Source organism: Neorhizobium sp. T25_27 (genome assembly GCF_002968565.1).
Lineage (GTDB): Bacteria > Pseudomonadota > Alphaproteobacteria > Rhizobiales > Rhizobiaceae > Neorhizobium > Neorhizobium tomejilense.
In genome coordinates this window covers 277,776-332,841 of sequence record NZ_PVBJ01000001.1, presented here as the reverse complement: position 1 = coordinate 332,841, position 55,066 = coordinate 277,776, and the positions used below count along the sequence as shown (strand labels likewise).

Sequence of the window (55,066 nt, the reverse complement as noted above, 5' to 3'; positions counted from 1 at the left end):
CCGTCATCGAATGCGGGGCATTCTATGTTCGACCTGCCGTCGCTGACCATTAAGCGGCTGACGGCAGCAGGCGTGCGGGCCCAAAGCCTCGGCCTCGATACCTATCCGGATGCGGAACGGTTCTATTCCTACCGCCGCACCACCCATGCCAAAGAGCCGGATTACGGCCGCCAGATTTCAGCAATCGCACTTCGGGAGAATTGATATGGCCCTGCATTTCGAGAGGAGCGAATACGCCGACCGGCTGACGCGGCTGACAGAGAAGATGCGCGCCGACAAGCTGGACGCGCTTTTGATCTTCGCGCAGGAAAGCATGTACTGGCTGACCGGCTACGACACGTTCGGCTACTGCTTTTTCCAGACCCTGATCGTCAAGGCGGACGGGGCGATGACGCTGCTCACCCGCTCGGCCGACCTGCGCCAGGCCCGCCACACCTCGACCGTCGAAAACATCGTCGTCTGGGTGGACCGTGTGAATGCCGATCCCACGCTCGACCTCAAGAACCTGTTGAGCGACATGGACCTGCTCGGCGCCAGGATCGGCGTCGAATACGATACCCACGGCATGACCGGCCGTGTTGCCCGCCTGCTCGACAACCAGCTCGCCACCTTCGGCCAGATCAGCGACGCTTCCTATCTGGTCAGCACGCTGCGCCTCGTCAAAAGCCCGGCGGAAATCGCCTATGCCAGGCGCGCCGCCGAACTTGCCGACGACGCGCTCGATGCGGCGCTGCCGCTGATCAAGGCCGGCGGCGACGAGGCGGAAATCCTCGCCGCCATGCAGGGCGCGGTCTTTCTCGGCGGCGGCGATTATCCCGCCAACGAATTCATCATCGGCTCGGGCGCCGACGCGCTGCTCTGCCGCTACAAGGCCGGGCGCCGCAAGCTCGACGCGACCGACCAGCTGACGCTCGAATGGGCCGGTGCGGCCGCGCATTACCATGCGGCGATGATGCGCACGGTCATCGTCGGCGAACCGTCGCCTCGCCACCGCGAGCTCCACAAGGCGTGCCTCGAAACCATCACGGCGATCGAGGAGGTTCTGCACCCCGGTCAGACTTTCGGCGACGTCTTCGACACCCATGCCCGCATCCTCGACGAGCGCGGCCTGTCGCGCCACCGCCTCAACGCCTGCGGTTATTCGCTCGGCGCGCGGTTCTCGCCTTCCTGGATGGAGCACCAGATGTTCCACTTCGGCAACCCGCAGGAAATTCTGCCGGACATGACGCTGTTCGTGCACATGATCATCATGGATTCCGACAGCGGCGCCGCCATGACCCTCGGCCACACCTATCTGACGACCGAAGGCGATCCGCAGCCACTTTCCCGCCACACCCTGGAGCTCATTCAGCGCTGAACGCTGCGAAAATCAGGCAATTGACAGGTTGGGAACGCCAACCCTAAGCTTCGGCCGAGGAATCTACGGCAGGGAGACGGGTATGCGGCTTTTCGGAACACTGCTGTCCGCTGCCCTGCTGGCGCTCGTGCTTGCCTCCTGCAACACCACGGAAGCATTGACGCCGCAGGCGAATGGCGGCGGCGGCGCGAGGGCCTCCTCGCCGGTGACCCAGGCCGAAGCCGACCGGATGGCAAGCTCCGCGCAGCCGGAAACCTATAGCGGCGGCTATCGCTCCGGCCCCCAGAACACGCTCGAAGCCCAGGCGCGGGCGCTGGAATCCGGCAGCACCGTCTCGCCCTCCTCCTCCGGCGCGCCTCCGCAATGGGAGGGCCAGGGGAACCAGGGCCAGCAGCGGACCATGCAGCAACCTCAGGCGCAGCAGCCCGCGCCCCAGCAGCAACAGTCCGGTCAGCAGCAGAGCGCCTCGCTGCCGCCCGCATCCGGGCCGACCGTCCGCTTCCTGCCGATCATCGGCGCTCCGGTCCAGGCCGTGACGCCGCTCTCCCGCCAGCTCGGCGCCCAGGCGCGCGCCAACGGGCTGACGATCCGGCCGTCGAGCGACAGCAGCACCGAGCACATCCTGAAAGGCTATTTCTCCGCCTTCTCCGACAGCGGCAAGGTCACCATCGTCTATGTCTGGGATATTCTCGACGGTTCCGGCGCGCGGCTGCACCGCATGCAGGGACAGGAAAGCGTGCCCGGCAGCGGCCAGGACCCCTGGACATCGGTCCCCGCTTCGACCATGGAGACCATCGCCGCCAAGACGATCCAGGACTATGTGGCCTGGCGCCAATCCCAGGGCTGAGCCGTCCAGCCGGACGATCTTGCACTGAACCTCAAAAGCCACGGGTCACAGTTTCTTCATAAAAAAGAGTGAGCGGGTGCGAAACGCACTTGCATTCGAAGGCCGCGGCGGTAAAAGGCCCGCATCCAGCTTCAAAACAGGCGGACCGCAATGAAGGTTTTCGCAGGCAATTCGAACCGGCATCTCGCCGACGCGATCTGCAGCTATCTTAATGTTCCAGTCGGAAAAGCCAGCGTAAGGCGATTTGCAGACCAGGAAATCTTCGTTGAAATTCAGGAAAACGTGCGTGGCGAAGATGTCTTCATCATCCAGTCCACGTCATTCCCGACCAACGACCACCTGATGGAACTGCTGATCATGATCGATGCGTTCCGGCGGTCCTCCGCCAAGCGCATCACCGCGGTTCTGCCCTATTTCGGTTACGCCCGCCAGGACCGCAAGGCCGGCCCGCGCACCCCGATCTCGGCAAAGCTCGTCGCCAACCTGATCACCGAGGCCGGCGCCGACCGCGTCCTGACGCTCGACCTGCATGCCGGGCAGATCCAGGGCTTTTTCGACATCCCCACCGACAATCTCTTCGCAGTGCCGGTGCTCGCGCGAGACGTCAAGGAACACTACGACCTCAACAACGTCATGGTTGTCTCGCCCGACGTCGGCGGCGTGGTTCGCGCCCGGGCGCTTGCCAAGCGCATCGACTGTCAACTGGCGATCGTCGACAAGCGCCGCGAGCGCGCCGGCGAGTCCGAGGTGATGAACGTCATCGGCGAGGTCGACGGCAAGGACTGCCTGCTGATCGACGACATCGTCGATTCCGGCGGCACGCTCTGCAACGCGGCCGAAGCGCTCCTGAAAAATGGCGCCACCAGCGTCACCGCCTATATCACCCATGGCGTGCTCTCCGGCGGCGCGGTCGCCCGCATCGCCGCCTCCAAGCTCAAGGAACTGGTGATCACCGACTCGATCCAGCCGACCACAGCCGTCCAGTCGGCGCACAACATCCGGGTTATCACCACCGCCAACCTGCTCGGCGAGGCGATCAACCGTACGGCAATGGAATCCTCCGTCTCCAGCCTGTTCGACTGACCTTCTTCTGCCACAAGTATTTGGATAGACTCGCCTCCGAACGCAAACTGAGGGTGAGTCGCGATGTCTTCCTTGATCGGCCTGTCGAAGAAACTGGCCATTTTCCTTCTGATCCCGCTGCTGTCGGCATGCGTCGATAGCAGCAGCCGGCCTGGCGGCTATTATCCGCCGGAACGGCCTCGGCCGGACTGGAACCGTCCCCAGAGACCTGATCGCCCGGATTGGGACCGCCCGGGAACTCCGGATCGCCCCGGTCGGCCGGACCGTCCCGACTGGGATCGCCCGCAGAGACCGGACCGCCCGGACTGGAACCAACCCGGCAGGCCCGATCGTCCCGACCGCCCGGATCGTCCGGACTGGAACCAGCCTGGCCGCCCCGGAAGACCCGAAGAGCCTCGCTTCTGCACGAGAGAGTACCGCCCCGTCTGCGGCCAGCAGGGTGGACGCACGCAGACTTTCCCGAACGCCTGCGAAGCGGCAAACGCCGGCTACAGCGTCGTCGCGTCCGGCGAGTGCCGCCGCTAGAGGGCCTGCCTGAAGTAACTGTAAGTGGTCGATGGAAAACGCCGGAACCTGGTTCCGGCGTTTTGCTTTGTGCCAAAGCTTCGGCTAGAAGGCCCCCCGAAGAAGGAGACAAGCATGGCCGCTCGCGACCGTTATTCCCGAAAGCTCGAATGTTCCCAATGCGGCAATGTCGGTTTCGCCGAGGTTTCCGAGACCGACGACAGGCGGCAGGGCAATCGCGATTTCCGCATCGATGAGCTGCCGAAAGGTTTTCTGACGGAATTCGCCTCGACCGATCCGCGCAAATACATGATCCGCTGCAGCCAGTGCGGCCACAAGTTCCGTTTCGAACAGAAGACGGTCTATGCCCCGGGTGGCGAACCCCGGCGCTGAGGCCGATGTCAGGCGACCTTGGTTGCCGCCGATCGGATTTCGCCGCCGGTTTCGCCATTGACGAGATGCTCGATCAGCGCCCTCGGGCCGGGCCTGCCAAAAAGGTATCCCTGCACCTGCATGCAGCCCTCCTTGCGCAGGAAGGCCATATGCGCCTCGGTCTCCACCCCTTCGGCAAGCACCGGTATTTGGAGGCTCGAGGCGAGGATGAGGGTCGAGCGGACGATCGCCGCCGACTGGGAATTGTCCGAGACCCCGTCCACGAAGGTGCGGTCGATCTTGATCTTGTCGAAGGGGAAGGACATCAGCGTCGAAAGCGACGAATAACCGGTGCCATAGTCGTCCATGGCGATCTTCACTCCGAGGCTCTTCAAGTGGCGCACGGTCTGCAGCGCCCGCTGATGATCGGCGATGATGCCGGACTCGGTGATCTCGAGCTCGAGCCTCTCCGCATCCAGCCCCGTCTCCTTGAGGATGTCGCGGACCTTGTTCGGGAATTTCGGATCGGCAAGCTGCTGACCGGCGACGTTGACGGCGAAGCCGAACGGGTTTTTCCAGGTCGCCGCCTCTGCGCAGGCGCTCCGGAGCACCCATTCGCCGAGCTCGATGATGAAGCCGGTGCGCTCGGCGATCGGGATGAATTCGTTGGGAGACACCAGTCCGCGGACGGGATGGTTCCAGCGCAACAGAACCTCGAAACCGATGACCTCGCCGGAGAACGTATCGTTCTGAAGCTGGTAATAGAGCTCGAACTGGCCGGCCACGAGCCCGGAACGCATGTCCATGGCAAGCGCATTGCGTTCGCGGGCCGCCTGGTCCATCGAAGAGTCATAGAAGCGGATGGCATTGTCGCCCGACTGTTTGGCGCGGTACATGGCGACGTCCGCCTGGGCCACGAGATCGTCGACCGTCTTTGCGTCCCCCGGATAGAGCGCAATCCCGACGCTGGAACCGACGGTGAGCGTATTGCCGTTCCATTCGACCGGCTTGCAGACTTCCGCAAGCAGCCGGCCGGCGAGCAGCATCGCGTCGGAGCGCCGGTAGTACATGTGTTTCAGCGCGACGAACTCGTCGCCACCGACACGGGCGATGAATTCGCCCTCACCTGCCGCCTCGGCAAGCCTGCCGCCGATCGCGCGCAGCACCTCATCGCCAGCGGCATGGCCATGGACGTCGTTGATTTCCTTGAAGCGGTTGAGATCGAGCGAGAGAACTGCGATGCTTGCGGCCAGGTCCGCCGGTCGCGCCGCGATCTCCGCAAGCTGCTCGTTGAATGCGGCGCGATTGGCAAGGCCGGTCAGAGCGTCGTGCAGGGAAAGGTGGCGATACTGCTCGACGGCAGCCTTGGTCACGCGGGCATCGATCAGATAGGTGGCAGCCGTCAGCGCCAGCAGGATCAGCATCAGCGACAGCACGGCGAAGCCCAGCACCACCGGCGGGACGACCTCATTCGGCAGGACCGCGCGCGGATCGAGAACGACCTCGATCGCCCCCATCGCGGTGAAATGGGTGGTGGCGATCGCAAGGATCATAGCCAGAACCGAACCGTACTTGCAGAACCGCGTCACCGGGTGCGCAACACGATTGGTTACCAGAGCGCCGAGAACGGCGGCAAATATGAGCGAGGCGACAACATAAGACTGGTTCCAGTCGATGACGCCCTGCACCTCGTAGGCGGCCATGCCCGTGTAATGCATCGCAGCGATACCGAGCCCTATGACGACGCCGCCGGCCTCCGCGAGCAGGGACCGGCCGCCATAGCTTGCAACACCGAAGCCGATCGTGGCGCTCGCCACCGCGATCATGAAAGACAGAAGCGTCTGGGTCGGGTCATATCCCGCCTGCCCGCCTCCGAGATAACCGAGCATCGCGAGGAAGTGCGTTGTCCAGGTGGTCGAACCGCCGATGAAGCCCGTCAGGAAAAGCCAAATGACCTTTTCGATCCCGCCGCCGCGCCGCGCTCTGGAAAAGAGCCGGATGGTCAGGAAGGATCCGATCACGCAGATCAATACCGCGCAGGCGACATAGCGAAGATCGTGCTCGACGAAGATGCAGGAGAAAACGCGAAACATGAATGCTTGATACTTTTCAACTGTTTTGATTGAGAAGTTCTAGCACCGAAACATGTTCGAAACGTTCTTTGGGATGGTAAATGCCGGCTGACTGGCAAACCTACAGCCGGCATAAGAAGGTGTGGACGGGTCGTCAGATCACTGGATCGGCTGCCCGTTGACGCTGAAGTTCTTGCCGTCCTCGAACTTGATGTCCCAGCGCAGGCGGCCGTCCGGTTCAGTCTTCGCCATGCCCTTGGCCATCATCATCGCGAACGAAACCTGGTTGAACTCGGGGTCGCTCTTGGCGGCGGTCTGGAAATACTGGATCAGCTTATCGATGTCGCGGGCAAGGATCGAGGTTTCGAGCGTGTAACGTTCCTTCTCGTCCGGATAGCCCTTGACCTTGCCGGAGGCTTCGACGTCGTAGAGAGCGGATTTCGCGGCAATCCGCGGGAAATCGAGGGTCAGCTGTCCCTCATCGAGGAAGGCCTTGCCCAAACGCTCGCCCTCCGAATCCGGCAACGGGTCGGGCTTGGAAAAGTCGATTTCCATGAAGGTGTCGATGAAGCGCTGGAAGTTGAGATCCGCGATCCCGAATTCCATTTCCGCCATGTCCGGCACCAACTGGGCATAGAGCGGGGGAATGATGCCGTCCGGCGTCGAGATGGTCTCGATGCGGGCACCGAAGCCGATCCGGGTTGCCTCGGCGGGCTCGCTCATCGTGAACGTATAGTCGAGCTTGTTAACGCCGAAATCGCCGAGCGGACTTGCCACGGTGAACTGGTTGAAGCTGATCCTTTCGGAAAGCGCCGTGAAGAACGGCATCGCTCCACGGATGAGATCCTTGAGCTTGGTGATCTCGGCCTGCGACGGCTTTTCGTCCTTGACCAGTTCCAGCATGAACGCGACGAGCGCGCGGATCTTCTCGGCCATCACACCCTGGACGCCGACATCGAAATCGAGGCTTTCGGCGCGGATCTGTATCGGCGGGGTTTCCGGCGTCGCAATCCGTTCGTAGAAGCGCAGGAACGAGCCCTTGCCGGTGAAATCTGTGCCGCCGGGTGCCGCACTCGCCGTGGACGCCAGTGAATAGTTCATGCCGGCAAAGCTCGCCTCGACCTCTTCAGAGCCGCTCTTGGAGACCATGCGGATCGGGCCGGACGTCGCCTCGCCCGATCGCAGATAGCTGATCGCCGGGTCGAAAATGCCGGAAAACACCATATCGGTGACGGAGTAGTTGAGGTTCGTCGGCTTGCCGTCGGGCATCTTGCCCTGCACGGTGAAATTCATGTCGCTGTCGCTGTTGAATTTCCACTGGCCATTGTCGAGGGGTGCGGCGAAAACCGAAAACGGCTTCAGGCCGGAGATCTTGAAATTCTTCTTGTTGATGGATTTCAGAAGCTTGGCGAAATCGTAGCTGATCTCGTATCGCTCGCCGGCCGGCTTCACCGTCAGGAAGCCCGTGGTCTTGACCGTATCCGGCAGGAAGTGGATGAGGCTTTCCTTGAGGGTGCGGGCCCCCTTGTCGTTGATCTCAGCCGCCGCAACTGGGTATACGCAGGACGCAGCCATTACGCTGGCCGCGATCAAAGTCCGTTTCATGAATCAAGCCCTTCCCTCGTTCAACGGGCACAAAATGGAAGTCGGGCCGCCGAAGTCAAGCGCAAGTCCTTTGTTTTCAGGCCGAAAAGCTTGCACATCCCTGCTCATTGTATTATAGCGCGCCGGTCCGCGTAGACACCCTTGGAGGCAACGCGGATGAAGCGCATCGGATGATGCCCTTCAGTTTGACGCGAGCCGACAACGCTTGCGAAAAACTCTCCAAACAACCTCGAAAGGATATGCCATGAGCCACGCATCTTACGAGCTCAAGGCCGAGGCGCGCGAACGGGTAGGTAAGGGGTCCTCCCGTGAACTTCGCCGCAACGGTTTCATTCCTGCTGTCATCTATGGTGACAAGCAGTCCCCCCTCGCGATCGCTCTGTCGACCAACGAAGTGACGAAGCGCATCCATGCCGGCGGTTTCATGACCACGGTTGCCACGATCGACGTCAACGGTGAGAAGATCCAGGTCCTCCCGAAGGACTATCAGCTCGATCCGGTCCGCGACTTCACCATGCACGTGGATTTTCTGCGCGTCTCGGGCAACACGGAAGTTTCCGTTGAAGTTCCGGTTCACTTCGTCAACGAAGAGAAGTCCCCGGGCATCAAGGTCGGCGGCGTTCTCAACATCGTCCGTCACGCAGTCGAGCTGCTTTGCCCGGCCAACGACATTCCGGAATTCCTGACCGTCGACCTGACGGGCGCGAAGATCGGCGACAGCCTCCACATCTCCGCCGTCAAGCTGCCGGCTGGCGTACGTCCGGTCATTTCCGACCGCGACTTCACCATCGCGACGATCGTCGCCCCGGCTGCAGGCGTTACCGAGGAAGAACCGGCTTCTGCTGAATAACCAGGCCGAAATTCTTGAAATGGGACCCGCTTTCGCAAGAAAGCGGGTTTTTTATTGTCCACCGAATACAGTTTAGTAACGCTGCTTCCGTAATTCGTTCGAATCTTGGCATTGTCGTTTCAGTGAAGTTTAATGAATAGGTGAAACGATGCACGCTACTTCAGCATGACGGGGAAAGTCCGGCGGCAGCCAGACGATGAATGCGGGGAAGACGGTGACTCATTCCGTTGAGAGTCGTTTTATTGCGATCATTTCAGGCGCCCTCCTGGTCGTCGTCGCACCGCTGTTCACGTTGTTCCTGGCGCTTTCCTCCCAGCAGGCCGCCAAGAACCTCAGCGAACATGTCAATGTCGTGCTGGTGACCAATTCCCAGGCTCTCGGCAAGCCGCTCTGGGATCTCGACACCGACAGCATCCACCAGGTCGCCTCGATGCTGATCGCCGATCCCGCCATCAACGGCGTGCAGATCAGCGACAATACGGGCAAGCTGAATATTTCCGAAGTCGACGTCAATCCGGCCGATTTCCGCGGCCTTGAGGCGATCTCCGAGCCCATCTTCTACAAGTCGCAGCAGGGGACCCGCAGTGTCGGCAGCATTACCGTCTACGTGCCGAAGCTCGGCTGGTTCTCCGCCCTGCACCAGATGGAAATGGCCTTCATCTCCATCTTCATCATCACCATCCTGACGGTCTTCGGCGCGGCGATCCTCGGCAATCGCGTCATGGTCATCAAGCCGCTGATGCGGTTGACCGCTGCGATCGAGGCAACCCGCAGGCTCGGTTCGCGCCATCATGTCGACTGGCGTTCGAACGACGAAATGGGGCGGCTGGCGAAGAGCTTCAACGAAATGCAGACGCTGCTGGAGCGCGAGGAACGCGAACTGAAGCGCGCTCATCAGCAGACCACGGAAATCTACAACCTGACGCCGGCCATGCTGTTTTCGCTGACCCGAGGCGACCAGATCGCCGCGGTCAGCGATTATTGGCTTCTCGCGACCGGCTATCGCCGCGAGGACGTGATCGGCCATCCCTTTTCCGAACTCGTGGCCCCTGCTGACCGCCAGATTTATGCAAGGCGCAAGCAGCAGGCAAAACCGAGCGGCCCGGCGATCGAAGTCACGGTCCGGTTCCTCTGCGCCGACAGCCGCCTGATGGACGTGCTGATCGTCGAGACCGAGCTTGGCACTGCCGGCGGCAACATTCCCGGCTCGCTGAGCGTCATGACGGATGTCACGGAACTCAGGCAATCGGAACTGCGCAATCGTCAGCAGGCCATCTCCGACCACCTGACAGGACTCCTGAACCGCCAGGGTTTCGAGGCGACGCTCGACCAGAAGATCGCCGAGGCCGACAGGGCGCGCACCGAGGTCGCCTGCCTGTTCGTCGATCTCGACCGCTTCAAGGCGATCAACGACAATCTCGGCCATGCAGCCGGCGACGCCGTGCTCTGCCAGTTCGTCGAGCGGACGAAGCCGATGCTCAACGACGGCGATACCGCCTCCCGTCTCGGCGGCGACGAATTCGCCATCCTGATTACCGGGGACGGTGCCGAGCGCCGCGCGAACGAACTCAGCCAGAAGATCGTCGACATGTTCGAGGTTCCCTTCAGGATCCAGGGCACCGGCGTGCGGTTGAGCGCCAGTATCGGCCTCGCCTTCTATCCGAGCCATGCCGCCAGCGCCGCCGAACTGCTGCAGAAGTCGGACATGGCCATGTATGCCCGCAAACGCGACGGCAAGAACGGCGCGCAGGTCTACGATCCCGCCATTCTCGACCAGACGCGGGAACGGGCCGAAATCGAGAGCGACATCGAGGTTGCGATCGCCGCAAGCTGGTTTGAGGCGCATTTCCAGCCGATCGTCGACATCGAGACCGGCGTTCCGTCGGGCTTCGAAGCGCTGATGCGGATGCGCCATCCCCGCAAGGGCCTGCTGTCGCCGGCCGGCATCATCAGCGTTGCCGAAGAGACCGGCTCGATCAGCCAGATCGGCAACCTCATTCTGGAAGACGCGATGGCGAACCTCGCCCGCGTCTCGCGCCTGCCCGGCATGGGCGAGACCTATGTCGCGGTCAACTTCTCGCCGCTGCAATTCGAGCCCGGCCTGCCGGCACGCCTTGCCGGCCTGCTCGGCCGCTACGGCATCGATCCGTCGCGCCTGGTGGTGGAAATCACCGAAGCCGTGCTGATGCACGACAACCCGGAAATCCGCACCATTCTCAACGAACTCCATCTCTTCGGCTGCCGCATCGCGCTCGACGACTTCGGCACCGGCTATTCGTCGCTGAGCTATATGAGCCGTTTCCCGGTCGATATCGTCAAGATCGACCAGTCCTTCATCCATTCGCTCACCGAACAGACGGGCGACATAGGCAGTAAGAACAGGATGCTCGTCGAAGGCATCAGTGCTATTTCTCACAAGATGAACTGCAAGGTCGTCGCTGAAGGCGTCGAGACGGAAGAACAGCGCTTATTGCTGCAGCAAATGGGCATCGACTACGCCCAAGGCTATCTCTTCTCGAAGCCCCGCGAAATTTCCGAACTGCTCTCGGCCCTATCCACCCGGCAGGCCGAAATCGAGTCCATGGCGAGCTGACACGTTCTCACCTCCGGACCAGATGCTGGGTCAGAAATGACAACATATGCGTTTGGAAGGGGGACAGATGAAAATCGCAGCGCCGCTTCTTGCCAGCCTCAGCCTCGCGTGTGGCGCCCATGCCCAGCAGGCCATCGTCTTTTCGACCGAGTCCTACCCGCCCTTCAGCTACCAGGAGCCCGGCGGCAACTACCGCGGCGTCGGCATCGACCAGGTAAGCATCATCATGCAGGATGCGGGCACGCCTTACACGCTGGAGATCATGCCCTGGGCCCGGGCCATCGCCATGGCCGAGACGCAGTCCATGCACTGCGTCTTCGCCGCCGCCCGCACACCGGAACGCGAACCGCGTTTCAAATGGGTTGTGCCTCTTTTCGTCGACCGCAGCATTCTCGTGCGCCATGCGGGTTCGAAGGTCACGGCGACCACCCTGGAGGAAGCCAGGCAGTACACGGTCGGCACCCATCGCGCCGACTATACCGAGGGGCTTCTGAAGAGCTCCGGTTTCCCGAAGATCGATCTCAGCGCCGACGTCGATACGACGCTCCGAAAACTGCTGCAGGACCGTATCGACATGATGCCCATGTCGGAAGGCGTCTATCAAAAGCTGAAGGCGGACGGGACGCCGATCGAAAAAGTCATCCTGTTCACCGAACAGCATCTCGGCATTGCGTGCAATCCGGATGTGCCCGACGAACTGATCGCCAGGATGCAGGCAGGTCTCGACCGCCTCATCAAGGACGGCATCCAGGCTGTAATTCTGAAGCGCTACGGCATCGGCGAGCCTCAATAGAGGCTCAGGCGTTGAAACCGGTTGACTTTGGCGGCGTTTCGCGGTGGTGAAAAGCCAACAGTCAAGGATGGACGTCTCCATGCTCATCATCGCCGGCCTCGGCAATCCCGGTTCCCAATATGCGGGCAACCGACACAATATCGGCTTCATGGCCGTGGACGAGATCCAGCGCCGTCCCGGCTTTTCGCCCTGGTCGAAGAAGTTCAAGTCACTGATCTCGGAAGGCGAGCTTGCCGGCGAAAAAGTGCTGCTGATCAAGCCGCAAACCTTCATGAACCTCTCCGGCGAAGCGGTCGGCGAGGCGATGCGTTTCTACAAGCTCGGTCCGGAAAACATCATTGCCATCTACGACGAACTCGATCTGCCTGCGGCCAAGGCCCGCATCAAGACCGGCGGCGGCAATGGCGGCCACAATGGCGTGAAGTCGCTCGACGCCCATTGCGGCCGGGAATATCGCAGGCTTCGCCTCGGTATCGGCCATCCGGGCGCCAAGGAACTGGTGCACAATCATGTGCTCGGCGATTTCGCCAAGGCCGACCAGACCTGGCTGTCCCCTCTTCTCGACGCGCTCGCCGACAATGCTGAGATGCTGGTGAAGGCCGAGGATTCTCAGCTGATGAACAAGCTGGCGCTCGCCGTCGGCGCCAAGCCTGACGAGGACAAGCCGAAACCGGAAAAGAAGCCCGTCGCTAAGCCGGCCGGGCAATCGCATATCCACCAGGCCCGCAGCGGCGGCAAGCCGAACCTTCCGACATCAGGCCCGATGGCCGAGATGCTCAAGAAGATGTTCGGCGGCAAGGGCGAATAGTGTCGATGCCCCCTGCCGGCTTCGTCATTCGCCCGGCCCGCGGCGACGATCTTGCCGACCTCATCGAACTCTATCACCACCTGAACCACGATCCGGACCCGGAACCGGCACTGGCCCGGGAGCGTTTCGCAGCAATTCTCGCCCAGCCCGGTATGACGGTCTTGATCGGCTTCGCAGACGGGCGCGCGGCGGCCACGGTGACGCTGATCGTCGTTCCGAACCTCACCCGCAAGGGCGCGCCCTATGCGCTGATTGAAAACGTCGTCACCCATGCGGACCACCGCAAGCGCGGTTATGCCGGCGCCCTCATCCGCATGGCCATCGATCAAGCCTGGAATGGCGGCTGCTACAAGGTCATGCTCCTGACCGGCTCGACGGACCCGGCAACGCTGCGCTTCTACGAAGGCTGCGGTTTTCTTCAAAACAAGACCGGCTTCCAAATCCGCCGCGCTTAAACAGCCCGTATCGCTGAGGGTTAAAGGGGTGGCGCGCCGCTTTCGGAGCGGCTATGGGAGGCCGATCGAAAACGGAAGCGCGACATGAACCAGGCCCCGAACATGCCCCCGAAAATGGATGACATCACCGGCGAACTTGTCACCCTTCGTGATTACTGGCGTTACGCCATCTCCCGGTTCAGCGCCGCAAACCTCAGCTACGGCCACGGCACGACGACGGCCAGCGACGACGCCGCTTTCCTGGTCCTCGACTCACTCGACCTGCCGATCGACACGCTCGATCCGTTTCTCGACGCGCGCCTGCTGCCGGCCGAACGGCGGCTGCTGGCCGAGCGGATCGACGCCCGCGTGACGACCCGCAAACCCACATCCTACCTGACTGGCCACGCCTATATCCAAGGTGTCCGCTTCCTAGTCGACGAACGGGTCATCGTTCCCCGCTCCCATATCGGCGAAATCCTATTCAGCGAATATCTCGGAGAAAACGGTTCGTCCTTTCTGCCCGATCCGCTGGGCGTCGAAAGCGCCGTCGACATCTGCACCGGCTCCGGCTGCCTTGCCATCCTCGCCGCAAAATTCTTCCCGAATGCCGCGGTCGATGCCGTGGATCTCTCGGCCGATGCACTCGAAGTGGCAAAGCTGAACGTTGCCGAGCATAGCGTCGAAGATCAGGTCACGCTTTTGAACGGCGACCTCTTCACGCCGCTCGGAAGCAAAAAATACGACCTGATCATCACCAATCCGCCCTATGTCGATCACGAGGCGATGGACGGTTTTCCGGAAGAGTTCCGCTCCGAACCGGACATGGCCTTCGACGGCGGCGTCGACGGCCTCGACCTCGTCCGCCGGCTGCTGGCGGAAGCCCCGGCGCATCTCAATCCCGAGGGCGGCATGATCTGCGAAATCGGCTCGGGCCGAGAAATCCTCGAAGAGGAATTCCCCGACCTCGACTTCCTTTGGCTGGAAACGGCGGAATCGCAGGACGCAGTGTTCTGGATCAGCGCCGAAGCGCTCGGCGTGAAGGCCGGGAAAAAGAGGAAGTAACCTATTCCTCGGGCTCGGTGATGAACATCAGCGGAAAACCGGCCTCCTTGGCGAGGTCGACCGCTTCCTTCGCCTTGGTCTCGGCGATGTCCTTGGTACAGACGACGACGACCGCCAGCCCCATCCGGTGCGCGGTCAGCATCACGCGATAGCCGGTTTCCTCGCTCATCCGGAACACGGCTTTCAACACCATCGTCACGAATTCGCGCGGCGTGTAGTCGTCGTTGACGAGCAGAACCTTGTAGAGCTTCGGCCGCTCCAGCTTGGTCTTGGTTTTCGTCTTCGGTTTTAGGGTGGTATCTTCGCTCACGGCGTCTCGCCTCCTGATGACGGCGTCCGACACTAGGCATTTCGGCTTATATCGCACCGCAACCGGAATTTTTCAAGCAGCTGATCGGAGTGGAATAAGTTCAATCGGCGGCGAGTAAAAGGCATTTGCGACCCTGTGCACGCACGATCGAAGCTGCCCGTTTGTCGAAGGTAGCGAATATCTCGCCGCCGAGCCTACGTCCCTCGAATTCGATTACACCATCTGCGAAGTCGCCTCCCGCTTCCAGGAAAGTGAGACCGGCTTCGACCGCCCCACGATCGACCGCTACGGTCTTGACGCTCATCCACGTCCGGATTGCTACGGCAAGGTCGCTCTGGCTTTTTTTGTAGAGCCGACGAAGAACCCACACCATTTCGCATAGGGTCTGGTTTGAAATGGTCACCTCGTTCGAAGCCAAAAGAGCCTGGGCTTTGGAGCTCTCGACTTCATGGTCGAAGATCATTGCCCTCAAAAGGATATTGGTATCGACGATCAAGCTCATTGCTCGGCCTCACCGGCGTAGCTTGCCGCAATCGCCTCGTTGATCTCGTCGATCGAATAGCTTTTGCCGGTCGTATTCTCGAACATTCCGAAGACGCTTTCGATCGAGAGTTTGCCGGCAATTGGATGAATCATGGCCTGCCGCTTCGGTTGGAGATCGACATCGATCTCATCGCCGGGCTTGATGCCAAGATGATCAAGAACTTCCTTTTTCAAGGTAACCTGTCCTTTCGCTGTGACTTTCAATCTAACCATGGCCATTCTCCATCGACTTAAAGTAAGGCAAATATGCCTTACGCGCAAGATCGCCTGACAGCAGAGCCTTGACCGCCCGAACACTTTCCCCCATAGCCACAGCAACGAAATTTCTTCCAATACAGGGTCCGGACCCATGGGTTTCAAATGCGGTATCGTGGGCCTGCCGAATGTCGGCAAGTCTACTCTCTTCAATGCGCTCACCAAGACGGCTGCCGCCCAGGCGGCCAACTATCCTTTCTGCACGATCGAGCCGAACACCGGCGAAGTGGCGGTTCCCGATCCGCGCATGCAGAAACTGGCGGCGATCGCCGGCTCCAAGGAAATCATCCCGACCCGCATTTCCTTCGTCGATATCGCCGGCCTCGTGCGCGGCGCATCGAAGGGTGAAGGCCTCGGCAACAAGTTCCTCGCCAATATCCGCGAAGTGGATGCGGTGGTGCATGTGCTGCGGTGCTTCGAGGACGACGACATCACCCATGTCGAGGGACGCATCAATCCGGTCGGCGACGCCGACACGATCGAGACCGAGCTGATGCTCGCCGACCTTGAGAGCCTGGAACGCCGCGTCGAGCAGACCCGCAAGCGCGCCGCCAGCAAGGACAAAGATTCCGTGGCGCAGCTGCCGGTCATGGACGCGGTTATCAAGCTCCTGAACGACGGCAAGCCGGCACGCCTGCTTTTGAAGACGCTGGCGCCCGAAGAGATCGAGATCCTGAAGGGTCTCAACCTTCTGACTTCACACCCGGTCCTCTATGTCTGCAACGTCGCGGAAGCCGATGCCTCGACCGGCAACGAGCACACGCAGGCCGTTGCCGCCATGGCCAAGGAACAGGGCGCCGAATGCGTGATCATCTCGGCCGCGATCGAATCCGAAGTGGCCCAGCTTCCGGAGGAAGAGTCCAAGGAATTCCTGTCGGCACTAGGCCTCGAGGAAGCCGGCCTTGACCGGCTGATCCGCGCCGGTTACCACCTGCTCGACCTGATCACCTATTTCACCGTCGGCCCCAAGGAGACCCGCGCCTGGACGATCGTGCGCGGCACCAAGGCCCCTGCCGCCGCAGGCGTCATCCATACAGACTTCGAGCGCGGTTTCATCCGCGCCTTCACCATCGCCTTTGACGACTACATCGCCTTCAAGGGCGAAGTCGGCGCCAAGGAAGCCGGCAAGGGCCGCGACGAAGGCAAGGAATATATCGTCCAGGACGGCGACGTGATCCACTTCCGCTTCAACACCTGAGACCGTGGGCGGGAGAGCCACATGACGGAAGCCGCGTATTATTTCGAGGATTTTTCGGTGGGGCGGGTTTTCCCGCTGGCATCCAAGCTGGTGACGGCTGACGAGATGGTCGAATTCGCCGCCGAGTTCGATCCGCAGCCCATGCATCTCGACGAGGCAGCCGGCAGGGCGAGCATTCTCGGCGGCCTGTCGGCCTCGGGCTGGCATACGGCGAGCATGTTCATGCGCATGATGTTCAACGGCTGGCTGTCCAGTTCCTCGTCGGAGGGATCGCCGGGCATCGAGTTCATGGAATGGAAAAGGCCGGTTCTGGCCGGCGACACGTTGTCCGGCCGCTCGACCGTGCTCGAATCCCGCTCGCTTCGCTCACGCCCCGGCATCGGCATCGTCAAGTTCCTTCACGAAGTGGAGAACCAGCGCGGGGAGATCGTCATGCGCGGCGAGAACCCGATCATGATGCGGCTGCGCGACGCCCGGGAGGATGCTGCATGAGACTGATCGAGCTTTCTCCGCCCGGCCAGAAAGTCATCACCGGCACGCTTCTCTTCACCGCCGAGGACATCGTCCGCTACGCGAAGAAATTCGATCCCCAGCCCTTCCACGTGGATGCCGAAGCGGCGAAGAACTATGTTTTCGGCGCTCTCTGCGCCTCCGGCTGGCACACCTGCGCCGGCTGGATGAAGACCTATATCGCCTACTGGAAAGCGGAGGTGGCACGCCTCGAACGCGAGGGCCTCGTTGCCCCGAAGCTCGGGCCTTCGGCCGGCTTCAGGAAGCTGCAATGGCTGAAACCGGTCTATGCCGGCGACAGCGTCACCTATTCCGTCGCGCTGACCGAGAGCCGCTCGCTCGCCTCGCGTCCCGGCACCTGGATCAACATGACCGTCTGTGACGGCGTGAACCAGCATGGCGAGGTGGTGATGCGCTACGAAGGCACCGTGCTGGAATTCGCTTGAAGTTTCCGTGCGAGCCCCCTCGCCCGGCCCGCTTTCGTGGCTGCTTTTAGTGACCTGAAAATTCGACCAGCGTTCTGACTTCCACGCCGAGCGCTTCGAGCTTCCGGCGTCCGCCGAGATCCGGCAGGTCGATGACGAAGCAGGCCGAGACGATCTCGGCGCCAAGCTGACGCAGCAGCTTTACCGCACCTTCCGCGGTGCCGCCTGTCGCAATCAGGTCGTCGGTGAGGATCACCTTCTCGCCGGCTTTCACCGCATCCACATGGATCTCCATCTCGTCGGTGCCGTATTCGAGACTGTAGGCCATTCGCACGGTCTGGTGCGGCAGCTTGCCCTTCTTGCGGATCGGCACGAAACCGGCCCTCAACTGGTGCGCCAGTGCGCCGCCGAGGATGAAGCCGCGCGCCTCGATGCCGGCGATCTTGTCGATGCCAAGGCCCGCATAGGGCGCCACCAGCTCATCTACCGCCTGCCTGAAGGCAACGGCGTCGCCGAGCAGCGTGGTGATGTCGCGGAAGATGATGCCCGGTTTCGGATAGTCCGGAATGGAACGGATGGCGGCGGAGAGAGCGTTTTTGGAAGACATGTGACCCACATATTTGGCGGCAGGAAGGGAGACCGAGCCTAGCAACTGATGGCTCCCCTCCCAACAAAAAAGGCGACCCGCAGGCCGCCTTTTCGCAATCACGAGGTAAAACCTCAGTGTTCCTTGCTGGCATAGACCGACTTCTTGGTCAGGTAAATCAGGCCCGTGAAGATCACCAGGAAGATCATCACCATGAAACCGGTGCGCTTGCGATCTTCGAGATGAGGCTCGGCAGCCCACATCAGGAAGGCCGAGACATCCTTGGCATACTGATCGACCGTCTGCGGCGCGCCGTCGTCATAGGTCACCTGGTCGGCGCTGAGCGGCGGAGCCATGGCGAGCGCGGCGGCGCCGGCGAAATACGGATTGTAATGGGTACCCGGAGCAACCTCGACGCCGGCCGGCGGCTGCTCGTAGCCGGTCAGCAGCGAATGGATGTAGTCCGGTCCGCCTTCCTGGTACTGGGTGAATATGTCGATGACGAACTGCGGAAAGCCGCGGGTCACGCCGCGGGCCTTGGCGATCAGCGACATGTCCGGCGGTGCTGCGCCGTTGTTGGCGGCAGCGGCAGCCTGGGTGTTCGGGAAGGGCGAAGGGAACTGGTCGGACGGAACGGCGGTGCGTTCGAACATCTCGCCTTCGTCGTTCGGGCCGTCCTGAACCTTGTAGTTGGCGGCGAAAGCCTTCACCTGGGCTTCCGAATAACCGAGGTCCTCCAGGGTGCGGAAGGAGACCAGACGCATCGAGTGGCAGGCGGAACAGACTTCAGTATAGACCTTCAGCCCGCGCTGGAGCTGGCCCTTGTCATAATGGCCGAACGGACCCGCGAAGCTCCAGTCGGTTTCCTTGGGATGGTGGATCGGAAAATGCGGCGTTTCCGCATGCTCCGCGGCCGGGGCCGCAGCGTGATTTTCCTGCGCAACGGCCGAGGCAACGCTCATTCCCGCCAGAAAGGCCAGCGAGACGAGGCTTGTAACAAGCTTGTTCATAATTCTAATCCCTCTCGGTCGCAGGCGTCAGGCGCGGGCTTCGGCGGATTTGCCGTTCTTTTTCTCAAGAACCGCTTCCGTGATGGAGTTCGGAATGCGCCTCGGCGTTTCGAACAGGCCGAGAAGCGGCATGATCACGAGGAAGAAGCCGAAGTAATACAGCGTGCCGATCTGCGACAGTGCTGTGAAGATGCCTTCCGCGGGCTGGGAACCGAGCCAGCCGAGCATGATCGCATTGGCGACGAACAGCCAGAAGAACAGCTTGTACCAGGGACGATAGACGGCGGAACGGACCTTCGACGTGTCGAGCCAGGGCAGGAAGAACAGGATGAGGATCGAACCGAACATCACCAGAACGCCGCCAAGCTTGGAGTCGATGAAGAGGACGTTGAAGGTGATCGCGCGCAGCATGGCGTAGAACGGCAGGTAGTACCATTCCGGAACGATGTGAGCGGGGGTCTTCAAGGCGTCGGCCGGGATATAGTTGTCCGGGTGGCCGAGGTAGTTCGGCATGTAGAAGATGAACCAGGCATAGACGATCAGGAAGACGGAGACGCCGAGCGCATCCTTCATCGTCGCATAGGGCGTGAAGGCGACGGTGTCGGTCTTGGTCTTCACCTCGACGCCGGTCGGGTTGGTCTGGCCGGTGACGTGCAGGGCCCAGATGTGCAGGACGACGACGCCGGCGATCATGAAGGGTAGCAGGTAGTGCAGCGAGAAGAAGCGGTTCAGCGTCGGCTGGTCGACGGCGAAGCCGCCGAGCAGGAACTGCTGGATCCATTCGCCGACCAGCGGGAAGGCCGAGAAGAAGCCGGTGATGACGGTCGCGCCCCAGAAGGACATCTGACCCCAGGGCAGAACGTAGCCCATGAAGCCGGTCGCCATCATCAGGAGGTAGATCACCACGCCGAGGATCCAGAGGATTTCGCGGGGTGCCTTGTAGGAGCCGTAATAGAGGCCACGGGCGATATGCAGGTAGACGGCGACGAAGAAGAACGAGGCGCCGTTGGCATGCATGTAGCGCAGCAACCAGCCATGGTTCACGTCGCGCATGATCTTTTCGACCGAGTCGAAGGCGATGCCGGTCGAAGCGGTGTAATGCATGGCGAGCACCACGCCGGTGATGATCTGCACGATCAGCATGACCGACAGCATGGCGCCGAACGTGTAGGCATAGTTCAGATTACGGGGAACGGGGTAGGAGACGAAGCTGTCATGGATCATGCGCGGCAGCGGAAGCCGCGAATCGATCCACTTTTCGATGCCGGTCGATGGCTGGTATGTGGAATGACCGCTCATAAATATTATCCCCTCACCCGATCCTGATCACTGTGTCGGACGCAAATGCAAAAGTCGGAATGGCGAGGTTCTCCGGCGCCGGGCCCTTACGGATACGGCCCGCCGTATCGTAGTGAGAGCCGTGGCACGGACAGAACCATCCGCCGAAATCGCCGGACTGGCCGAGCGGAACGCAGCCGAGATGGGTGCAGGAACCGATCATCACGATCCAGTTTTCCTTGCCCTGGCCGGCGGAACGATCGATATCGCTTGCCTGTGCGTCGGCCGGCAGATTGGCGTTGCGGGCGACAGGATCCTTGAGATCCGCCAGCGCTACGGCATTCGCCTCTTCCACTTCCTTCGGCGTACGGTTGCGAATGAAGACAGGCTTGCCGCGCCACTTGACGGTCAGCGACATGCCCGGCTGGAGAGCGCCGACATTCACTTCGATGGAGGCGAGCGCCAGCGTCGAGGCGTCGGGGCGCATCTGGTCGATGAAAGGCCAGGCAACCGAGACAGCGCCGACAGCGCCGGCCATGCCGGTGGTCAGGTAAAGGAAATCACGGCGAGTGGGCTCGCCCGGTATTTCGCTATGTGTGTCGTGCTCGCTCACGGCTCAATCATCCTTCTCACGCAATTCGCGGAAACCGCTCTGCCCCCGTCCGGGCGAATCTCAGTTGAACACAATTCGACCATAGATTCCCCAGCAATCCGGCGCGTTCTATGCTTGATCGCAAAATATGTCCAGCCTTGGCAAGGGGTGCCGACCAGTTTGTCGCCGGAAAACCCGGAGGGTTCCGGACCAGCGTGACAGGCAGAGCACAGGCCTGAGAAACAAGGTCTGCAACGGCCTGTTGGACCCAGAAAAATCAGGGGTTTTTCAAGCGAAACAGCGGGGATGGCGCACTTCCCGTTAACTCCCCTGCCGGGCACCGCATTGCAACAAATCGGGCCTCATGTTAGGCCAAGCCCACGACAGAAGGCGGCCGTCCCGGACATACCCGAATGAGACAAACACTATCGGTTGCCATCTGCGTCATCGTGTCGCTTGTTCTGATGGCGATCGGGACGCGTTACATACACCCCCACTGGCTTTTGGGAACGCTTTACAGCCTGCAGCTGCACGCGGCACTCGGCTGCGTGGCCGCCATGGTCGTGGCCCTTGTCGTCAAGCGCCACTTCCTGGTCTGGCTGTTGTTCGCCGCCACACTCCTTTTTGTCGGCCACGCGGTACTGATGAGCCGCGACTTCGCCGCGCCGATGACACCGGCAGAGGTGGATGCACCGACCATCAGGCTGATGTCCTTCAACATCCTCAACGACAATTTCGCCAATGCGGAAGACATCGTCGAAACGATCCGGTCGTCCGGCGCCGACCTGGTCAACGTCATGGAAGCCGCCCCGCTCAGGGTCTATATGGACGAGCTGGCGAAAACCTATCCCTACCGGGTGGGTTGCGGTCTGCTGATCGAGGATTGCGACCAGCTCATGCTATCGAAGGTGCCGATCGAAGCGCCGACGGTACAATCGCTCAGCGAGATCTTTCCGGATCGCTTCATCCTCGCCAAGGTGACCGTCCGCGGCCAAACGATCCATTTCGTCGGCATGCATACGACCAAGCCGTATTTCGACAATTTCCACTCCGTGGAACTGACCCGCGCCGCCCTCGCGATCAGCGAGACGAGCGGCCCTCTACTGCTCTCGGGCGATTTCAACGCCTCGAGCCTGGCGCCGAACATGCGCCGGTTCCTCCGCAATGCCGACCTGACGACTGCCGGCTTCGAGCCCGCCACCTGGCCGATCCGGGCGGGCGCGTTCGGCGTGCCGATCGACCATGTCTATGCGCGGGCACCGCTCAAGATAAAGTCGCTGACCCGCATTCCCCAGCCGCACGGCTCCAACCACTTCGGGCTGATCGCCGAGATCGCCGTTACCGGACAGTGAGCCGCAGCGCTATTGGGCTGCGTCCGCGGCAAGGAAACCGCCGGACTGCCTTGCCCAGAGCTCCGAATAGAGCCCTCCCCGCGCAATCAGTTCGTTGTGCGTGCCGTCCTCGATGATCCGGCCCTTGTCCATGACGATGAGGCGATCGAGGGCTGCGATGGTCGACAGCCGGTGGGCGATGGCGAGCACGGTCTTGCCCTGCATCAGCCGCTCCAGGTTCGACTGGATCGCCGCTTCTACCTCCGAGTCGAGTGCCGAGGTGGCCTCGTCGAGCACCAGGATCGGCGCATCCTTGATCATCACGCGGGCGATCGCCACGCGCTGGCGCTGGCCGCCGGAAAGCTTGACGCCGCGCTCGCCCACATGCGCGTCGAAACCCTTGCGACCGCGCTGGTCTTCGAGAGCCGCGATGAACGTGTCGGCTTCAGCCTTGCGCGCCGCCTCGATAAGCTGCGCCTCCGTCGCATCCGGCCGGCCGAACAGGATATTGTCGCGGATCGAGCGGTGCAGCAGCGAGGTGTCCTGCGTCACCATGCCGATCTGGGCGCGCAGCGATTCCTGTGTCGCCCTGGCGATATCCTGCCCGTCGATCAGGATGCGGCCACCTTCGAGATCGTAGAACCGCAGGAGCAGGTTGACGAGGGTCGACTTGCCGGCGCCGGAACGCCCGACGATGCCGAGCTTCTCGCCCGGCCGGATGGTGAGCGACAGATTGTCGATGACGCCCTTCGCCTTGCCGTAGTGAAAACTGACGTTCTCGAAGCGGATTTCCGGGCGTTTTACCACCAGCTGCGTTGCATCAGGCGCATCCACCAGCCCGATCGGCTGCGAGATCAGCTCGGCCGAATTCTGGATGGTGCCGATATTGCGCATGATACCGTTGAGCTGCGTCATCAGCCGGCCGAGCAGGAAATTCAGCCGCAGCATCAGCGCCATGGTGAAGGCGACGGCACCGGACGAGATCAGGCCGGAGAGCCACAGATGCACGCTCATCGCCGCCATGGTGACGATCATCGTGCCGGAGAGGAAGGCCATGGAGGCGCGTACGCTGGTCAACAGCCGGGTGAACGCGATGATCGTGTCCTGGAAGCTCTCGAAACCGGAGAGCATGTAGCGGTCGTTCGCCTCGTCGCGGCCGAACAGCCGAAGCGTCTGGATGTTCGAATAGGCGTCGACCATGCGGCCGCTGATCATCGACCCGGCCTCGGCCGAGGCCTTGGAGTGTTCGCGAATACGCGGCACGTAATATCTGGCGAGCACCGCGAAGATCGAAAGCCATGCGACGACGACGACCGCCAGCCGCCAGTCGAGCCCGGCAACCAGCGCGATGGTCGAGACGGAATAGATACCGACGAACCAGACGCTTTCCATGAAGGAGGTCAGAACGTCGCCGGTCGCCTGGCCGGCCGACCAGACTTTGGTCACGATGCGGCCGGAGAAATCGTTCTGGAAGAAGGAGAGCGACTGGCGCGATACGTGGATGTACGACTGCCAGCGCACCAAGTTGTAGAAACCGGGCGTGATGATCTGCTGGTCGACCAGCGCCGTCATCAGCCCAATCAGGAAGCGGCCGATGCCGACCACCAGCGCCATGACCACCAGTTCGGTCCCGTGGTCGGCGAGCAGCCCAGACCATCCCTCGGAAGGTTGGGTCGTGTCGAGGATATCGACCAGCCGGCCGACATACCAGAACATCGCTGCCTCGACGCCGGCGGCAAGCCCGCCGAGCACCAGCATGGCGAAGAAGGGAAGCTTTGCCTGGCGGACATAGAACCAGATGAAGCCGACAAGGCCGACGGGTGGCTTCAGGTCGTCCCGCCTCGCAAACGGCTTGATAAAGCTCTCGAAGGTGCGGAAGACCGATTTCAACATGGACCCGATATAGGCGGATTCTTAAGCCCGGCAAAGCGAAAGCGGCCGGGCCGCGGCTTACATTTTCTTAATGTGGAAGGCCTGCCGGGCAGACCTTCGCGCCCATTGGACATAATCAATATCAATCATTATGATTGCCCCAAAGGAGTTCCCATGGAAACCCGTGTTCTGACTGCACATGTGCCGGTTCAGCTGGCTGAGAAAGTGGACGAATTGGCAACCCGCCTGGAACGTTCAAGGGGCTGGATCGTCAAGCAGGCACTCGCCGACTGGATCGAGCTGGAAGAGGAGCGGCGGCGGCTGACGCTGGAGGCAATGGCCGACGTCGATGCGGGAAACGTGGTCGATCAGGAGGAGATCCAAAAGTGGGTTGCCAGCCTGGGTACTGACAAGCCCCTGCCCCGTCCCCTGTAATGGACCTGAAGTGGTCGTCAAAAGCGGTGTCCGATCTCAACCGCCTTCATGATTTTCTGGCTGTGGTGAACGCACCCGCGGCGGCCCGCACGGCTCAAAACCTGGCTGCAGCACCCAGGAAACTCATCCAGCATCCGCGGCTTGGTGAAAGGCTGGATGAGTTCGCGCCGCGTGAAATCCGACGACTTTTGATTGGTGACTACGAGCTGCGATACGAGATACAGGGCGAGATGATTTTTCTTCTCCGTATCTGGCACACTCGCGAAAACCGAATCTGAATTCCGCGGAAGCATTCCTTAAAGGACTTACCTCAGAGCGAAAAATGGGATGGCGGCGGAGCTTACTCCGCCGCCTCTTCCTCGATCACATCCTCATGGCCGATGAAGCCGCCGGACTGGCGGTTCCAGAGGTCGGCATAGATGCCGCCGGTCGCGACCAGCTCGCGGTGCGTCCCTGCCTCGATGATCCGGCCGCGATCGAGCACGATCAGCCGGTCCATTTCGGTCAGCGTCGACAGCCGGTGGGCGATCGCGATCACCGTCTTGCCCTCCATCAGCGCGAACAGGTTCTCCTGGATCGCCGCTTCGACTTCCGAGTCGAGCGCCGAGGTCGCCTCGTCGAGTACCAGGATCGGCGCGTCCTTCAGGAAGACGCGGGCGATCGCGATGCGCTGCCGCTGCCCGCCGGAAAGCTTCACGCCTCGTTCGCCCACATGCGCATCGAGACCCTTGCGTCCCTGCATGTCGGCAAGTCCGTCGATGAACTCCCAGGCGTTTGCCCGCTTTGCCGCCTCGACAATGTCCGCATCGGTCGCGTCCGGCTTGCCGTAGGCGATGTTGTCGCGGATCGAGCGGTGCAGCAGCGAGGTATCCTGGGTGACCACGCCGATCAGCGAACGCAGGCTGTCCTGCGTCACCGTCGATATGTCCTGGCCATCGATGGTGATGCTGCCGCCCTCCAGATCGTAGAAGCGCAACAGCAGGTTCATCAGCGTCGTCTTGCCGGCGCCGGAGCGGCCGACCAGACCGACCTTCTGGCCGGCCGGGATATCGAGCGTCATGCCTTCGATGACGCCCTTGCCCTTGCCATAGTGGAAGTGGACGTTGTCGTAGCGGATATGGCCCTTTTTCGCGGTGAGCGTCGAAGCGCCCTTCTGGTCCACCACGTCATGCGCCTTGGTCATCATCGACATGCCGTCATAGACGGTGCCGATGTTTTCGAAGAGCGCCGACACTTCCCACATCACCCATTGCGACATGCCGTTGATGCGCATCGCAAGACCGATCGCGATTGCGATCGCTCCGATCGAGATGGCGCTGTCCAGCCAGAACCAGATCGACAACGTGCCGACGGTAAAGAGGGCGGCGCAGTTGTAGAAATAGACCAGCGCCTGGAAACCCGTCACCTTGCGCATCTGCGCATGTACGGTCTTCAGGAACACGTCCATCGCGTCTTGCGCATAGGCCTCTTCCCTTCCCGCATGCGAGAATAGCTTGACGGTCGCGATGTTCGTATAGCTGTCCACGACGCGACCGGTCATCATCGAGCGCGCATCCGCCTGTTCCGCCGAAATCTTCCTCAGACGCGGCACATAATAGGCGACCGTGATCGAGTAGAAGACGATCCAGAGGACGAGCGGCACCGCAAGGCGCAGGTCGGCTGCCGCGACGATGGCGATCATCGAGACGAAATAGGTGAAGACGTAGACGAATACGTCGAGCACCTTCATCACCGTTTCGCGGATGGCGAGCGAGGTCTGCATCACCTTGGTCGAGACGCGGCCGGCAAACTCGTTGGCGAAGAACGTCATCGAGTGCCGGAGCAGGAACCGGTGCATCTGCCAGCGGGCGATCATCGGGAAATTGCCCATCAGGATCTGATGCATGATCAGCGAATTGAGGGTCGCGATCGCCGGCAATGCGACCAGCACCACGAAGGCCATGAAGAACAGTTTCGGCCCTTCGCTTTCAAGGAAGGTCGCCCGATCGGCATTGGTCAGCCAATCGACGATATCGCCGAGGAACTGGAACAGCGCCACTTCGCCGACCGCAATCAGCATCGTACAGGTCGACATGATAACGACCCACGGCCAGACCGGCTTGGTATAGTGCCACAGGAAGGCCGCAAGGCCGGCGGGCGGTAGTGAGGGCGCTTCGTCCGGATAAGGATCAACGCGCCGTTCGAACCACGAGAACATGAAAAAAGCTCCGTAAGTCGGATGCCGCACCGGTTCAGCACGCAAGGCGGCCGGAATCGGACGACGTAAACCTGGATAGCGAGGCCGGATGTCGGCCGCGTAACGAGTGAGGAGAGAAAGAGTTTGCGAGAAACCGCGAAACGCCTAGGCCAGAGACAGGAAAATCCGGCGGCGGAGGCGCGAGAGCACGGTCATATCCATGTGGGCCTCCTTGAGTGGGCGTTGAGTTGCGCGTTTCTTGTAGCCTCTCGGGCATCAATTGAAAAGGGCAAATCGCCGTATCTCGCCACCCTGAGCTTTTCTGTTGCCCGATCGTCACAGCCATGCCGCGCATCGAAAGGGCTTGAGCGGCAGCCTCGGTTTCCCGTAAGGACGGTGCATGAGTGACATCCCCCGCGGGCTCCGCATCGCCCTTTACCAGCCGGATATTCCCGGCAATACCGGCACGATCCTCCGGCTCGCCGCCTGCCTCGGCCTGTCGGTCGATATCATCGAACCGGCCGGCTTCGACATTTCCGACCGGAACCTGAAGCGCTCCGGCATGGACTATCTGGCGGGCGTCACGCTTGCCCGCCACGTCAACTGGCAGCGCTTCGACGAGTGGCGCAAGGCGAACGGCCGGCGCGTCGTGCTTGCCTCCACCAGGGCCGCCCTGCCCTATACCCGCTTCGAATTCCAGCCGGACGACATCCTGCTCTTCGGCCGCGAAAGCGCCGGCGTGCCTGATCATGTGCATGAGGCGGCCGACGCCCGTATCCTCATCCCCATGGTCGAAGGCCAGCGCTCCATCAACGTCGCCATGTCGGCAGCAATGATCGCCGGCGAGGCGCTGCGGCAGAACGATTTTCGTCTTCATTGAACCGAGCTCCGGTTTTCTTTCACGAAGCCTCTGCTATAAAACCTCAAGTTATATTGAGGTCAACAGCGATGATGAAGAAAAATCCGGGCGGGCGGCTGGAGCTTGAACTGACGGTCGGGGAAGTCGCGGCACGCAGCGGCGTGGCGGTGTCCACCCTGCATTTCTACGAGACCAAGGGCCTGATCCAGAGCCGCCGCAACCGCGGCAACCAGCGCCGTTATCCGCGCGTCGTGCTGCGCCGGGTCGCGGTCATCAAGGTTGCGCAGAAGACCGGCATACCGCTTGCCGACATCGCCGACGCGCTCTCCGTCCTGCCCCACGACCGGCCGCTGACGGCGAAGGACTGGCAGCGCCTTTCGGAAACCTGGAAACGCCAGCTCGATGCACGGATCGCCAGCCTCACGGCGCTCCGCGACCACCTGACCGGCTGCATCGGCTGCGGCTGCCTGTCGATGGAGGACTGCCCGCTCAGAAACCCGCTCGACATGCTCGGCGAAAAGGGTGCGGGACCGATCTTGCTGGAGGCGGAAGAGCAGGTGAATGTCAGTTGATTGCACGGATAGGCTTATGCTTGAGCGTGGTCGCTACCAGCAGCCTCCGTCTTCGTTTAGCATCTTTTGAAAAACGCTTGCCGAACCGATCGAAGCCCATGGGCTAAATCTCGGAAATCGCATATGTTTCCGCAACGGAGATCGTTCTCCCGAAAGCCATAAACACCAAGCCCCGGGACATCGATGCGTAATTTTCTGCTCTGCTACCCGATCACCGCTGCCGCCATGATCCTGTTGGCCTCGCCCCTCCACGCCCAGGAGGCCGAGCACTATACCGCGGTCAGCAAGACGGCGATGAGCGTCACCGGGGACGTCTGGCTCGATGACTTCGGCATCACCTTCGAGAATGAGGAAACCCTCGAATTCTCCGATCTCGTTGCCGATAATTTCCGGGTGGACGGCAGGCGGGTGCCGGGATCGGTCTACCGCGTCGCGGAACCGGCCGATCCGGAGCTCGAAAACGGCAACCAGCTCTGCGGATCAGGCTACGTGACCTATGTCGCCAACTGGGCGTCGGGCAAGGGAATGTCGGCGATCGCCGTGTTTACGGGGAAAAATCCGCCGAAGAGCAGCGCCGAAATGTGTGCGCTCTACACCTATGAGGACCCGAAGTAACGGATCGGATCAATCCGCCGTGGGCAACCTGCGCATGGTGAATTCGATCTGGTCGCCTTCGAGCTGGCGCCAGCTTTCCACTTCGGTCCAGTAGGCTGCCTTCGGAAATTCGTGAAACCATTCGCGCGCCTTTTCGCGGGCCTCTTCCCGCGAGAGCTGGAAGGTCTGCCGTACGAACATGCCCTGGCGCTCGCCGGCTTTTTCCTGCCGGTGGCGGTCGATCCTGCGTTTCAGCCCGTCGAGCGGCGGGGGTGTGAACTTTGCCATGAAAGCCTCTGATCAGCACCTGTTTATGCGGTAAAGATAATGCGTAGCGACATGCTTTGCGAGTCTCATTTTCCACCTGCGACAACCGATGGAATGGCTCGCGAAAGCCAGAAATGCTAATCCCCGATCGGAAAAATGCGAATCGCGCCAAGGGGATGGCGAGAGGAATAGAGACATGGAACGGCCGGTACTGCCCAAGGGATTGCCTGAGGACATCGAAGACAAGAAGGCGGCGGCGAGAGCCTGGTTCGAGAGCCTGCGCGACACGATCTGCGCCTCGCTGGAAGGTCTCGAGGCCGAGCTGACGGGGCCTCTCTCCGATCAGGAGCCCGGCCGCTTCAAACCCAAGGACTGGCTGCGCGACGGCGGTGCCGGCGGCGGCGGCAGAATGTCGATGATGGAGGGACGCGTCTTCGAAAAGGTCGGCGTCCACACCTCGACCGTACACGGCGAATTCTCCGACGATTTCCGCAGCCAGATGCCGGGGGCGGATGAAGACCCGCGCTTCTGGGCGTCGGGCATTTCGCTGATCGCCCACCCGGTCAATCCCAACGTGCCGACCGTCCACATGAACACCCGCATGGTGGTGACGTCGAGCCAGTGGTTCGGCGGCGGCGCAGATCTCACGCCGGTGCTCGACCGGCGCCGCACCCAGACGGATCCCGACAGCGCCCTTTTCCACCGGGTCATGGAGATCACCTGCAAGCGCCACGAGGCGGTCGCCGACTATGATCGCTACAAGGCCTGGTGCGACGAGTATTTCTTCCTGAAGCACCGCAACGAACCGCGCGGCGTCGGAGGCATTTTCTTCGACTGGCTGCATCCGGCCGAGGAAAAAGGCGGCTGGGATGCGGATTTCGCCTTCGTGCAGGACGTCGGCCGGGCCTTCAATCTCGTCTACCCGAAAATCGTCCGTGCCAATTTCAACAAACCCTGGACGGAGCATGATCGCGACGAACAACTGATCCGCCGCGGCCGCTATGTCGAATTCAACCTGCTCTACGACCGGGGCACTATTTTCGGGTTGAAGACTGGCGGCAACGTCGAGTCCATTCTGTCGTCACTGCCTCCGGTTGTAAGGTGGCCTTAGATAAAGGTTCACAAAATTAACGATTTCGGGTATAAACCGGCCCCAATATCTCATCCTTAACAAATGCGATATCGGAATCGATGCGATGGTGGTAGCGTCCCCTTGGTTGTACCGGAGGAGGAACGCCATGATGGCACCGAATAGCATGCCAATGCCGGATGCGTCTGAGAACAAGGACGCCCGTTCCCTTGATACTGCTGATATGATCGACCGCCTCGCGACGGAAATGCGCGCGAGAACCGGCGGTGAGCTTCCCCATGCCTTTTATGTGGACCAGGTAAGGCGCCAGCTTGCCGGCAAGTCGGTCGCCAATGACGAGACGGCGCGGGAAAAGGGGCAGGAACAGGCTTCCGTCTTCCACGCCTGGGCGTTTTCCGAATAAGCGTCGGGAACGGTCCTTGTAGTTTCCGAGTTATCGAGGTTGGCGCCGGCGGATATGGGAGATATCCGCCGCCTCCAGTCCAACGCTAACAGGAGGAAATGTCATGCGACTGTTCGAATGCGGTACGCTCGTGCCCGGTTGCCAGTGGCATACCCGTGCCGACGAGGACGCCGAAGTGGTCCGCCGCGCCGTGGAGCATCTGCGCACGGTGCACGGGGAAGAGATCATTCGCGAAAACATGGTCGAGAACATCAAGGCGCGCATTCGCGACGAAAACGGCGCGGAGGCGGCCTGACGCTTGGGACGTACCGAGGCGCCAGCCGTTCTGCCGCAGAACGCTCGCGGCTTCACTTCCAAGCGATGTCAGGACAGCAAGTTGCCTGATATCAGAGCGAACTTCGGATCATATCCTCCAGCCGGGCGGTCAGCGCCGCCCGGTCGAGGGCGAAGTTGCGCTCCACCCAGAAGTCTTCCAGTTCCTTCAGAATTTCCCCCACCCGCTTTCCGGCGGGCACGCCGGCTGCGACGATATCGGCACCACTGACCGGAAAGACCGGCTTCTCGTAGTTCTCCGCCCTCTTCAGCAAGACCGACAGCCGCGCGGATTTACGCATCGCCGCCGGATCGCCTTCGGCCGCGGTTCGCGCAGAGGCAAGTGCGAGCCGCAGCCGCATGACCAGCCCCTCCGCGCCTTGCCGGTAGAGCAGCCGGTCGAAGCCGACATCCGTCACCTCGTCCGGCGGCACCGGCGCATTCGCCCAGGTAGCGAGCCGCGCAGCCTCCGCATTCGACATCTTCAGCCGCTTCGCGAGTGCATCCAGCCGCTCGGCATCCGGCGGCACGATCGCCGCCAGCCGCAATGTCGGATCGGGCGTCCAGCCGAGCGACTTCTCGGCCGCCACGAGGCCGTGAATGCCGTCGATACCCCACTTTTCCGTCTCGGGCAGAATTTCGGTGAGCACGCCCGCCTGCCGCATCCACAGCAGTGCGCGGGAAGGATCGGCGGCGGACAGGAGTTTCTTTGTCTCGGACCAGACCCGCTCGGCCGACAGCGTCGAAAGCTTGTCCTTGGCGCGGGCGCAGGCCCTCAGGCCATCCGCATCCGGCCGGCCGGAACCGTAGTGGGCAAAAAAACGGAAGAAGCGCAGGATGCGCAGGTAGTCCTCGGTAATCCGCTCGGCCGCATCACCGATGAAGCGAATGGTGCGCGTCTCGATATCCGGAATTCCGTTCACAAGGTCGATCACAACGCCCTGAGCGTCCGCATAAAGCGCGTTGATCGTCAGATCCCGCCGTTCGGCGTCCACCTGCCAATCAGTACCGAAAGCGACCTTGGCCCGTCGCCCGTCGGTCTCGATATCGCGGCGCAACGTGGTGACCTCGAACCCATGGCCTCCGATGACCAGCGTCACCGTACCATGCTCGAAACCGGTCGGCACGGCCTTGATCCCGCCGGCGACCGCCCGCTCGACGACCTTTTCCGGACGAAGCGTGGTAGCGATGTCGACATCGGCGACAGGCAGTCCCATCAGCGCATTGCGTACCGCGCCGCCCGCCACCCGCGCCTCGCCGCCATCGGCATTGAGCAGGGTCAAGATGCGCTGCAGCGCCGGGTCCCGGAACCAGGCCTCGTCGGCTACACTGGTCATGCATAAAGCCTTTCATAGAGCGTGCGCAGAATGCCCGCTGTAATGCCCCAGATGTTTCGTTCCTCGTAGGGCATCACGTAGAAATGCCGCTCCTTGCCGTCCCATTCGCGGCTGCTGCGCTGGTGGTTTGCCTCGTTCATCAGGAAGGACAGCGGCACCTCGAAGACGTCGTCCACCTCGGCCGGATTGGGCGTGATCTCGAAGCCACGCCTGACCACGGAGAGCACCGGCGTGATGCGGAAACCGGTCGCCGCGTAATAGGTCGGCAGGCGCGACAGCGTTTCGACGAAGGAACGGTCGAGGCCGATCTCTTCTTCCGCCTCGCGCAACGCCGCCTGTTCGGGAGACCGATCCTGCGGATCGATCCCGCCGCCCGGAAAGGCGATCTGCCCGGAGTGCTTGCGCATCGTCGATGTCCGCTGCGTCAGGATCACCTTGGCCCCATCGCCGTCGTCGACGACCGGCACCAGCACCGCCGCGTCCTTCAGCTTCAGCCCCGCGGCGAAATCCACCAGCGTCGGATTGAGCAGATGGTCGCCGTGATCGCGCCAGGCGTGATCGATCGGCCCGCCGTTCTGGTTCAGCGCCCGGCGACGGAAATCGCCGGCCGAAAAGATGGGAAAGTCACTCATTGCGATAAGGCGTCCAATTCGGCCTTGGGCATCACGGGAAAGACCTCCGTTCCAGAGCGGACGGAGAACATCGGCACCCCGTCTATCACGATCGCCTCGCCCAGTTCCACGAGATCGTACATGACCGCGCGGGAAACGAGCGCCTCCAGCCGGCCACGCACCAGGAGATAGGGTTTCAGCTCGCGGTTTTCGCCCGAGATTTCGAAGCGCAAGGGATGTTCCGCGCTTGCCTCGACTACATCACCGACATTTGTCCTGAACGTGAGCACCTGCCGGCCTTCACGTTGCGTCACCTGCATCTCGACGGCGAGGAAGGGTGCGTCCACGACCCGGATGCCGACTTTTTCCACAGGTGTTACGAGGTAGGTCCTGCCGTCCTCGTCCCTGCGCAGCACCGTTGAAAACAGCCGCACCAGCGGTGCGCGACCGATCGGCGTGCCCATGTAGAACCAGGTGCCGTCGGCACGGATTTCCATGTCGATATCGCCGCAGAAGGGTGGATTCCACTTGTCGACAGGGGGCAGGCCGCGCTTTCCGTCGCCGGTTTGCTCGGAAGCGCGCGAAATCAGGGCCGCAAGCCCTGCGGCATCGGGTGCCGAATTTATCGTTTGCGCTGCCATCTTTCAGTCCCGGTTCGACCTTAAGCATTCACCAAAGCAATTGTTCCTCACGAGATAGTCATTCAATACATGCTTGTCAGCCATATTTCGGGGAATAAGTTTGATCGGATAAGCCGGATGCTGCGATGCAGCGATTCGATGCCGGGATATGAAGAGCCCGGCCTTGGAAAGCCAGTCGGTTTCTGAGTGCCTGCCGGTTCTGGATGCCAGCCAGTTTTGGATGATGGAGAACGACATGGGCCTGATGAATTCCACCGATACCGTCCTCGATGAGAAAGCCATCATCGCCGCCGCCGAAATGGCCCTTTCCGACATCGCCGCCATCCGCACCGAAGTCGCCAAGGTGATCTTCGGTCAGGAAAAGGTGGTCGAGAACACCCTGCTGGCCGTCCTGTCCGGTGGCCACGCGCTGCTCGTCGGCGTCCCCGGCCTTGCCAAGACCAAGCTCGTCACCACGCTCGGCACCGTGCTCGGTCTCGGCGCCAACCGCATCCAGTTCACCCCCGACCTGATGCCCTCCGACATTCTCGGCTCGGAAGTGATGGATACGGACGATGCCGGCCGCCGCTCCTTCCGCTTCATCAAGGGCCCGGTCTTCGCCCAGCTCCTGATGGCCGACGAAATCAACCGCGCCTCGCCGCGCACCCAGTCGGCGCTGCTGCAGTCCATGCAGGAATACCATATCACGGTCGCCGGCCAGCGTTATGATCTGCCCGCGCCCTTCCACGTGCTCGCGACCCAGAACCCGCTGGAGCAGGAAGGCACCTACCCGCTGCCGGAAGCGCAGCTCGACCGCTTCCTGCTGCAGGTCGACGTGCTGTATCCGGAACTCGCCGCCGAGCGGCAGATCCTGCTCGAAACCACCGGCCTTTCGGAATCCAAGTCCCGTGGCGTCATCGACGCTGCCCGCCTTCAGGAAATCCAGATGCTGATCCGCCAGATGCCGGTCAGCGACAAGGTGGTCGATGCGATCCTGTCGCTGGTGCGCTCCGCCCGCCCGGGCCATGGCAATGCCCATACCGACAAGCATGTCGCCTGGGGTCCCGGCCCGCGCGCCGGCCAGTCGCTGATGCTGACGGCCCGTGCCCGCGCCCTCTACGAAGGCCGTCTCGCCCCGTCGCTGGACGACGTCTATGCGCTTGCCGAACCGGTGCTGGAGCACCGCATGGCGCTGACATTTGCGGCGCGCGCCGAAGGCATGTCGGTACGCGACGTCATCGCCGGTCTGGTGAAGCAGGCCCGCGGCTAAGTCCGCCGGCTAGAAAGGAACCTGCGTGGCATCCACCATTGGCCAGATCGTAGAGCAGACACCGAGTAGCGAACTCCTCTCCCGAGCCCAGGCCCGCGCGACGCTTGTGCCGGACTGCATGGTGGAAGCCAAACGCATCGCCAACACGGTGATCGCCGGCTGGCATGGCCGCCGCAAGCGCGGCATCGGCGAGAATTTCTGGCAGTTCCGGCCATATGCCGAAGGTGAAAGCCTGTCTCGCATCGATTGGCGCCGCTCCGCCCGCGACGACCATACCTATGTCCGCGAACGCGAATGGGAAGCCGCCCACACCGTCTGGCTCTGGGCCGACATGTCGCCGTCGATGATGTACAAATCGACGCTTGCCATTGCCTCGAAGGAAAGCCGCGCGCTGGTGCTGATGCTGGCGCTGGCCGAAATCCTTGCCCGGTCCGGCGAGCGGATCGGCTGCCCCGGCATCATGGAGCCGGTATCGTCCCGCAACGCCGCCGAACGGCTTGCCGCCTCGATCATGCACGCGCCGCTGACCACCGGCCTGCCGGACACCGCGATGATCCGCGGTCACAGCGACATCGTGCTGATCGGCGATTTCCTCGACGACGCCGACCGGGTGATGGAACGCATCGCCCCGCTCGGACGCCGCGGCCTGCGTGGCCACGTGGTCGAGATCGCCGATCCGGCAGAGGAGACTTTCCCCTATACCGGCCGCACCGAATTTACCGATCCCGAAACCGGCGAAAAGCTCGTCTCCGGCCGCGCCGAGATGATCCGCGAGGATTACCAGCGCGCCTATTTCGCCCGCCGCGATGCGCTGGGTGAATCGCTGCGGCGCCTCGGCTGGAGTTTTGTCTTCCACCGGACCGATCATCTCGCCTCCGAGGCGCTGGTCGCCGTGCATGGTTATCTGTCGGGCTTGCCGGCACAAAAGCCGGGCGGAGGCAGGTCATGAGCGCGCTCATCTTCGCAAATCCCGCCATTCTCTTCGGCCTGATCGCGCTGCCGGTCATCTGGTGGCTGCTGCGGCTCACCCCGCCACGCCCGAAGGCGGAAGTCTTCCCGCCGCTCCGGATCCTGGCAACGGTCCTGAAGCGTGAGGAAACGCCCTCGAAGAGCCCCTGGTGGCTGACGCTGCTGCGCATGCTGCTGGCCGCCGCCGTGATCCTGGCGATCGCCGATCCGGTCATGAACCCGCGCGCCAGCTCCCTGAATGCCGGCGGCCCGCTGGTTGTCGTCGTCGACAATGGCTGGGCGACCGCGGCCGACTGGGAGCGCCGCGTCCAGACCGCCAACCTCCTGATCGATGACGCCGAAAGCGCCGACGTGCCGGTGTCGATCACCTTCACAGCCGATGCCGGCCATGAGGCCGTGCCCGGCACGGCAGCCGCTGCCCGCGACAAGCTGACGGCCGCAAGCCCCAAGCCGCTGGTTCCGGATCGCGCCCGCGCCGCCCAGGCGGTGAGAGAAGCCATGAACGGCGCCCGGCCCGGCACGCTCGCCATCCTTTCGGACGGCATGGCGGCGGCCGGCGACAACGAAGCCATGTCGACGCTCGCAGCCCTCTCACCCGCCGAAATGCGCCTGATCGAAGGCGACGGCCAAAGCGCCGTGGCGCTGACCGACGCGGTCAACAACGCCGCTGCCATGTCGGTAACCGCGACGCGCCTCTCGACCGCATCGGCGCAGCAGATGAACGTCAACGCGCTGGACGGCCAAGGGCGCGCGCTCGCCTCCGGCACGCTGCGCTTCGATGCGGGTGCCGCGACCGCCACCGCCGAGATCGCCTCGCCGTTCGAACTGCGCAACGATTTTGCCCGCCTCAACATCGACGGGCTTGCCACGGCCGGCGCCGCACACCTGCTCGACGATGGCTTCAAGCGCCGTCGCATCGCGCTTCTCGCCGGCGAAAGCGGCAGTGATTTCCAGCCGCTCCTGCAGCCGCTCTATTACATCAGCCGCGCGCTCCTGCCCTATGCGGACGTCATCCAGCCGAACACCGCCGATCTTTCGGTCGCCATCCCGCAGATCCTGCAGGGCAATCCGTCCGCCATCATCCTCGCCGATGTCGGCCGCCTGCCCTCCGAATCCTATGCGCCGCTGCAGCGATGGATCGCTCAAGGGGGCACGCTGATCCGTTTTGCTGGGCCGCGCCTTGCCGCCGCCCCCGCCGACGATCCGCTGGTGCCGGTCATCCTGCGCCAGGGCGAACGCGCGCTCGGCGGTGCCATGTCCTGGTCGGAGCCGCAGTCGCTTGCCGACTTCCCGGGCTTCGGCCCCTTCGCCGGCTTGCCGCGCGCCGCCGACATCACCGTCACCCGCCAGGTTCTCGCCGAACCGACGCCGGATCTTGCCGAACGCACCTGGGCAAGCCTTGCCGACGGAACGCCGCTCGTCACCGAAAAGGAAGTCGAGGCCGGCCGCATCGTACTCTTCCACACGAGCGCCGAAGCGACCTGGTCGAACCTGCCGCTGTCGGGCAATTTCGTCGCAATGCTCCGCCGCCTGGTGCAGCTCGCCCGTGCCGGCGGTGCCGCTTCGTCCGGCTCGGGAGCAGAGGGGACCGCGGCGACGCTGGCTCCCTACCGGCTGCTCACCGCCGACGGCGTCCTCACCACGGAAACCGGAACGGCCCGACCGATCGCGATTGCCGCCAACCAGGTGCCGGTCGCAAGCTTCGACCACCCGCCCGGCCTTTACGGCACCGAGGACGGCTTCACCGCCGTCAACCTGCTGGCGCCGAAGACGGTCATTGCCCGCTTCGATCCGACCACGGCAGGCCGGCCGCTGGTGCGCGAAGGCCTCGCCGGCGGCGAAGCCGTGTCGCTGCGTCCCGCCCTTTTTGCAGCCGCTCTGGCGATGCTGATCCTCGACAGCCTTGTGGTGCTCTTCATGAACGGCGCCTTCTCCCGCGTGCCTACCCGTCGCCGCACCGCCGGCAGTGCCGCGGCGGTCATCGCCGCCGTCGCCTTCGGCCTCTTCGCCTTCGTCCCAAGCCCGTTGCAAGCGCAGGAGATGCCGCCCGGTGCCGGAGCCAAGCCCGGTGACGAGCAGATCCTCGAACGGCTGGATACGACCCACCTCGCCTACGTCGTGACCGGCGAGCGGGACGTCGACAGCATTTCCGAACAGGGTCTTGAAGGTCTCAGCCAATTCCTCACCTACCGCACGACGCTGGAACCCGGCGCCCCGGTCGGTCTCGACATCACCAAGGACGAACTCGCATTCTATCCGATCATCTACTGGCCGATCTCCGCCACGGCACCGATGCCCAGCCAGGCGGCGATCTCCCGGATCGACGCCTATATGCGCAACGGCGGCACGGTGCTCTTCGACACGCGCGACCAGTATTCGTCGCTTGACGGCGGCGGCACCACGCCGAATGGCGAACGGCTGCAGGCGATCCTCGCCAATATCGACATCCCGCCGCTGGAGCCGACGCCGGCCGACCATGTGCTGACCCGTTCGTTCTACCTGCTCACCAATTTCCCCGGCCGCTATACCGGCAGCCCGCTTTGGGTCGAGGCGCGGCAGGAAGCCAAGAACACCGGCGCGCAGCTCTCCTCCACAGGCGACGGCGTGACGCCGCTGCTGATCACCGGCAACGATTTTGCCGGCGCCTGGGCAGTCGACAGCCAGGGCGGGCCTGTTCTTCCCACCGTCCCCCCGGACGAGATGCAGCGCGAATATGCCTATCGCTCCGGCGTCAACATCATGATGTACATGCTGACCGGCAACTACAAGGCCGACCAGGTGCACGTCCCGGCTCTGCTTGAGCGGCTTGGGCAGTGAGGGAAAATCAGCGTATGGCGCGTTCCCCCTCACCCCGCCTCCGCTACGCTCGGCGACCCTCTCCCCAAGGGGAGAGGAGGAGCGGCGCCGTCGCGGCAAACTCCCTCTTCTCCCCAGCGGGGAGAAGGTGGTCCGAAGGATCGGATGAGGGGGTGACCGCAATTTCCCCGGCCAATAGAGGGAAATCCTCATGACCATCGAGTTCGCCCCCTTCTTCCCCTGGCCGATCCTCGCAGCCCTCGGCGTCTTCGCGCTGATCCTGGGAGGCCTTGCCTTCTGGCGCGGCATCCGCGGCGCTACCCTGCGCACGCTGGCGCTCGCGGCCCTGCTCCTGGCGCTCGCCAACCCGACGTTGCTGCAGGAAGACCGCGACCAGCTTTCGACCGTGGTGCCGATCATCGTCGACCGCTCGCAGAGCCAGGATACCGCCCAGCGCAAGCAGCAGACCGACGAGGCACTCGCGAGCCTGCAGGACCGGTTCTCCCGCTACCCGCGCATCGAGACGCGCATTGTCGAGGTCGATGACGACGGCGAATCCGACACGCCGTCGACAAAGCTGTTCACTGCCCTTCGTTCCGCCATTTCCGACGTACCGCCGGCCCGTATCGGCGGTGCGGTCTTCCTGACCGACGGCCAGATCCACGACCTGCCCGGCATCAACCAGGACCTCGGCTTCAACGCCCCCGTCCACGGCCTGATCACCGGCAAGCCCGACGAGTTCGACCGCCGCGTCGAAGTGGTCCGCGCGCCCCGTTTCGGCATCGTCGGCGAGGAACAGGAACTGACGCTGCGGGTCTTCGACGACGGCCGCACCGGCGGCGGACCGGCACAGGTGACGGTGCGCATGAACGGCCAGCAGACCGCGACGCTGCGCGCCACGCCCGGCCAGGAGACGCCCTTCTCCTTCACCGTTCCGCGCGGCGGCAACAATGTCATGGAATTTTCCGTTGCCGAACTTCCGGGCGAGGTGACGACCGCCAACAACCGCGCCGTCCACGTCATCGACGGCATCCGCCAGAACCTTCGCGTCCTGCTCGTCTCCGGCGAACCGCATGCCGGCGAGCGCGCCTGGCGCAACCTGTTGAAGTCCGATGCATCGGTCGACCTCGTGCACTTCACCATCCTGCGCCCGCCGGAAAAACAGGACGGCACGCCGATCAACGAACTCTCGCTGATCGCCTTCCCGACCCGCGAACTGTTCGTCGAGAAGATCAAGGATTTCGACCTGATCATCTTCGACCGCTACAAGCACCGCGGCGTGCTGCCGATCCTCTATTACGATTACATCGCCCAGTACGTGAACAATGGCGGAGCGCTGCTGATCGCTGCCGGCCCCGAACATGCCGGCGAGGATTCGATCGCCTCGACGCCGCTTGAACAGGTGCTGCCGGCCGCACCGACCGGCGAAGTCCACAGCGCCGCCTTTTTTCCGCATCTGTCGCCGGAGGGCGAAAAGCATCCCGTGACCCGCGGGCTCGACGGCTCCAATGCCAACCCGCCGACCTGGGGACGCTGGTTCCGCACCATCGACGTCGATACGCCGCAAGGCCAGACCGTCATGGAAGGCGACGGCGACCGCCCGCTTCTCGTCCTCAACCGGCAGGGCGAAGGCCGCGTCGCCATGCTGCTCTCAGACCAGGGCTGGCTCTGGGCCCGCGGTTTCGAAGGCGGCGGCCCGCACGTCTCGCTCTATCGCCGCATCGCCCATTGGCTGATGAAGGAACCGGAACTGGAGGAAGAGGCGCTGACCGCCCGCGCCGTCGGCCGCACGCTCGAAGCAACCCGGCAGACGATCGGCGACGACCCAGGCCCCGCGACGATCAAATATCCGTCCGGCCGCACCGAGACCATGCCGATGACTTCAGCCGGTCCCGGCCAGTACCGGCTGGAGCGCCGCATGGAAGAGACCGGCCTGTTCGAAGTCACCAACGGCCAGTTCTCGACGCTTGTGCATGTCGGCACGGTGGATGCGCCGGAATTCAAGGCGATGATCTCGACCGAGGCCACCTTGAAACCCTATGCCGACAAGACCCGCGGGCTCGTCACCCGCGTCGCCTCGGGCAACGGCATCTCGCTGCCGGACATCCTGCCGGTGCGCGGCGAAGTGCGCGTCAACGATCCCAACCGCATGATCATCCGCCTGACCGACGAGACGGTGCTGCGCGGCATCAACACGCTGCCGCTGTTTGCCGGTTTCGCCGGCCTCTCCGCCCTGCTCTTCGCGGTCGCGGCGATGTGGTGGCGCGAGGGTCGCTGAGGGATGACGCAGCTTGATATGACTGCCTCGCCTCTGCCGGAGGACTTGGCTGCCATCAGCGAGGGACTGACGGCCTTCAACGAAGCCGATGTCGGCTCCTCGGAACGTCAAGCTCTCGCCATCCTGATCCGCGATATCGATGGAAAGGTTATCGGCGGGCTTTCCGGCTATACGGCCTGGGGCTGGCTCTTCACCCAATGGCTGTTCATCCCGGAAACATTGCGGGGTGAAGGCATGGCCGGCAAGCTGCTGAGCCAAGCCGAACAGGAAGCCCGCGCCCGCGGATGTCACGGCGCCTGGATCGACACGTTCAGCCCGGTCGCCCGCAAGGCCTATATGCGCCAGGGCTACGAAATCTTCGGGGAACTGCCGGAATTTCCGAAGGGCCGCACCCGCACCTTCCTCAGGAAAGCTCTGTAGGTTATCCCTGCGCTCCGAACATGGAGACGAGAATAGCCGCATGGATATCGACCTGAAAATCATCGAAGGCATGACGGCCGACGAGGAGGATTTCATCCTCGAACGGCTGATGACCCACAATGCAGCGACGTTCGGCCCCACCAACCGCCGCGAGCTGGCGGTGCCGCTGCATGACGACGACGGCAACCTCGTCGGCGGGCTGACCGGCTATACCGGCCGCGGCTGGCTCTATGTTTCGATGCTCTACATCCCGGACGAACTGCGCGGCCGCGGCCTTGCCGCCCGCATGCTCGACATGGCGGAAGCCGAAGCCCGCGCCCGCGGCGCGATCGGCGCCTATATCGACACGATGAACCCGGCAGCACTCAAGCTTTATCTGAAGCAGGGTTACACAGAGATCGGCACGCTGAAGGGCCTCGAAGGAGGCCATTCGGTGACGTGGCTGCAAAAACGGTTCTAGCTCAGGCGAGAGAGACCTGCCGCGTTTCCGCATTGATCATCGTCGCGGCAATCGCCGCGATCACCAGCAGGCCGGCAAAGATGCCGATCGTCAGGCCAAGCCCCTGAACCACGACATAACCGACCAGCGACGGCGCCAGCAGGCCGCCGAGACGCGCCATGGCGCCGGCTGCCCCCATGCCGGTCGCCCGCGACGCGGTCGGGTAGAGTTCCGGCGTGTAGGCGTAGAGCGCACCCCAGGTGCCGAGCAGCGCAAAGCTCATGATCAGCAGCGCAGCCCCGACCAGGAGGGCACTCGGCGCGACGACAAACATCAGGCAGCCGAGCGCCGAGAGCAGGCAGAAGCCGATCAGCGTCGGCTTGCGGCCCCATTTTTCCACACCATAGGCAGCAAGCGCATATCCTGGAAGCTGAGCCAGTGCGACCAGTACCAGAAAGCCGTAGCCGCGCACGAAACCGAAGCCCTCGCCGGCGAGCCTCGCCGGCATCCAGGTAAAGACGCCGTAATAGGAGACCGAGACAAGGAACCAGATCGCCAGGATCATGATGCTGCGCTGGCGCAACTCGCCCGAGAAGAGGCCGGTCGCCTTGACCGGCGGCGGCGGGACCAGGCTGGTGCCAGCCCCGAGCGGCGGACGACCGTTGACGACGAGCATCCGGTCGACGATTGCCCTCGCCTCGTCATTGCGGCCCGAGCGCATCAGGTAGAGCGGCGATTCCGGCACCAGGAAACGCAGGCCGATGCCGGCAATCGCCGGAATGGCGGTAACCGCAAAGATGTAGCGCCAGGCATCAGCGACGCCGGCAAGGCTTGCGGCCCAGGCGGCGAGCGCCACGATCAGCGTCCCGACCGCCCAGAAGCCTTCGAGCAGGACCAGCCAGCGGCCGCGGTTCCTGGCAGGCAGGAACTCCGCCATCATCGCATAATCGACCGGCAGCGTGCCGCCGACGGCAGCGCCGGTCAGGAAGCGCAGCAGAAGCAGGATGGTGAAATCCGGGGCAAAGATGGAGAGCGTGCCGAACAGCGCGTCGCAGCCAACCGTGATGATCAGCACCCGGCGACGGCCGATCCGGTCGGCGAGCCTGCCGAAACCAAGCGCGCCGAGCAGCATGCCGAAGAAGAAGGCCGTGCCGGTCTGCAGCGCCTGCGGTACGGTCAGCCCGAAAGTTGCAGCGATGGAGGCGGCGGTGAAACCGACCGCCAGCACCTGCATCGCATCGGCCGTCCAGACGAGGCCGAAAACACCCATCAGCCGTCGCTGATAGGTCCCCGCTCCGGCGCGATCGAGCGCCTCGTCCATGGTGATTGCTGTCATGCGCCCGGTCCCTCGCTTCGACGAATCGTACGGCCGGCTTTCGCCGACCGATCCATCATCTGCTTAAAGGAAATGGCCTATTCGCGCCAGCCGATGACGCCCTTGAGCCGCGCATGCACGTCGGCTGCGATCGGCACGACCAGAACCCGGCCGGGATCGACAGGTCCCGGAAATTCCAGCGCGCCATAGGCAACCTTCTCGAATCCGAGCGGGCCGTAATAAGGCGGATCGCCGACGAGGATGACCGCTTCGGAACCCTGGCGCCTCGCCGCTTCGATGGCAATCCGCACCAGTTCCCGGCCGATGCCCTGGTTCTTGTGCGACGGCCGCACCGCAAGCGGCCCGAGCAGATGGCCCTTCACCGAACCCGCATGGACCGGCGTCATCCTGACCGAAGCGATCGTTTCGCCGTCATCTGCACAGACGAAGGAAAGTGTCCGGTCATGCGGCCCCTGCTCGCGGATGCGGGCGGCGGCGCGGGTATGGCGCCCGGGGCCGAAGGCTTCCGCGTTGATGAGTTCGATGACCTCATCATGGGATGCATCTTCCGTGAGATAAACGAGTTCGTGCTTATAGAGGGCGTTGTGCTGAGACATGAAGGACCGAAGCCGTAGATTGAGAGCGGACAGGACAAGGGATCTCGATGACGCCTGTTCAAGCGTCGTGGTCGATGATCAGCGTCGTCGCAGTGTCCGCACTTCGGTCATGGAGGAAAGTATCCTTAAAATCCGGAAAGCGAATTAGCAGGAAAAATTTCCCGCGTCCAACGCAAAAACACACCGTTCATAAAATCCTGCCTCGTATTCGGCAGCCGGTGCCGTATCTATCACCTCAAGGAAAATCCAAGGAGATAACCATGGGCAGGCTCGTCGAAGGAAGATGGCAGGACGTCTGGTACGATACCACGGAAAACAAGGGCCATTTCAAGCGGGCCGAATCGCAGTTCCGCAACTGGGTGACCGCGGACGGTTCCGCCGGTCCCTCCGGCAGGCAAGGTTTCAAGGCCGAAGCCGGGCGCTACCATCTCTATGTTTCCTATGCCTGCCCCTGGGCGCACCGCACCCTGATCTTCCGCAAGCTGAAGAAGCTCGAGGACCTGGTCTCGGTCTCGGTCGTCGATTACCTGATGCTGGAGAACGGCTGGGAGTTCCGGAAACGTGACGGCGCTACCGGCGACGACCTGTTCGGCTCGGACTATCTCTACCAGGTCTACCTGAAGGCCGATCCCGACTATTCCGGCCGCGTCACCGTGCCCGTCCTCTGGGACAAGCTTGAGAACACCATCGTCTCGAACGAGAGTTCCGAGATCATCCGCATGTTCAACAGCGCCTTCGACGACCTGACCGGCTCGACGACGGATTTTTACCCGCAGGCGCAGCGCGGCGAGATCGATGAACTGAACGCGCTCGTCTACGACACGGTCAACAACGGCGTCTACAAGGCCGGTTTCGCAACCGCCCAGGACGCCTACGAAGCCGCCGTCACCCGCCTGTTCGAAACCCTCGACATTCTGGAAAAGCGCCTGTCAGGCAGCCGCTACCTGTTCGGCGACACCACGACCGAGGCGGACTGGCGCCTGTTCACCACGCTGCTGCGCTTCGATCCGGTCTATGTCGGCCACTTCAAGTGCAACATCCGCCGCATAGCGGACTACCCGAACCTTTCCGGCTATCTCGCTGATCTCTATCAGCAACCCGGCATCGCCGAGACCTGCAACCTGTTCCACATCAAGCACCACTATTATGGGAGCCACAAGACCATCAACCCGACCGGCATCGTCCCCGTCGGCCCGCTGATGGACCTCGACGCGCCGCATGGGCGGGAGAAGCTGAAGCGGGTGGCTTGATCGAGACGCATCTGCCCTCACCAGTAATCCGCCCGCTCAACCTCGCCCTTCAACTCCCGCAACCGCCGCAGCGTCGCGGCGGTCGTCTCCTCCGGCAGCGCATCGAGCGAGAAGAACCCGCTCTCGGCGATCTCCCGGTCCGGCGCACGCGGCTTCGACTGCTCCACCGTCACCCGATAGAACAGCACATGGTCGCGTTTGCTGGCATTGCGATTGTAGTAGGTGTGGAAAAGCGCAACCTCCCCGACAATCTCCAGATTGCCCTCCTCGCGCAACTCCTTGCGCAGCGCCTCAAGCGACGTCTCCCCGCGCTCGACGCCGCCGCCCGGCATGTACCAGCCGGGCACATAGGTATGACGCACGAGGAAGATGCGGCCCTCAGCGTCGAAGCAGGCGGCGCGCACCCCGAGCGTCATGCCGCGCGTCAGCATGAAGACACGGTGCAGCAGCCAGACGACGACCCGGGTCCGCCCGTTGCGGATTTCCGGCACCCCTTCGCCACTCATTCATAACTCCGGGAGCGCCCAGAAAATCGATAACGATTTCTGCACTCATGCGTTATGTGTGCGCCATGTTCAAATTCGCGCATATTTCCGACATCCATCTGGGGCCGCTTCCAAACCTGACGCTTCGCGAGCTTTTCTCGAAGCGGATCACCGGTTTTGTGAACTGGCACCGCAATCGGCGCAAGCACCTTTTCGTCAACACGCTCGACCTGCTCTTGAGCGATTTGAAGACGCGCGAACCGGACCAGCTCGTCATCACCGGCGACCTCGTCAACCTGGCGACCAAGATCGAGACGCGGCTTGCCGGCGAGTGGCTGCGCACCATCGGCGACCCCTATGATACGACTTTCGTGCCCGGCAACCACGATGCCTATGTGCCGGGCGCGCACGACAAGTCGGTCAACGAATGGTATCCGTTCATCAAGAGCGACGACGACCCCGCCGAATGGCCCGAAGACGACCACATCTTTCCGACCCTGCGCTGTCGGGGTCCGATCGCCATCATCGGCTGCTCGACCTCCAATGCCACCCTGCCCTTTTCGGCCTCAGGATATTTCGGCTCGCGCCAAGCCCGCGAGACGGTCAACCTGTTGAAGAAAGCGGGAGACGAAGGCCTCTTCCGGGTGGTGCTGATCCACCATCCGCCAATCCGCGGTGCCGCCTCCTCGCACAAGCGCATGCTCGGCATCCGCCGGTTCGCAGCGGCGATCTCCACCGGTGGCGCAGAACTGGTGCTGCATGGGCATACGCATCTCAACACGCTCTACTGGCTGCGAAGCCATACCGGCAACGTGCCGGTGGTCGGCATCGCGTCGGCGTCCCAGGGGCCTGGCGGACACAAGCCGCGCGCCGCCTACAACCTCTTCACGCTCTCCGGCGAACCCGGTGCCTGGAACCTTCTTTGCGACCGTTATGGCCTCACGGAACGGGGCGACGGCGTTGCGCTCGACAACAGCCGGCTTCTCTACGGCGAGGAGCCAGCAACGATGTCGATTCCGCAAGTCGCGAGAATGTTGTAGAATCAATGGCGCGATTGTTGCGGAATCGCCACAATCCCGTCATAGCTATGAGTTCGTTCCGGTTATTGAAGTAGATCACAGGTAAGCCGCTCCTATACATGACCCAGCCAAGCCCATCGACCGACATCCGGCGCGATCTCGTAGCGCTTCTGCCGCGCCTGCGCCGTTTCGCGCTGACGCTGACGGGAAGCGCTGCCGAGGCCGATGATCTGGTGCGTGGAGCGGCAGGCCGGGCGATCCAGAAAAGCCATCACTGGAAGGGCGAAGGCCGGCTGGAAAGCTGGCTTTTCAGCATGATCCGCAGCACTTTCCTGGACGAAGCCAAGAAGCGCCGTCGCGCCGATATCCATGCCGCAGACGACGCTTCCACGGCCGGAAGTTCCCGCCCGTCGAAGAAGGACGCCCTCGCCTGTCTGCCGGACGGGCTGGCGAGCGTTTTCCTGCTCGCCGATGTGGAAGGTTTCGCCTATGCGGAGGCGGCAGCCATTCTCGGCATCCAGCCGGATCTCTTTGCCGCCCGCCTTTGCACCGCACGTCTCAGCCTGGCGGCGGCGGCCGCCGAAACGAGCGAGCGGAGAGCGTGAGGATGAACATCCCCCAGCCCTCGCCGCTCGAACTGCGGCTTTCCGCCTATATCGATGGCCGGACCAGCGACGACGACAAGCATGACGTCGAGGAACTGCTGGTCAACGACCCGCAGGCCCGGTCCCTGCACGACGCGCTGAAGCGCGGCGCCGATCTCGGAAGGCGCACATTTGACGACATGCTGAAGGAGCCGGTGCCGCTCGATCTGGTGCGCACCATCAAGAATGCGCCGCTTCCGCGCCGGGCCGTACGCCTGCCGCAGGGGCCGCGCCCGACGCTTTCCTTCAAGCCGTCCGGCCTGCAGGCAGTGGCTGCCTGCGCCCTGTTTTTCGTGTTCGGCGGCGGCATCGGCTATATGATCGGCGGCAATCCCGCGGTGCCGCAGTTTTCGATGATCTCCATGCCCAGCACCAGCAGCCGCGACTGGCTGGACGATATCATCGCCCATTACCGGCTCTATGCGCGCCAGACCAATCACCTTGCTGAAATCCCGGCCGACAGGCCCGCCGATATCCTCGAATGGCTGACCACCAATACCGGCGTCGGCTTTCGGATCCCCGATCTCAGCGACAGCGGCCTGACCTTCCAGGGCGCCCGCCTGTTTGCCGCCGGCGGCGGGCCAGTCGGCCAGCTTCTCTACCGCCGGACCGACGGCGAAGGAGACGGCGACGTGATCGCCATTTCCTTCACCAAGACCCGGCCCGAGGGCAACCGCTCGATCGAGGAAATCCGCAACGACACCGGCCTCGTCTCCTGGGTCACGCCGCTGGCCACCTACATGATCGTCGGCCCGTCGTCTGCGGCCGATCTGGATGATATCGCGGCCAAGGCGGCGGGGCTGATTTAGGCTACGACATATGGAAACGCCTCGCTGCCTAAGCGCACCTTAGATTCAAGCGAGTTATGAGCGGTGAACCGCAGTAAAGTTAAAAGTAATGACAAAAACGTGGATGCAGCTGTCAGCGAAAATGGCTGCACTACCGCCGTACGGCCGTCAATAATGTTCAAGATCTATTTTCTCGAAATTGCCCGAAGTATGTTGCTGTAAGTATCATCAAAGCAAGAAATGCAGCGCAAAAAATATACCAAGCGAATGACGCAAAGACGATGATAAAAGCGCCGCCAAGCAAAACCTCACCCGAGCCTCCATATCGCCCTTGCTGCGGATGCCAATATATCGCCAATAAGAAGGCTAAAGAGAAAATTACAATCGAAAAGCTTTCCCTGATGAAATTCTGGAATTTATAACTTCCGCTCTCGACTTGAGTAAAAATAAAAAGATGGCGCACAATCAAAATAAAAAATAAGAACGAAATTGTAAGCGAAACGGCCGGAAATGTATATAATGACAAAATCAATCTGCAGCGCAACAACTCTGCTTCCGGTTCAAGTATCAATAATGAATTTATACTTGAACCGGCAGAACTCAAAAACACATCGCAGAAAGAATGATCAAAGCGGAAAAAACCAATAAAAATACCTAAGATGAAAAAAATGAAAAATGAACATATGAGTATTTTTCGGAATAAAATTCGTAAATAAAAAAACTCTGGAATATCGAGAATCGAGATTCTTTTGAGATATGACGCTTCATCATCACTCATGGCCATAACCTATTCATAAAATCAGCCGAATAGACGTGATGACAAATTAATTCGCGTACTATGCGTGCTTTGGTTCCCGGCACTTACGTCTGATGCCCCCGCCACACTATGGGCAAATTGCACGTCAGGCGAGCAAAAACAAGTCCAGTTCTAAACTTCCTGCGACAATCAAGAGGCCGCCCAGATAGTCGAGCGGCCCTCCGCAATTTTTACAGCCCCGACCTTCCTCAGCGCCCCTCGATCACCCGGTTCGCCGCCGAGACGATTGCCTCGAGCGAGGCCGCAACGATGTTCTTGTTGATGCCGGCGCCGAACAGTTTTCCGTTCGGGTGCTCCATCTCCACATAGGCGATGGCGGACGCGTTCGAGCCGTGCTGCAGCGAATGTTCGGAATAGTCGGCGACCGAAAGTTCTATGCCCAGATAGGTCGACAGCGCGTTGATGAAGCCGTCGATCGGTCCCGTGCCCGTGCCTTCGATACGCTTCGTCTCGCCACCGTCGGTGATCTCCGCTGCGACGAAGCGAACGCCCTTGTGATCGACCCCGGCCGGAAAGGTGTGGTGATCGACGAACTTCAGCCGTCCGCCGGGCTGCTCGACATAGCGCTCGATGAAGCTTTCATAGATGCGCTTGGCAGGAAGCTCCACGCCCTCTTCGTCGGTGATCCGCTGGATCTCCTCGCGGAACTCCACCTGCAGGTTACGCGGCAGATTCAGGCCGTAATCCTCGGAGAGGATATAGGCGATGCCGCCCTTGCCCGACTGCGAGTTGATGCGGATGATCGCCTCGTAGGAACGGCCGACATCGCGCGGGTCGATCGGCAGGTATGGCACTTCCCAGACCGGGTGATTGGCGACTTTGATCGCCTTCATGCCCTTGTTGATCGCATCCTGGTGCGAGCCGGAAAAAGCCGTGTAGACCAGTTCGCCGACATAAGGATGCCGTTCGGGAATGACCATCTGGTTGGAATATTCGTAGACCGCCTTGATCCGCTCGATATCGGAGCAATCCAGTTCCGGATCGACGCCCTGCGTGTACATGTTCAAGGCCAGCGTCACCACGTCGACATTGCCGGTGCGCTCGCCATTGCCGAACAGCGTGCCTTCGACACGGTCCGCACCCGCCATCAGGCCGAGCTCGGTCGCAGCGATACCGGTGCCGCGGTCGTTATGCGGATGCAGCGAGATGATGATGTTTTCGCGGTTGTCGAGATTGCGGCACATCCATTCGATCTGGTCCGCATAGATGTTCGGGGTCGCCATCTCCACCGTCGAGGGCAGGTTGAGGATCAACTTGTCCTCGGCGGTCGGCCTGATCACCTCGGTGACCGCATTGCAGATTTCCAGCGCCACTTCCAGCTCGGTGCCGGTGAAGCTTTCCGGCGAATACTGGAAACGAAAACCGCCACCCGCCTTCGCTGCCATGTCGGTGATCATCTTGGCCGCGTCCACCGCGATCTGCTTGATACCGGCGACGTCCTTGGCGAACACCACGCGGCGCTGCAGCTCGGAGGTCGAGTTGTAGAAGTGGATGATCGGCTTGTGGGCGCCCTCCAGAGATTCGAAGGTGCGGGTGATCAGCTCCGGCCGGCACTGGACCAGGACCTGCATGGACACGTCTTCCGGCACGCCGCCCTCTTCCACGCACCAGCGGGCGAAGTCGAAATCGGTTTGCGAGGCGGACGGGAAACCGATCTCGATTTCCTTGAAGCCCATGTCGAGCAGCATGCGGAACATGCGGGCCTTGCGGTCATGGCCCATCGGGTTGACCAGAGACTGGTTGCCGTCGCGCAGATCGACCGAACACCAGATCGGCGCCTTGGTGATGGTTTTCGTGGGCCAGGTGCGGTCGGAAATGTTGATGGGCGGGTAAGCGCGGTATTTCACAGCCGCGTCGGGCATCCCGGATTTATGGCCGGATTTCGGGGAATGGGTCTTGGCGTCCATTGTCGTCGTCTCTTCTCGCTTCACGCGTCGCTCGGCACCCGTCTGGGGAATTGGCCGTCGTCGATGCGGACCTTTAGCGGTCTTTGGTGGCTCGGTCTTGAATGTTCGTGAGAGGAGCTCTTATGCCGGGCGGGCCTTCGGCCGCCGGGCGCTCCTCAACGGACCCGGCAACCGCGCGTAAGGTCGAGGCTAAGAAGCGAGGAAAGCGCAAATACCATCGTCCCGGCCGCGATGCGGCGGGTAGACGAACGGTCGGACATGATTGCGCCTGTCATGGTCATGGCAGGATGTATAGCCGCGTGTCCCGAATGACGCAAGTGCCCACTACTTTTTCAGAGTCTGCACGAAGCGCTGCAGTGCCATCATCACTCCGCCAGCCACGAGCCCCCAGAATGCCCCGGAAATCCCGGCGAAGGACAGGCCCGACGCCGTCACGAGGAAGGTGATCGCGGCGGCTTCGCGCGTTTCCGGATCGCGATAGGCGGCAAAGGCCGCGTTGGCAAAGGCGCCGATCAGGCCGAGACCTGCCACCGCCTGCAGCAGGATCGGCGGAGCCAGCGATACGAAGGCGATGATGCCGCCGGCGATCAGGCCGAACACGATATAACCGAAACCGGCGATAATCGCCGCCCAGTAGCGTTTGGCGGGATCGGGATTGGCGTCCTCGCTGGCGCACATCGCCGCCGTGATCGCCGCCATGTTGACCGGCACGCCGCCGACCAGCCCGCCGAGGATCGAGAATATCCCCGTGCCGACAAACATCACACCTGCCGGCGGCTCGTAGTGATGCACCTTCAAGATCGCCATGCCGGGTATGTTCTGCGAGGCCATGGTGACGATGAACAGAGGCAGCGCCACCGAGATCATCCCGTGCAGGGTGAAGACCGGCGTAACGAAGGTGAGGCCCGGATGGATCGCCGCGCCGATCTGCGCCATCGCATCCGGGGCAAGGTCGACGCCGAAGACCAGCACCAGGATCAGCGCGCCGAGCGACGCCGGCACCGCCCACAGCCGCCACTTGGAAACCACGACCATCCAGGTCAGCACGATCGGCAGGCCGAGCGCCGCATTGAAGGCGACAGCTTTCACCGGCGCAAGGCAAAGGCTGAGCAGAATACCCGCCAGCATGGCATTGGCGAGCGGCGCCGGGATCAGCCGGATCGCCCGGCTGAGCGGCCGGAACAGGCCGGAGAGAATGATCAGTACGCCGCAGACCACGAAGGCGCCGACCACGGCCGGAAATCCCCCCTCGATCATGCTGATGCCGGACAGAAGCGCCGCCCCCGGCGTCGACCAGGCGATGCTGATCGGCATCCGGTACCAGCTCGAGAACACGATCGCCAGGACGCCCATGGAGATCGATTGCGCCAGGAGAGCCGAGGCGATTTCCGGTGCGGTCGCACCCATCGCCTGCAGCCCCTGCATGATGACCGCAAACGAGCTGATGAACCCGACAAAGGCTGTGAGCAGCCCCATCATCAGGGCCGAAACGGAAAAATCCTTGAACATGCGGGCGGGGACTCATGAATTTGAAAGTCCGCAATCGAACATAGGCCCACCGGCAAAGGCAAGGCGCGTTTGCCGCAAAAGGGTACGGCCGAGATGGAAAGCCATGGCTGCGGCCAGCCATTTGTCTTTGCCGGCTGCCGCTCCCGCCTTTATTCGTGCCTGCGAATATTCGCATCTGTTGATAATTTGGAAGGAGTTTGGCGGTAGTCTCCGGACCGTGCGCCCGTTGCTTCCGGTCGGTCCGGCCATGCAGCCCGGATTGCATCAACGCCCCGGGAACCGCAATGACGGCAGCTCACCTTGCGCCAGAGATCGAGATCGGACAGGAAACCGCCTTTTCCCGCGATCAGCTTTATTTCATCCTGTCGGCGCTCCCGGATCCCTGTTTCGTCCTGACCCGCAGCGGCCGTTATGCCGCGCTCTTCGGCGGTAAGGACACCCGGTATTATCACGAGGGCAGCTATCTCGTCGGCAAGAGCCTCTACGACGTCCTCGTCGTCGAGAAGGCGCAACGCTTCGTGCGGGAGATCGAAAAGGCGCTGGCCTCGCGTGCCCTGCATATCATCGAATACAGCCTCTCCGGCAGCGACGTGAAGGGGCTACAGAACGACGGTCCAGCCCACCCGATCTGGTTCGAGGGACGCTTGCAGGCGCTCGATTTCCAGGTCGACGGCGAGGATGCGATCGTCTGGGTCGCCAGCAACATCACGGAAAAGAACGCCGTCGAGAACCAGTTGCGCCACCAAAGCGAAACTGATGCGCTGACCGGCTTCTTCAATCGCCGAAAGCTGATGGACGTGCTCGCCCTGAAGTTCGAGCTTTTTCGGGACGAGCATATCCCGACATCCGTCTTCATGTTCGACATCGACCACTTCAAGACCGTCAACGACGAGCTTGGACATGCGATGGGCGATGCGGTTCTGAAAGCGATCGCCGGCGTCTGTCGCCTGGAATTGCGCAAGACCGACTTTCTCGCCCGCCTCGGCGGCGACGAGTTCGTCGTGGTCATGCCCGCCACCCGGCAGGAGCACGGCATCGTCATCGCCAACCGGCTGCGCCAGCGCGTCGCCACCGAGGTCCGGGAAGCGCTTGGCCATCACGCCACGATCAGCGGCGGCTTGAGCGAATTTCTGCCGGCCGACGCCTCCTCCGAGGACATTCTGAAACGCGCCGACGACGGCCTCTACCGTTCCAAGCGTGCCGGCCGGAACCTTATCAGCCCTGCATAGGCACGACCGAAATCCCCTCCGATACAAAGCAGAATACCGTGCATCGGCGACACGCGTGGATTGGCAAGCGCCATTCCCAATTATCACCACATACTCCATCGGTAGATCATCACTTTAGGCATGTTGTTGAAGATCGGTATCCTCGGCAAATTGCAGTCATCTTTGGCGGAGCACGCGATGACCTGCTTTTCCTGCGGTGGGCAGACTGCCCCGTGGACGTATATGCCGCTCGACCCGTTAAAGGGCGCCGAAAACCCCCATAAAGACTTCGTGGTCTGCACGGAATGCGGGCTCGGCGCCGTCAGCCCCATGCCCAGCTCGGAAGAAATTCCGTCTTTTTATGATACCGCCCGGTATTACACCCACGGGCAGAGCCATCTCGCGGAGGTCAATCAGACCCTCCTCGACAGGGCGCTCCTCCACGCCGCCTGGCGCCTCGACAAGGGCCAGTCGCTCGATCCCGAGCGCATCGCCAAGGATCTGCCGCCAGGCGCCTCGATCTGCGACCTCGGCTGCGGCGGCGGTGATCTCCTCGGCCGTTTCAAGGCGCTCGGCTTCAACGTCCTCGGCGTCGAGCCGGATGCAGCGGCAAGAGCCGAGGCAGCCAAGGCGGGCATCACGGTGCTTGCGGGCACGTGCGAGGAGCTTCCGGCCGATCTCGAAGGACAGAGCTGCGATCTCGTGATCATGAGCCATGTGCTGGAACATTGCCGCGACCCGATCCTGGCGCTCCAGAAGGCCTTCTTCCTGACGCGTCCTGGTGGGATACTGTTTTGCGAAGTGCCCAACTGCGCGGCCACCCATTTCAAAAGCCTCGGCGTCTGCTCGGCGATGTTCGACGCGCCGCGTCATCTCTACTTCTTCACGCCCTCCTGTCTTCGCAAGGCGATCGGCCTTGGCGGCTTCACCTTCTCCAGCTTCCAATACATGGGTTATACCCGCCACCACCATGCGAGCTGGCGGCAATGGGAGACCTCGATCTACGACCGGACCCGCGAATATACCGCCCATCCTTCAGGCCGGCGGCATACGGTGCTGCGGTCGATCCAGCTTCTTCTTTCAACGGCCTTTGCCTCCGACGAGAAGAAATACGATTCCGTCGCCGTCTACGGGCGCCGGCCGGGCACGCCGGAGCACACGCCGGTATAGAACTCTCATACGCCGATGCGGCCAGCGTTTTTCCCACCCTGTCGGTCTTTGGATCGGAGCTATCCGCACCAAATCTAACTGACGCAGGGATAAATTAGACAATCTTAAATTTTGTCGGCGACAGTGGGGGACACCATCGGAAATCCCAATGACCTCGCTGCCCTTCATCTCGAAATCGAAATCGTCTGGTCTTCAGTTCTTCGGCCTCGGCTATTTTTTCCCGGCCATCCTTGCGGTCGCCGGCCTGCTGGTCGGTGTCGTCCGCGCCGATGTCGAAAAACGCGCGCAGTACCATGTGGCGCAGCAGGTCAAGGCAGCCGAGCAGCTGGCCAGGGTCGCCGCAAGCCTTGAGACCAACATCCACGGCAACGTCAACCTGATTTACGGGCTGGTGGCCGCCATTGCCGCCAACCCGAATATCAACCAGCCGCAATTCACGGCGCTTTCGGAGCGGATTTTCGACGTTCCGTCGCAGCTGCGCAACGTGGTCGCCGCCAAGGATCTGGTAGTCGGCCTTGTCTACCCCGAAGAGGCGAACAAGAAGGCCCTCGGCCTCGATTACCGCACCAACGAGCTCCAGCGGGATGCCGTGATGA

58 protein-coding genes (2 of these 58 only partly in view) are annotated in these 55,066 nt (G+C 62.2%); 37 read left to right on the top strand and 21 right to left on the bottom strand.

Translation table 11 applies throughout. The annotated features are described in order from the left end of the window. The 6 genes from pgeF to C5J24_RS01715 all read left to right on the top strand — a co-directional run. Positions 1-204 carry the final stretch of a peptidoglycan editing factor PgeF gene (gene pgeF, locus C5J24_RS01735; protein WP_105416556.1) on the top strand. Its footprint begins 591 nt before the window's first position, so 204 of the gene's 795 nt are visible here — the last part of the coding sequence; the start codon falls outside the window, past its left edge; it ends in the stop codon at positions 202-204. A 1-nt stretch (position 205) separates the two neighbouring features. Next, complete coding sequence (locus C5J24_RS01730) at positions 206-1,357, top strand: Xaa-Pro peptidase family protein (protein WP_105415135.1); 1,152 nt, start codon at positions 206-208, stop codon at positions 1,355-1,357. An 82-nt stretch (positions 1,358-1,439) separates the two neighbouring features. Further along, a complete protein-coding gene (locus tag C5J24_RS01725) occupies positions 1,440-2,204 on the top strand; it encodes a hypothetical protein (RefSeq protein ID WP_105415133.1) in 765 nt (254 codons plus the stop codon). A gap of 150 nt (positions 2,205-2,354) precedes the next feature. After that, positions 2,355-3,287 (top strand): ribose-phosphate pyrophosphokinase, encoded by a 933-nt coding sequence (locus tag C5J24_RS01720; protein WP_007770305.1) that lies wholly within the window; start codon positions 2,355-2,357, stop codon positions 3,285-3,287. A gap of 63 nt (positions 3,288-3,350) precedes the next feature. Beyond that, complete coding sequence (locus tag C5J24_RS32225; protein WP_172723813.1) at positions 3,351-3,812, top strand: hypothetical protein; 462 nt, start codon at positions 3,351-3,353, stop codon at positions 3,810-3,812. Positions 3,813-3,926: 114 nt separating this feature from the next. Beyond that, positions 3,927-4,184: a hypothetical protein gene (locus C5J24_RS01715; protein ID WP_037076303.1), complete on the top strand. Its 258-nt coding sequence runs from the start codon at positions 3,927-3,929 to the stop codon at positions 4,182-4,184. Positions 4,185-4,192: 8 nt separating this feature from the next. Here C5J24_RS01715 and C5J24_RS01710 read toward each other — a convergent pair whose 3' ends face one another. Continuing rightward, positions 4,193-6,256 carry a bifunctional diguanylate cyclase/phosphodiesterase gene (locus tag C5J24_RS01710; RefSeq protein ID WP_105415131.1) on the bottom strand — a complete coding sequence of 688 codons (2,064 nt, stop codon included), beginning with the start codon at positions 6,254-6,256 and terminating at the stop codon, positions 4,193-4,195. A 138-nt stretch (positions 6,257-6,394) separates the two neighbouring features. Next, complete coding sequence (locus C5J24_RS01705; RefSeq protein WP_105400512.1) at positions 6,395-7,840, bottom strand: hypothetical protein; 1,446 nt, start codon at positions 7,838-7,840, stop codon at positions 6,395-6,397. A 244-nt stretch (positions 7,841-8,084) separates the two neighbouring features. Between C5J24_RS01705 and C5J24_RS01700 the strand changes: the two genes are divergently transcribed. From C5J24_RS01700 to prmB, 6 genes are all read left to right on the top strand, one after another. Continuing rightward, complete coding sequence (locus C5J24_RS01700) at positions 8,085-8,690, top strand: 50S ribosomal protein L25/general stress protein Ctc (RefSeq protein ID WP_105400511.1); 606 nt, start codon at positions 8,085-8,087, stop codon at positions 8,688-8,690. 214 nt (positions 8,691-8,904) lie between these two features. Then, positions 8,905-11,283 carry an EAL domain-containing protein gene (locus C5J24_RS01695; RefSeq protein ID WP_105400932.1) on the top strand — a complete coding sequence of 793 codons (2,379 nt, stop codon included), beginning with the start codon at positions 8,905-8,907 and terminating at the stop codon, positions 11,281-11,283. A gap of 67 nt (positions 11,284-11,350) precedes the next feature. Further along, positions 11,351-12,076 carry an ABC transporter substrate-binding protein gene (locus C5J24_RS01690; RefSeq protein WP_105400510.1) on the top strand — a complete coding sequence of 242 codons (726 nt, stop codon included), beginning with the start codon at positions 11,351-11,353 and terminating at the stop codon, positions 12,074-12,076. A gap of 79 nt (positions 12,077-12,155) precedes the next feature. Continuing rightward, entirely contained in the window at positions 12,156-12,884 is a 729-nt protein-coding gene (gene pth / locus C5J24_RS01685; RefSeq protein ID WP_105400931.1) for an aminoacyl-tRNA hydrolase, read from the top strand. Positions 12,885-12,889: 5 nt separating this feature from the next. Further along, positions 12,890-13,339, top strand: coding sequence for a GNAT family N-acetyltransferase (locus tag C5J24_RS01680; protein ID WP_105415127.1), 450 nt, complete (start codon positions 12,890-12,892; stop codon positions 13,337-13,339). An 84-nt stretch (positions 13,340-13,423) separates the two neighbouring features. Beyond that, positions 13,424-14,383, top strand: coding sequence for a 50S ribosomal protein L3 N(5)-glutamine methyltransferase (gene prmB, locus C5J24_RS01675; protein ID WP_105415125.1), 960 nt, complete (start codon positions 13,424-13,426; stop codon positions 14,381-14,383). Position 14,384: 1 nt separating this feature from the next. Here prmB and clpS read toward each other — a convergent pair whose 3' ends face one another. The 3 genes from clpS to C5J24_RS01660 all read right to left on the bottom strand — a co-directional run bounded on the left by clpS (position 14,385) and on the right by C5J24_RS01660 (position 15,449). Then, entirely contained in the window at positions 14,385-14,693 is a 309-nt protein-coding gene (gene clpS / locus C5J24_RS01670; protein ID WP_038588323.1) for an ATP-dependent Clp protease adapter ClpS, read from the bottom strand. A gap of 100 nt (positions 14,694-14,793) precedes the next feature. After that, entirely contained in the window at positions 14,794-15,195 is a 402-nt protein-coding gene (locus C5J24_RS01665; protein ID WP_245446487.1) for a type II toxin-antitoxin system VapC family toxin, read from the bottom strand. Beyond that, complete coding sequence (locus tag C5J24_RS01660) at positions 15,192-15,449, bottom strand: AbrB/MazE/SpoVT family DNA-binding domain-containing protein (protein ID WP_105415123.1); 258 nt, start codon at positions 15,447-15,449, stop codon at positions 15,192-15,194. Before C5J24_RS01660 ends, C5J24_RS01665 begins: the two co-directional genes overlap by 4 nt. A gap of 136 nt (positions 15,450-15,585) precedes the next feature. On the opposite strand from C5J24_RS01660, the gene ychF reads away from it, so the two are divergent. From ychF to C5J24_RS01645, 3 genes are read left to right on the top strand one after another with little or no spacing between them, the layout of a single operon-like run. Then, positions 15,586-16,689, top strand: a complete 1,104-nt coding sequence (gene ychF, locus C5J24_RS01655; RefSeq protein ID WP_105415121.1) for a redox-regulated ATPase YchF — start codon at positions 15,586-15,588, stop codon at positions 16,687-16,689. 21 nt (positions 16,690-16,710) lie between these two features. Next, complete coding sequence (locus C5J24_RS01650; protein ID WP_105415119.1) at positions 16,711-17,181, top strand: MaoC family dehydratase; 471 nt, start codon at positions 16,711-16,713, stop codon at positions 17,179-17,181. Next, positions 17,178-17,645 carry a MaoC family dehydratase gene (locus tag C5J24_RS01645; protein ID WP_105415117.1) on the top strand — a complete coding sequence of 156 codons (468 nt, stop codon included), beginning with the start codon at positions 17,178-17,180 and terminating at the stop codon, positions 17,643-17,645. The genes C5J24_RS01650 and C5J24_RS01645 overlap by 4 nt, the downstream gene beginning before the upstream one ends. A gap of 46 nt (positions 17,646-17,691) precedes the next feature. Here the strand turns inward: C5J24_RS01645 and C5J24_RS01640 are convergent, their stop codons facing one another. The 4 genes from C5J24_RS01640 to petA all read right to left on the bottom strand — a co-directional run bounded on the left by C5J24_RS01640 (position 17,692) and on the right by petA (position 21,111). After that, positions 17,692-18,231, bottom strand: a complete 540-nt coding sequence (locus C5J24_RS01640; RefSeq protein ID WP_046609254.1) for an adenine phosphoribosyltransferase — start codon at positions 18,229-18,231, stop codon at positions 17,692-17,694. Between the two features lie 113 nt (positions 18,232-18,344). After that, positions 18,345-19,220: a cytochrome c1 gene (locus C5J24_RS01635; protein ID WP_105415115.1), complete on the bottom strand. Its 876-nt coding sequence runs from the start codon at positions 19,218-19,220 to the stop codon at positions 18,345-18,347. Between the two features lie 27 nt (positions 19,221-19,247). Continuing rightward, positions 19,248-20,519: a cytochrome b N-terminal domain-containing protein gene (locus C5J24_RS01630; RefSeq protein ID WP_105400503.1), complete on the bottom strand. Its 1,272-nt coding sequence runs from the start codon at positions 20,517-20,519 to the stop codon at positions 19,248-19,250. A gap of 13 nt (positions 20,520-20,532) precedes the next feature. Then, positions 20,533-21,111: a ubiquinol-cytochrome c reductase iron-sulfur subunit gene (petA, locus tag C5J24_RS01625; protein ID WP_105400502.1), complete on the bottom strand. Its 579-nt coding sequence runs from the start codon at positions 21,109-21,111 to the stop codon at positions 20,533-20,535. A gap of 392 nt (positions 21,112-21,503) precedes the next feature. Between petA and C5J24_RS01620 the strand changes: the two genes are divergently transcribed. Continuing rightward, positions 21,504-22,442 (top strand): endonuclease/exonuclease/phosphatase family protein, encoded by a 939-nt coding sequence (locus tag C5J24_RS01620; RefSeq protein WP_172723812.1) that lies wholly within the window; start codon positions 21,504-21,506, stop codon positions 22,440-22,442. A 9-nt stretch (positions 22,443-22,451) separates the two neighbouring features. Here the strand turns inward: C5J24_RS01620 and C5J24_RS01615 are convergent, their stop codons facing one another. Next, positions 22,452-24,314, bottom strand: a complete 1,863-nt coding sequence (locus tag C5J24_RS01615) for an ABC transporter ATP-binding protein (RefSeq protein WP_105415111.1) — start codon at positions 24,312-24,314, stop codon at positions 22,452-22,454. A 153-nt stretch (positions 24,315-24,467) separates the two neighbouring features. Between C5J24_RS01615 and C5J24_RS01610 the strand changes: the two genes are divergently transcribed. Together C5J24_RS01610 and C5J24_RS01605 are read left to right on the top strand one after the other, a co-directional pair. Next, positions 24,468-24,728, top strand: a complete 261-nt coding sequence (locus C5J24_RS01610; RefSeq protein ID WP_105415109.1) for a CopG family ribbon-helix-helix protein — start codon at positions 24,468-24,470, stop codon at positions 24,726-24,728. After that, on the top strand, positions 24,728-25,006 hold the full coding sequence (locus tag C5J24_RS01605) for a type II toxin-antitoxin system RelE/ParE family toxin (RefSeq protein WP_105415107.1): 279 nt from the start codon (positions 24,728-24,730) through the stop codon (positions 25,004-25,006). Before C5J24_RS01610 ends, C5J24_RS01605 begins: the two co-directional genes overlap by 1 nt. 62 nt (positions 25,007-25,068) lie before the next feature. Here the strand turns inward: C5J24_RS01605 and C5J24_RS01600 are convergent, their stop codons facing one another. Further along, positions 25,069-26,925 (bottom strand): ABC transporter ATP-binding protein, encoded by a 1,857-nt coding sequence (locus tag C5J24_RS01600; RefSeq protein ID WP_105415105.1) that lies wholly within the window; start codon positions 26,923-26,925, stop codon positions 25,069-25,071. A 379-nt stretch (positions 26,926-27,304) separates the two neighbouring features. Here C5J24_RS01600 and C5J24_RS01595 point away from each other — a divergent pair, with 379 nt between their 5' ends. From C5J24_RS01595 to C5J24_RS01585, 3 genes are all read left to right on the top strand, one after another. After that, entirely contained in the window at positions 27,305-27,784 is a 480-nt protein-coding gene (locus C5J24_RS01595) for a tRNA (cytidine(34)-2'-O)-methyltransferase (RefSeq protein ID WP_105400496.1), read from the top strand. A gap of 71 nt (positions 27,785-27,855) precedes the next feature. Then, positions 27,856-28,335: a redox-sensitive transcriptional activator SoxR gene (gene soxR / locus C5J24_RS01590; protein WP_105416552.1), complete on the top strand. Its 480-nt coding sequence runs from the start codon at positions 27,856-27,858 to the stop codon at positions 28,333-28,335. Between the two features lie 183 nt (positions 28,336-28,518). Further along, complete coding sequence (locus tag C5J24_RS01585; protein WP_105415103.1) at positions 28,519-28,950, top strand: hypothetical protein; 432 nt, start codon at positions 28,519-28,521, stop codon at positions 28,948-28,950. A 9-nt stretch (positions 28,951-28,959) separates the two neighbouring features. Here C5J24_RS01585 and C5J24_RS01580 read toward each other — a convergent pair whose 3' ends face one another. Beyond that, positions 28,960-29,217, bottom strand: coding sequence for a hypothetical protein (locus tag C5J24_RS01580; RefSeq protein ID WP_037076370.1), 258 nt, complete (start codon positions 29,215-29,217; stop codon positions 28,960-28,962). A 175-nt stretch (positions 29,218-29,392) separates the two neighbouring features. Between C5J24_RS01580 and hemF the strand changes: the two genes are divergently transcribed. The 3 genes from hemF (at position 29,393) to C5J24_RS01565 (ending at position 30,984) form a co-directional block, all read left to right on the top strand. Continuing rightward, the gene (gene hemF / locus C5J24_RS01575) at positions 29,393-30,307 is read left to right on the top strand and encodes an oxygen-dependent coproporphyrinogen oxidase (RefSeq protein ID WP_105415101.1); all 915 of its coding nucleotides are present in this window, start codon (positions 29,393-29,395) and stop codon (positions 30,305-30,307) included. A 127-nt stretch (positions 30,308-30,434) separates the two neighbouring features. Then, positions 30,435-30,689, top strand: coding sequence for a hypothetical protein (locus C5J24_RS01570; protein WP_245446483.1), 255 nt, complete (start codon positions 30,435-30,437; stop codon positions 30,687-30,689). Positions 30,690-30,792: 103 nt separating this feature from the next. Beyond that, positions 30,793-30,984, top strand: coding sequence for a DUF1059 domain-containing protein (locus C5J24_RS01565; protein ID WP_105400492.1), 192 nt, complete (start codon positions 30,793-30,795; stop codon positions 30,982-30,984). 91 nt (positions 30,985-31,075) lie between these two features. Here C5J24_RS01565 and C5J24_RS01560 read toward each other — a convergent pair whose 3' ends face one another. From C5J24_RS01560 to C5J24_RS01550, 3 genes are read right to left on the bottom strand one after another with little or no spacing between them, the layout of a single operon-like run. Further along, positions 31,076-32,338, bottom strand: a complete 1,263-nt coding sequence (locus tag C5J24_RS01560; protein WP_105415099.1) for a CCA tRNA nucleotidyltransferase — start codon at positions 32,336-32,338, stop codon at positions 31,076-31,078. Continuing rightward, on the bottom strand, positions 32,335-32,970 hold the full coding sequence (locus C5J24_RS01555; RefSeq protein WP_105415097.1) for a CoA pyrophosphatase: 636 nt from the start codon (positions 32,968-32,970) through the stop codon (positions 32,335-32,337). Before C5J24_RS01555 ends, C5J24_RS01560 begins: the two co-directional genes overlap by 4 nt. Then, positions 32,967-33,590, bottom strand: a complete 624-nt coding sequence (locus C5J24_RS01550; protein ID WP_105415095.1) for a DUF1285 domain-containing protein — start codon at positions 33,588-33,590, stop codon at positions 32,967-32,969. Before C5J24_RS01550 ends, C5J24_RS01555 begins: the two co-directional genes overlap by 4 nt. A gap of 235 nt (positions 33,591-33,825) precedes the next feature. Between C5J24_RS01550 and C5J24_RS01545 the strand changes: the two genes are divergently transcribed. From C5J24_RS01545 to C5J24_RS01520, 6 genes are all read left to right on the top strand, one after another. Continuing rightward, positions 33,826-34,839, top strand: coding sequence for a MoxR family ATPase (locus C5J24_RS01545; protein WP_046631167.1), 1,014 nt, complete (start codon positions 33,826-33,828; stop codon positions 34,837-34,839). Positions 34,840-34,864: 25 nt separating this feature from the next. Further along, positions 34,865-35,788: a DUF58 domain-containing protein gene (locus tag C5J24_RS01540; RefSeq protein WP_105400489.1), complete on the top strand. Its 924-nt coding sequence runs from the start codon at positions 34,865-34,867 to the stop codon at positions 35,786-35,788. Then, complete coding sequence (locus tag C5J24_RS01535) at positions 35,785-38,625, top strand: DUF4159 domain-containing protein (protein WP_105415093.1); 2,841 nt, start codon at positions 35,785-35,787, stop codon at positions 38,623-38,625. The genes C5J24_RS01540 and C5J24_RS01535 overlap by 4 nt, the downstream gene beginning before the upstream one ends. Positions 38,626-38,815: 190 nt before the next feature. Then, positions 38,816-40,882: a hypothetical protein gene (locus C5J24_RS01530; protein ID WP_105415091.1), complete on the top strand. Its 2,067-nt coding sequence runs from the start codon at positions 38,816-38,818 to the stop codon at positions 40,880-40,882. Positions 40,883-40,885: 3 nt separating this feature from the next. Then, on the top strand, positions 40,886-41,302 hold the full coding sequence (locus C5J24_RS01525) for a GNAT family N-acetyltransferase (RefSeq protein WP_105415089.1): 417 nt from the start codon (positions 40,886-40,888) through the stop codon (positions 41,300-41,302). A 40-nt stretch (positions 41,303-41,342) separates the two neighbouring features. Then, a complete protein-coding gene (locus tag C5J24_RS01520; RefSeq protein ID WP_105415087.1) occupies positions 41,343-41,762 on the top strand; it encodes a GNAT family N-acetyltransferase in 420 nt (139 codons plus the stop codon). 1 nt (position 41,763) lies between these two features. Here the strand turns inward: C5J24_RS01520 and C5J24_RS01515 are convergent, their stop codons facing one another. Then, complete coding sequence (locus C5J24_RS01515) at positions 41,764-43,077, bottom strand: MFS transporter (RefSeq protein WP_105415086.1); 1,314 nt, start codon at positions 43,075-43,077, stop codon at positions 41,764-41,766. A gap of 77 nt (positions 43,078-43,154) precedes the next feature. Then, the gene (locus C5J24_RS01510) at positions 43,155-43,673 is read right to left on the bottom strand and encodes a GNAT family N-acetyltransferase (RefSeq protein WP_105415084.1); all 519 of its coding nucleotides are present in this window, start codon (positions 43,671-43,673) and stop codon (positions 43,155-43,157) included. Between the two features lie 260 nt (positions 43,674-43,933). Here C5J24_RS01510 and C5J24_RS01505 point away from each other — a divergent pair, with 260 nt between their 5' ends. After that, entirely contained in the window at positions 43,934-44,923 is a 990-nt protein-coding gene (locus tag C5J24_RS01505; RefSeq protein ID WP_105415082.1) for a glutathione S-transferase family protein, read from the top strand. 17 nt (positions 44,924-44,940) lie between these two features. Here C5J24_RS01505 and C5J24_RS01500 read toward each other — a convergent pair whose 3' ends face one another. Next, on the bottom strand, positions 44,941-45,429 hold the full coding sequence (locus C5J24_RS01500) for an NUDIX domain-containing protein (protein WP_105415080.1): 489 nt from the start codon (positions 45,427-45,429) through the stop codon (positions 44,941-44,943). 65 nt (positions 45,430-45,494) lie between these two features. On the opposite strand from C5J24_RS01500, the gene C5J24_RS01495 reads away from it, so the two are divergent. The 3 genes from C5J24_RS01495 to C5J24_RS01485 all read left to right on the top strand — a co-directional run bounded on the left by C5J24_RS01495 (position 45,495) and on the right by C5J24_RS01485 (position 47,880). Then, complete coding sequence (locus C5J24_RS01495; protein ID WP_105415078.1) at positions 45,495-46,448, top strand: metallophosphoesterase; 954 nt, start codon at positions 45,495-45,497, stop codon at positions 46,446-46,448. Positions 46,449-46,546: 98 nt separating this feature from the next. Continuing rightward, the gene (locus tag C5J24_RS01490; RefSeq protein WP_105415076.1) at positions 46,547-47,032 is read left to right on the top strand and encodes an RNA polymerase sigma factor; all 486 of its coding nucleotides are present in this window, start codon (positions 46,547-46,549) and stop codon (positions 47,030-47,032) included. A 2-nt stretch (positions 47,033-47,034) separates the two neighbouring features. Further along, positions 47,035-47,880, top strand: a complete 846-nt coding sequence (locus C5J24_RS01485) for an anti-sigma factor (protein WP_105415074.1) — start codon at positions 47,035-47,037, stop codon at positions 47,878-47,880. Positions 47,881-48,037: 157 nt separating this feature from the next. Here the strand turns inward: C5J24_RS01485 and C5J24_RS01480 are convergent, their stop codons facing one another. The 3 genes from C5J24_RS01480 to C5J24_RS01470 all read right to left on the bottom strand — a co-directional run bounded on the left by C5J24_RS01480 (position 48,038) and on the right by C5J24_RS01470 (position 52,092). Continuing rightward, the gene (locus C5J24_RS01480) at positions 48,038-48,637 is read right to left on the bottom strand and encodes a hypothetical protein (protein WP_172723810.1); all 600 of its coding nucleotides are present in this window, start codon (positions 48,635-48,637) and stop codon (positions 48,038-48,040) included. 227 nt (positions 48,638-48,864) lie between these two features. Next, positions 48,865-50,583: a 2-isopropylmalate synthase gene (gene leuA, locus C5J24_RS01475; protein ID WP_105415070.1), complete on the bottom strand. Its 1,719-nt coding sequence runs from the start codon at positions 50,581-50,583 to the stop codon at positions 48,865-48,867. Positions 50,584-50,907: 324 nt separating this feature from the next. Then, positions 50,908-52,092 carry a benzoate/H(+) symporter BenE family transporter gene (locus C5J24_RS01470; RefSeq protein WP_105415068.1) on the bottom strand — a complete coding sequence of 395 codons (1,185 nt, stop codon included), beginning with the start codon at positions 52,090-52,092 and terminating at the stop codon, positions 50,908-50,910. A gap of 284 nt (positions 52,093-52,376) precedes the next feature. Between C5J24_RS01470 and C5J24_RS01465 the strand changes: the two genes are divergently transcribed. The 3 genes from C5J24_RS01465 to C5J24_RS01455 form a co-directional block, all read left to right on the top strand. Continuing rightward, positions 52,377-53,321, top strand: coding sequence for a sensor domain-containing diguanylate cyclase (locus tag C5J24_RS01465; protein WP_105400475.1), 945 nt, complete (start codon positions 52,377-52,379; stop codon positions 53,319-53,321). A gap of 177 nt (positions 53,322-53,498) precedes the next feature. Continuing rightward, positions 53,499-54,470 (top strand): class I SAM-dependent methyltransferase, encoded by a 972-nt coding sequence (locus tag C5J24_RS01460; RefSeq protein WP_172723809.1) that lies wholly within the window; start codon positions 53,499-53,501, stop codon positions 54,468-54,470. A gap of 148 nt (positions 54,471-54,618) precedes the next feature. Beyond that, positions 54,619-55,066: the 5' portion of an EAL domain-containing protein gene (locus C5J24_RS01455; RefSeq protein WP_105415064.1), read on the top strand. 2,249 nt of this gene lie beyond the right edge of the window; the window shows 448 of its 2,697 coding nt (coding positions 1-448); it begins with the start codon at positions 54,619-54,621; the stop codon falls past the right edge of the window.

What these genes read in the sequence shown, in the direction of transcription:
- C5J24_RS01730 (WP_105415135.1), top strand. Translation starts at nt 206, where the DNA reads ATGGCCCTGCATTTCGAGAGGAGCGAATACGCCGACCGGCTGACGCGG.
- C5J24_RS01725 (WP_105415133.1), top strand. Translation starts at nt 1,440, where the DNA reads ATGCGGCTTTTCGGAACACTGCTGTCCGCTGCCCTGCTGGCGCTCGTG.
- C5J24_RS01720 (WP_007770305.1), top strand. Translation starts at nt 2,355, where the DNA reads ATGAAGGTTTTCGCAGGCAATTCGAACCGGCATCTCGCCGACGCGATC.
- C5J24_RS32225 (WP_172723813.1), top strand. Translation starts at nt 3,351, where the DNA reads ATGTCTTCCTTGATCGGCCTGTCGAAGAAACTGGCCATTTTCCTTCTG.
- C5J24_RS01715 (WP_037076303.1), top strand. Translation starts at nt 3,927, where the DNA reads ATGGCCGCTCGCGACCGTTATTCCCGAAAGCTCGAATGTTCCCAATGC.
- C5J24_RS01710 (WP_105415131.1), bottom strand. Translation starts at nt 6,256, where the DNA reads ATGTTTCGCGTTTTCTCCTGCATCTTCGTCGAGCACGATCTTCGCTAT.
- C5J24_RS01705 (WP_105400512.1), bottom strand. Translation starts at nt 7,840, where the DNA reads ATGAAACGGACTTTGATCGCGGCCAGCGTAATGGCTGCGTCCTGCGTA.
- C5J24_RS01700 (WP_105400511.1), top strand. Translation starts at nt 8,085, where the DNA reads ATGAGCCACGCATCTTACGAGCTCAAGGCCGAGGCGCGCGAACGGGTA.
- C5J24_RS01690 (WP_105400510.1), top strand. Translation starts at nt 11,351, where the DNA reads ATGAAAATCGCAGCGCCGCTTCTTGCCAGCCTCAGCCTCGCGTGTGGC.
- pth (WP_105400931.1), top strand. Translation starts at nt 12,156, where the DNA reads ATGCTCATCATCGCCGGCCTCGGCAATCCCGGTTCCCAATATGCGGGC.
- C5J24_RS01680 (WP_105415127.1), top strand. Translation starts at nt 12,890, where the DNA reads ATGCCCCCTGCCGGCTTCGTCATTCGCCCGGCCCGCGGCGACGATCTT.
- prmB (WP_105415125.1), top strand. Translation starts at nt 13,424, where the DNA reads ATGAACCAGGCCCCGAACATGCCCCCGAAAATGGATGACATCACCGGC.
- C5J24_RS01665 (WP_245446487.1), bottom strand. Translation starts at nt 15,195, where the DNA reads ATGAGCTTGATCGTCGATACCAATATCCTTTTGAGGGCAATGATCTTC.
- C5J24_RS01660 (WP_105415123.1), bottom strand. Translation starts at nt 15,449, where the DNA reads ATGGTTAGATTGAAAGTCACAGCGAAAGGACAGGTTACCTTGAAAAAG.
- ychF (WP_105415121.1), top strand. Translation starts at nt 15,586, where the DNA reads ATGGGTTTCAAATGCGGTATCGTGGGCCTGCCGAATGTCGGCAAGTCT.
- C5J24_RS01650 (WP_105415119.1), top strand. Translation starts at nt 16,711, where the DNA reads ATGACGGAAGCCGCGTATTATTTCGAGGATTTTTCGGTGGGGCGGGTT.
- C5J24_RS01645 (WP_105415117.1), top strand. Translation starts at nt 17,178, where the DNA reads ATGAGACTGATCGAGCTTTCTCCGCCCGGCCAGAAAGTCATCACCGGC.
- C5J24_RS01640 (WP_046609254.1), bottom strand. Translation starts at nt 18,231, where the DNA reads ATGTCTTCCAAAAACGCTCTCTCCGCCGCCATCCGTTCCATTCCGGAC.
- C5J24_RS01635 (WP_105415115.1), bottom strand. Translation starts at nt 19,220, where the DNA reads ATGAACAAGCTTGTTACAAGCCTCGTCTCGCTGGCCTTTCTGGCGGGA.
- C5J24_RS01630 (WP_105400503.1), bottom strand. Translation starts at nt 20,519, where the DNA reads ATGAGCGGTCATTCCACATACCAGCCATCGACCGGCATCGAAAAGTGG.
- C5J24_RS01620 (WP_172723812.1), top strand. Translation starts at nt 21,504, where the DNA reads ATGAGACAAACACTATCGGTTGCCATCTGCGTCATCGTGTCGCTTGTT.
- C5J24_RS01615 (WP_105415111.1), bottom strand. Translation starts at nt 24,314, where the DNA reads ATGTTGAAATCGGTCTTCCGCACCTTCGAGAGCTTTATCAAGCCGTTT.
- C5J24_RS01610 (WP_105415109.1), top strand. Translation starts at nt 24,468, where the DNA reads ATGGAAACCCGTGTTCTGACTGCACATGTGCCGGTTCAGCTGGCTGAG.
- C5J24_RS01605 (WP_105415107.1), top strand. Translation starts at nt 24,728, where the DNA reads ATGGACCTGAAGTGGTCGTCAAAAGCGGTGTCCGATCTCAACCGCCTT.
- C5J24_RS01600 (WP_105415105.1), bottom strand. Translation starts at nt 26,925, where the DNA reads ATGTTCTCGTGGTTCGAACGGCGCGTTGATCCTTATCCGGACGAAGCG.
- C5J24_RS01595 (WP_105400496.1), top strand. Translation starts at nt 27,305, where the DNA reads ATGAGTGACATCCCCCGCGGGCTCCGCATCGCCCTTTACCAGCCGGAT.
- soxR (WP_105416552.1), top strand. Translation starts at nt 27,856, where the DNA reads ATGAAGAAAAATCCGGGCGGGCGGCTGGAGCTTGAACTGACGGTCGGG.
- C5J24_RS01585 (WP_105415103.1), top strand. Translation starts at nt 28,519, where the DNA reads ATGCGTAATTTTCTGCTCTGCTACCCGATCACCGCTGCCGCCATGATC.
- C5J24_RS01580 (WP_037076370.1), bottom strand. Translation starts at nt 29,217, where the DNA reads ATGGCAAAGTTCACACCCCCGCCGCTCGACGGGCTGAAACGCAGGATC.
- hemF (WP_105415101.1), top strand. Translation starts at nt 29,393, where the DNA reads ATGGAACGGCCGGTACTGCCCAAGGGATTGCCTGAGGACATCGAAGAC.
- C5J24_RS01570 (WP_245446483.1), top strand. Translation starts at nt 30,435, where the DNA reads ATGATGGCACCGAATAGCATGCCAATGCCGGATGCGTCTGAGAACAAG.
- C5J24_RS01565 (WP_105400492.1), top strand. Translation starts at nt 30,793, where the DNA reads ATGCGACTGTTCGAATGCGGTACGCTCGTGCCCGGTTGCCAGTGGCAT.
- C5J24_RS01560 (WP_105415099.1), bottom strand. Translation starts at nt 32,338, where the DNA reads ATGACCAGTGTAGCCGACGAGGCCTGGTTCCGGGACCCGGCGCTGCAG.
- C5J24_RS01555 (WP_105415097.1), bottom strand. Translation starts at nt 32,970, where the DNA reads ATGAGTGACTTTCCCATCTTTTCGGCCGGCGATTTCCGTCGCCGGGCG.
- C5J24_RS01550 (WP_105415095.1), bottom strand. Translation starts at nt 33,590, where the DNA reads ATGGCAGCGCAAACGATAAATTCGGCACCCGATGCCGCAGGGCTTGCG.
- C5J24_RS01545 (WP_046631167.1), top strand. Translation starts at nt 33,826, where the DNA reads ATGGGCCTGATGAATTCCACCGATACCGTCCTCGATGAGAAAGCCATC.
- C5J24_RS01535 (WP_105415093.1), top strand. Translation starts at nt 35,785, where the DNA reads ATGAGCGCGCTCATCTTCGCAAATCCCGCCATTCTCTTCGGCCTGATC.
- C5J24_RS01530 (WP_105415091.1), top strand. Translation starts at nt 38,816, where the DNA reads ATGACCATCGAGTTCGCCCCCTTCTTCCCCTGGCCGATCCTCGCAGCC.
- C5J24_RS01525 (WP_105415089.1), top strand. Translation starts at nt 40,886, where the DNA reads ATGACGCAGCTTGATATGACTGCCTCGCCTCTGCCGGAGGACTTGGCT.
- C5J24_RS01520 (WP_105415087.1), top strand. Translation starts at nt 41,343, where the DNA reads ATGGATATCGACCTGAAAATCATCGAAGGCATGACGGCCGACGAGGAG.
- C5J24_RS01515 (WP_105415086.1), bottom strand. Translation starts at nt 43,077, where the DNA reads ATGACAGCAATCACCATGGACGAGGCGCTCGATCGCGCCGGAGCGGGG.
- C5J24_RS01510 (WP_105415084.1), bottom strand. Translation starts at nt 43,673, where the DNA reads ATGTCTCAGCACAACGCCCTCTATAAGCACGAACTCGTTTATCTCACG.
- C5J24_RS01505 (WP_105415082.1), top strand. Translation starts at nt 43,934, where the DNA reads ATGGGCAGGCTCGTCGAAGGAAGATGGCAGGACGTCTGGTACGATACC.
- C5J24_RS01500 (WP_105415080.1), bottom strand. Translation starts at nt 45,429, where the DNA reads ATGAGTGGCGAAGGGGTGCCGGAAATCCGCAACGGGCGGACCCGGGTC.
- C5J24_RS01495 (WP_105415078.1), top strand. Translation starts at nt 45,495, where the DNA reads ATGTTCAAATTCGCGCATATTTCCGACATCCATCTGGGGCCGCTTCCA.
- C5J24_RS01490 (WP_105415076.1), top strand. Translation starts at nt 46,547, where the DNA reads ATGACCCAGCCAAGCCCATCGACCGACATCCGGCGCGATCTCGTAGCG.
- C5J24_RS01485 (WP_105415074.1), top strand. Translation starts at nt 47,035, where the DNA reads ATGAACATCCCCCAGCCCTCGCCGCTCGAACTGCGGCTTTCCGCCTAT.
- C5J24_RS01480 (WP_172723810.1), bottom strand. Translation starts at nt 48,637, where the DNA reads ATGAGTGATGATGAAGCGTCATATCTCAAAAGAATCTCGATTCTCGAT.
- leuA (WP_105415070.1), bottom strand. Translation starts at nt 50,583, where the DNA reads ATGGACGCCAAGACCCATTCCCCGAAATCCGGCCATAAATCCGGGATG.
- C5J24_RS01470 (WP_105415068.1), bottom strand. Translation starts at nt 52,092, where the DNA reads ATGTTCAAGGATTTTTCCGTTTCGGCCCTGATGATGGGGCTGCTCACA.
- C5J24_RS01465 (WP_105400475.1), top strand. Translation starts at nt 52,377, where the DNA reads ATGACGGCAGCTCACCTTGCGCCAGAGATCGAGATCGGACAGGAAACC.
- C5J24_RS01460 (WP_172723809.1), top strand. Translation starts at nt 53,499, where the DNA reads ATGACCTGCTTTTCCTGCGGTGGGCAGACTGCCCCGTGGACGTATATG.